The sequence below is a fragment of the Rhizobium sp. Leaf262 genome, assembly GCF_001422245.1.
Lineage (GTDB): Bacteria > Pseudomonadota > Alphaproteobacteria > Rhizobiales > Rhizobiaceae > Agrobacterium.
This window is the reverse complement of sequence record NZ_LMMM01000018.1, coordinates 56,463-112,213: the sequence shown is the minus strand read 5'-3', so window position 1 is coordinate 112,213 and position 55,751 is coordinate 56,463. Positions and strand designations below refer to the sequence as shown.

Here is a 55,751-nt window from a genome sequence, read left to right as displayed (position 1 = left end):
GCAGCCTCGATGAAGTCTTCGACGTTCTTTTTCGGATCGAGCCTGCCGACCCAGCCGACCAGCATGCTCTCTCCGGTAACGCCGAGGGACGCGCGTGTGGCATCGCGGGCACTGCCATCAAATTCGGCGATATCCACCATCGAGGGGATTTCGATGGCGTCGCTTTCCCGGCCCGGCATGACACTGGCTGCGGCGTCGCGGATGGAGCGGCAGACGCCCACATAACGGCTGGTGTGGTGCTTCGGCCCGGCCAGAGCTTCAGACACCAGTCCGCCATGTTCGATGAGCGGAGGACGCCAGTGCATACGCTCCAGTGCGGGATAGATATCCGCGACGTTCTGGCAGGAAACGACGACGTCGTAGGCCGCTATCGTGTTGGAGAGATAGGCGACCGTGTCTTCGAAAGACAGAGTGTAAGGGGTGGTGTCGACGTCCACGCCCAGGTCGCGCAACTGATCGTGGGTCTGGTGTGGCATGTTTTCCTTGTGGAAACAGACCACGACATCCAGACGGTACCGGCTGCGGTCGAGGTTGCGAGCCAAGTGCCGAACTTCCGTTTCCTCACCACCGACCACAAGCCAGGCAAAAACGAAGAGAATGCGGATGGGCGGTTGCTGCTCTATCATTCGTCGGCCTTGAAAACGATCTGAAGAAATTCCGGCCTGTTGGTCACCAGATCGGCAAGGAAGGCGGGACCATCACGAAGCGGAACGATGTGGGTGATCATCTCCTGGCGAATGATCTTGCCATGGCTTTCAAGCAGGCTGACGGTTTCCTGCGCGAGGCGACGTCTGTTCCATTGGTCCGACATGCCGCGAGGGACGCGGTTGATCTGGGCGCAGCGGATGTTGAGCCCGTTGTGGTGAAACTCTTCTCCGAGCCTCAAATGATCTGCGCCTCCCTGATAGAAAGCGAGGTCGATGACCGTTCCTTGAGGGCGCAAAGCTTTCAACGCCGTATGAAGGCTTTCGGCGTGGGCGCGGGTCTGGAAAACGATATCTGCGCCGCGGTCACTGCCGCCATTGTGCCAGCGCGCCTTGGCATGCTGCCATGCATCCGCTTCGGTCATGGCCGTAATACCCATCGCATGGGCCTTTTGCCGCCGAAACGCCGAGGGATCGGCAAGGACAACGTCCAATGCTCCAGCATTTTGCGCAAAAAGGGCTGTCATCAACCCCACGGTGCCGGAACCAATGACGATGACATTGCGACCCGCAATGCCTGCGCCGAACGAAGGTGCCTGTGCGCCGAGCGCGTCGGAATCCGCATGCAGAATGCCATTGGCGGCAATCGGTCCCATCTGGGCCACCAGCACACCCAACACCGGATCGATATCCTGCGGCAGCGGCAGCATCACGTCATGAAAGGGGTCCGCAGTGTGTCCGCTTTTGTGTCCGTAGGTCCCGGCGATGATGTCGCCCTGGGCAAAACCGGCGGCGCGCGATTCCGAAACGCGTGCCACTTCCATGTAGCCAAGAAAGGGAACGGGATAGTGAAGGTCCGGATCGTTTTCAATGAAAACACCGCGCCCGCCATCGAAGCGTGAATGGAAATAGGGGTTGGTGTTTTTCATGAAGGTCAATTCGGTACCGGCGGAAAAGCCGGTATAGAGCGTTTCCAGCCGAACCTGACCATCGCCGGGCGGGCCTTCTTCATAGTCGAACAAGTATGCTCGCCCCGGCGCTTCAATGCCGAGTGAATGGATGATGCGGTGGCCGGGGGAAAGACCTTGCGGTTCTTCCACGCGAGGCAAATGCCGCAAAGGTGCGGGAGAGTTGCGCCGCACGGCAGGCTCTTCCAGCCGCACCGGTTGACCTTCCCGGGCAGAGGTGGCGACCGCAAGCGCCACCCGGTGGGTTGCCAGCGCATCCTGATAGGTGCAGCGAATGTGGTTTTCGCCGCCGCTGACAGCGTCGATAAAATCGCGATCTTCCCGCCAGACGGGATCGCCTTCGGCATGGCGCACGGGCCGTCCCGCGCCGACATCGACCATGATGTCGTGATCGGTCAACTCAATGGCCAACCGATCCGCGAAAATGTTGAGCCCCACCCGGTGGCTCCAGCCCAGCAGGCAGGTGGAGGAAATAGTGGCGATGACGCCGGACTGGAAGGTCAGGCTGGCGGTGGTTACGGCGGGAACGTCGAGACCCGGAAATTCGGGTCGTTCGCGGAAGCCGACGCGGCCATAAACGTCTTTAATCTCGCCGACGAGGTATCGGGCCAGATCAATGATATGGGTAGCCTGCTCTACCATCTGTCCACCCGATCCGTCCGTCTTCCACCACCATTGCGGGGGAGGGGTCTGGTCCAGCCAGTAGCCGGACAGGAGCTGGGCGGGATTGTCGGCCAGACGAGTGCGGGCCTCATCCACCGTATCGAGATATCGCCAGTGATAGCCCACGCCGGTGATCAGCCCGGCGGTCTCGATGGCATTACTCAGCTCTTCTGCAAGGGCAAGATCCAGCGTGATGGGTTTTTCGACGAAAAAGGGGATGCCACGCCGGATCAAATCCCGCTCGGCATCTCCATGCGCGAAGGGTGGGATGCAGATATAGACGGCATCGAGAGCCTGCTGGTCCAGCATGGCGCGGTGATTGTCGAAGGCCTTTGCACCGAACCGAAAGGCGGCCTGTTCCGCACGAGCGAAATCAGGGTCTGCAAAGGCCACCAGCTCGACATCGTCGAAACCGGCCAGAATGTCGAGATGCCGATTGGCAATGCCGCCGACGCCAATAAAGCCGATACGTGCCTTGTTCATGGAAACATGTCCTTGTGTCATGGTAGCCTGGGTAGACGTAGACAGCACGCGGCCGTAGACGGCGGCAGTTTCGCTGGCCATGCGTTGCGCTGAAAACTCGGTCTCAAATCGTTTGCGTCCAATTTGTCCAACCGCCCTTGCTTTTGCCTCGTCATCAAGCGCGGCGATAACGGTGGCGGACAGGGATGCCGGGTCTGCGCATTTCGCGAGGTACGGGTGGTCAGCTCCCAACGCTTCGAGAGTGCCGCCAATCCGCGTCGCAACCACGGGCAAACCAATCGACATGGCCTCCAGCACGGCGATAGGCAGGCCCTCGAATTGCGAGGGCAGCACGAACGCATCGGCCTTTGCCATCAGATCGGCGATGTCGCTGCGCTGTCCGGCAAAAATAACGTGGTTCTGGAGAGACAAAGTTTCTACCAAAGCGCCGATCCTCCCTATTTCATCGCCCTTGCCGACGAGAAGCAGCAGGACGGAAGGATGAGCGGCAAGGATGGCCGGGAGCGCCTGGATCAGCGTGGTGTGATCTTTCTGACGGGAAAATCTGGCAACGGTGATCAATATTTTCCTGTCATCGAGACCGGTCAGGATGTCGGGATTGGCAGCGGGCGACGGCTGCAAGGCAATTATCCCGTTTCGAACAAGAGTAAGGTCTTCAGCGCTGACATCATTGGCTTCGAAACTTGCCCTGGAATCTGCGGAGACGACGATGCGATGGGCAAGTTTTGCGCATTCGCGGGCATAATGCCGCTTCTGATCTTCGTCCGTCAGAAGATAGGGGAGGTGTTCCGTGCGAATGACGGGGATGCCGCAGGCGATGCCGGCTTTTGCGACCTCATGACCTTCCCAGCCAATGCCAGCGTGAACGTGCAGCAGAGACACGCCCGACGTTTTCAGCCAGCCTGCAAAGGATGCCGTATCGTCATAGGTCTTTACTGAAAGGCCGAGGCTTGCGGCTCTGGTCATGAGGTCCGATGCGTTGCCGACGGGGCTTGCAATCGTGATGTCCCAATCGTTGCCCAGTGTAACGGCCAGGGTCAGCATGTGTTCACCCATGCCGGATGGATCGAGACTATCGGTCGCGAGAACGATGCGGTGTCGCTGGCTGATCATAGGCTGGTGACGGCTGCAGTGTCACCGCGGCTCAATGCAGCAGGCTGAATGGGCGGTTTTGCCAGAACCTTGGATATGGGAACTGTGGGATAGGTGTTGTCCAGAACCGCAGCATCCATCAACGCCTTCATCGCGGAAAACGTCTTGTCCCACGACGCTCCCTCCAGCATGGCGTCCACCGGCACAAGCCAGTCGGCATTCGTGTCGCGAAGGGCCATTGCCGCATCGCAGGCCTTTGCGAAGGCATCCGCATCTGCCGCAACGAAGACGCCGTCGACATCACCATAATGGCGAACGACATCGGCAATGGGTGTGCTGACTACCGGGCGTCCCGATGCGAGATATTCGGGTGTCTTTGTGGGGCTGATGAATTGTGTGGCGCTGTTGAGCGCAAAGGGCATGAGCGCCACGTCCCAGCCCGAGAGGTAGGCGGGCAAATCGCCATAATGCTTCTGGCCGAGATAATGGATATTATCCGCTTTCGGCAAATCTTCCGGTGCAATTTTGGCGACCGGTCCGATCATGACGAATGAAAATTGCGGTCTGGCCTTCGCAACCGTCTCCAGCAGGGCCAGATCGAGACGCTCGTCGATGACCCCGTAATAGCCGAGTTTAGGGCCTGCTATCGACAGTTGCTCAGCCGGTTCCTGCCGGTTTTTCCGGGTCGAGTGAAAATGGGCGACATCCACGCCCGAAGGGAAGGGATGGATATTGTCGTGCTGATGGCACTTTGCCTCATAGAGACTGTAGCCGCCGGTAAAGACGACGTCGGCCCGTGCCATCAGTGCCGCCTCCATCTCTCTCATATGCTGTGGCGCAAATTTGAAATTCGCCAGTTCGTCCATGCAGTCATAGACGACCGCCGAGGCATCGACATGGCCTGCAAAGCTGAACATGCTTGGCGTATAGAACCACAGGATGGGGCGGGCTGCGCCATACATGGCCAGAAGATCGTCCAGCAATCGGGCAAGCGCCCGCTCTCTTTCCGCTTCGCCCCACCAATGCGGCACGCGCGGGCGCACGGATTTGACGGTGGTGCCTTCAAACGGGTGGATTTCAAGATAGGCCAGATGATGATCTGTCGGGATATATTCCTCGAAAAAGAACACCGCACGTTCTCTTGCAAAACGCTCCATCAGATGCTGCGGGCGCTGCAGAACGAAATCCCATCGCAGATGTGAAAAACAGATGAGCGGCGTTTTGCGCTCTGCTGCGATATGTAAAGGCGAGGAAATCGAACTGGAGAGATTCATTGGCGGATCCGCGTTTGAGAGGGCGCTCCCAAACCGGATGAAAGTGGCTTTGTTCCTGATTATTAAAAAACTTTCGAATGTTATCAAGTTCGCATGAGCAAACGTAGTTTTTCGACCGTGTGTGGCCATGTCCAGTGATCCAGCACCACCTGTCTCGGAGCCAAGGTTGAGGCTCTGTCCAGCATGGCCAGAATACCGTCGTGGAACTGCGCTGCCGATGCCATCAGACCGGTTTGCGGCGTGATATATTGCAGGCCGCAGCTGAGTTCGCTGTTTGCGAGGACAGGTAGACCGGCCAGCATATATTCGGTCAAAATGGCTGGCGCGCCATCCTGTACACCGCAAACGACTCCGATTTTTGCGAGATTCATCAAACGGTTGACCTCAGCGAAGGGGACGCCGGGAGGGCCAACGAAATCGACGTCGATCCGGAGGTTTCGCGCTCGCGCCCGCAGTTCGTCGCTGAGTTCGCCATATCCGAATACGCAGAGCGTACGGATCGACCGAGGAAGTTTGGCCAGCGCGTCGAAAAGAATGTCGTGGCGTTTATAAGCCTGTGCCGCCGCGACATAGATGATGTCGTACGGCTTTTCGCTGTCGATCGGGTAGAAGGTGGTATCAGACGCGAATTCCGGGCCGATGGGCATGATCGCTGTCTTCATGTCGGGGTGTCGATCTCTCACCTCCCGTGACTGCCATTCCGCGCCGGTGATGATGAGGTCGAAGTGCCTGCTGGCGTCAGGTGGTATGCGAAGCGCCGGATGATCGATGGAATTATATATTTTATAGGATTTTTCGCAGGCGCTAAGGATGGCCTCGTCGACCCCGAGGCCCCACACGCACAGTATATCGGGCGCGCCGAAGGCGTTGATATGCCCCAGCATATCGTTGGAGCTGAACGGTGGCTGTGGCGCGTTCATCTGAAACGCCCGGCGGATCATGACAGGAGCTTGCCGTTCATCCGGCGGTGGGGGGCTTTCGTTGCGCCAGTGGGTCCAGACTTCTGCCGTATCGACAAGACCCGCCTTGATGCAGGCGAGGGGCAGCCTTTCTATGTAGCCACCTTCCACTTTAAAATCGTCGGTGTTCACTGTGTGCTGAAGCGGTTGGCCGCGTTCACCGCTTCGCCATTGTCGTTCGAATTCTTCGACGGGTGGGACATCAGGCGCAAAACCATCGCCATCCTGAAAATCGCTGATGACGACGATCCGTCTGGGCGTGGAAGGCTGCACCATGAAATGTCCCCATAACACCGGTCATGCGTGAAAAAGCGCGACACTACGTGCCGCGCTTCATTTCATTTACTTTACTTGCGTGGGGGAGACGCTTTGCCCAGTTTTACGGAGGGTTCGCGGCCCCAGACTCGCAGATCGCCCAACTTTACAACGAAGTCGGAAGGATCATCATCCTGAGGCAATGCGATGGTGCCTTCATCCAAAGCGTCGGCGATGCCGGCTTTTTGCAGCAATGGCATAGCCGACTCGGCGTAACCGATGAACTTGCAGTGCTGGAAGGCATCTGCAACGAAATCACGGGCTGCGGCTTCATCGACGATGTCCTCCACGCCCTGTTCGGACGTGAGCAGAGCCACCGCGTCGAACAGCACCGAAGGCCCGCCATCGATCATATGATGCGCTTCGATCCAGCTTCCGTCCGACGCTTTGACGCCGCCCACCTTTGGCGCGATGATTTCGACAACGGCTTTTGCGGCGGTTGCCGCATCGGTTAGCGTCTTCAACAGGCTGGCGTCGACGCCATCGGTGACGAGAATGCCGAGCTTGCGGCCTTCGAAACGCTTGGGTCCATTTTCAACGATGCTGAGGGCAGGGGAGGGATCGAGATCCTGCCGGGTCGGCATGGCTGCATCGGCAGGCTTGGGCATTTTCTGCATACCCAGCTTCTGCGCGACCGTGGTCGCCAGGGTCTCGTCGATGTTCAGCAGGTGAGAAACCATACGTTCGCGGATGGCAGGGATTTCCACCTTGCTGAGTTCGAACGTCAGGGCCGATGCGATGTGACGTTGCTCGGCGCCTGTCTGGCTGATGTAGAACTGGCGAGCCTGGCTATAGTGGTCGGCAAAGCTTTCTGGGCGAAGCCGTGCCTTCGTACCCTGCTCCTCGGCAGGATAGTGCCGGTAGCCTTTGGAGGGCGATTCGCGCGGTCCTTCTCCATGCGAGTTCGGCTGATAATTGACGCGACCGACCGGATTGCGCATGGCCATATGGCCGTCCTGCTGGAAATGCGCGAAAGGACACTTAGGCGCGTTGATCGGTAGATGGGTGAAGTTCGGGCCGCCGAGCCGCTTCAACTGCGTGTCGAGATAGGAGAAATTGCGGCCCTGTAGAAGCGGATCGTTGCTGAAATCGATGCCCGGCGGCACGTTCTGCGTCATGAAGGCAACCTGTTCGGTCTCGGCAAAGAAGTTGTCGGGCATCCGATCCAGCACCAGACGGCCGACAGCCTTCGGGGGGAGTATTTCTTCAGGTATGATCTTCGTCGGGTCGAGTACGTCGAAATCGAAGCTGTCGGCAAATTCCTGGTCGAACAGCTGGACCTGCAGTTCCCATTCGGGGAAGTCACCGGACTGAATGGAGTTCCAGAGGTCGCGGCGGTGGAAATCCGGGTCTGCGCCATTGATCTTGACAGCTTCGTTCCATGCGACGGACTGAAGACCCAGTTTCGGCTTCCAGTGAAACTTCACAAATGTGGATTCGTCCTGCGCGTTGACGAAACGGAATGTGTGGACGCCGAAGCCCTCCATGAAGCGCAGCGAGCGCGGGATGGTGCGGTCGGACATGATCCACATGACCATGTTCATGCTCTCCGGTGTCAGGCTGATGAAGTCCCAGAAATTGTCATGGGCCGTCTGTGCCTGCGGAAAAGCGCGGTCGGGCTCCTGCTTGGCAGCGTGTATCAGGTCCGGGAACTTGATCGCATCCTGAATAAAGAACACCGGGATGTTGTTACCGACCAGATCCCAGTTTCCCTCCTTGGTATAGAGCTTGACGGCGAAGCCGCGCACGTCGCGGGCCAGATCGGCAGAACCCTTGTTACCGGCGACGGTGGAAAAACGCACGAAAACCGGCGTTTTCTCGCCCTTGCGCTGAAAGATATCCGCCTTGGTATAGGCGGCGAGGGAATCGTATGGCTCAAAATATCCGTGTGCACCATAGCCACGCGCGTGAACGACGCGCTCGGGGATGCGTTCGTGGTCGAAGTGAAACATTTTTTCGCGGAAATGGAAGTCGTCCACGACCAGCGGTCCTCGTGGTCCGACGCGCAGGCTGTTCTGATCGTCGGCAACAGGGCCGCCTTGAGCCGTCGTCATCACGGGCGTGTGGCCCTCAGCAAACTGATGCAGTTCTCCGCCCGCACCACGCTGCATTTTCTGGTCGTGAATGGTGACGATTTCCGTGTCCTGCATCGATGGTGGTGTCGCCGTTTTCTTGGCCATGCCCGATCTCCCAGATCTATTCGATTTGAAACGAGCCTACACGGCCCGCAAAGAAAAAGGGCCGCCCGAAACAGGCGGCCTCAATCATGGTCACATCGCTTCGATGCTCGACTTGGACGGTCCGTCACACGTTACGCTCTGCCATGAGGACAAGGCGTTGCGTGCTCTGATGTCGCCAGTCGTTGCCATCGTCGCGTGCCGGTCACCGGATGTCAGAGCGCAGGGCGGTTGTAGCGTGTGCGCTCTTTTTCGATCTGGTCGGCATCATAAGGATCGAGCGTGTCATCGAAACGCTGCCAGCCCTGTTCATTATAGGCTGTACGGCGTTCCGTGGGATCGACCCAGTTGGACCGCTTGAGAATGGCTTCCGCTTCCGGTGCCATGCTGTCTTCCACCTTTGCAGTGACGATGGTGCCGCCACGGCGTACGCCTTCTGCATAGACATGCGCGTCTTCTTCAGAGACGCCGGAATCCGTCAGCGCGCCGACGATACCGCCTGCTGCGCCGCCAGCGACAGCGCCTGCTGCTGCTCCTGCCGCGGTTGCGGCAAGCCAGCCGGCTGCCACGACAGGGCCGACACCCGGGATAGCCATAAGGCCAAGCCCCGTCAGAAGACCGCCAGCACCGCCGACGACGGCACCGATGCCTGCGCCGGTTCCAGCGCCTTCGGCTGCTTTGGATTCATCTGCGCGGTCGCGGTGGTTTGCGTTGTTCGACACGATGCTGATGTCCTTGGACGGAACGCCTGCGGCTTCCAGTTCGGTCACAGCAGACCGGGCATCAGCATGGTCGTCGAAAAGTCCAGTAATGGTTTTCATATCGTTATCCTCAAAATTCGGTTGCGTCGCTTGGCAGTGGTCGCGTTACTTGGCGACGACATTGCCCTGGTAATCCAGAGCGATCATGGCAGGCTTGCCATCCTTCATGCCGGAGGCCATCCAGATACCCTTGTCATCCTTCTTGAGATCCTTGACCTCGGAATAACCGGCTTCTTCGATGCGGGTCTTGGCCTGCTCTTCGGTGAAGCTGTTTGCACCTTCGACCGGCGCCGTCGGGTTTTTCGTTTCCGGCGTTGCGACAGCGGGTGTGTTGCCATCTGTGCTGGTTGCAGGAGCAGATGTCTGGGCAGCAGCGGACAAGGCAGTGGCGCTCAGCAGCGCCGCCGCAAGAATGATCTTCTTCATGGTGATTTCCTCTTATGCGGGCCGCTTTTTTGACAGCTCCGTGCATCCCAAACTGTGCGAGGGAGCATTCGTTCCAAATTAGTGATATTTAAATTTCACCCTGCTTTTCTTCTAATGGAAGTGCGAGATGGTGTTTCTGGCTAGAAATCGAGTGTCGCGGTGACCTTCTTTGGGCTGCGATTTTTGTTGCGTTTTGTCATGGAACCAAATCAAGCCGACCTAGTTGAGATGCCAGGGCGTTGGACGTACGGGGACAGTTTTGAATTTTGTAGGCGGCGGTGAATGCGGAGATTTGTTCCGGGGTTTTGCCTGGGAAGAAAGCCCGTTAGGCTGTCCCGACGCGTGGCCCGTGGAACTCCAGACGCTTGTCAATGTGATGCTGGGTTCACTTCAGCCGATGCTGATCGTCTGGGGACCGCAACAGATTACGCTTTATAATGATGGTTATGCGCAGATGTGCGGCAACCGCCATCCTGCCGCCTTTGGACATCCGTTTCGTGATTTGTGGTTCGATATCTGGGATGCTGTCGATCCTATCATCTCTGCCGCCTACGCTGGTCAGGGTACGTCGATGGACGACATTCAGTTCATCATGCACCGCAAGGGATACCCCGAGGAAACGCACTTTTCGTTTTCCTACACTCCAGTCCGCGATCAGTCCGGCGTGGTCCTTGGAATGTTCTGCGCATGTACGGAAATTACCAGTGAAATCATCATGCGACGCGAACAGAAGAGCATGCAGGAGAAGCTGCTGCAGATTTTCGAGATGTCGCCAGCGGGTATTGCCACATTGAGCGGCCCCAATCACGTTTTCGAATTCGCCAACGAAGAATATTATTCGATGATCGGTGTTGGTCGCGACATCATTGGACGGTCGGTGGCCGAGGCGGTTTCCGAGGTCGTGGGGCAGGGCTTCATCGATCTTCTCGACGCCGTCTACAGAACCGGCGAGCCGTTTGCTGCGCGTGGCGTGCCTGTAGAGCTCAACCGCGGACCGGAAGGCGAAAAGCAGAAGCGCATGATCGATCTCGTCTATCAGGCCATGCGTGACCCATCCGGCGAAATCACCGGCATTCTGGTGCAGGCGCAGGATGTGACGGAACGTCTGGCGGAACAGAAGCACCGGGAGCTCATTTCCCACGAGCTCGGTCACCGGCTGAAGAACCAGCTCGCCATGGTGCAGGCAATCGCATCGCAGACGCTGCGCTCGGCGGATGATCTGGACACAGCGCGCAAGACCCTGTCGGCCCGCATCGGCGTGTTAAGCGCGGCGCATGACACGGTCATTCAGGGCGGGCTCGGCACCTCGCAGGTACATAAGCTCGTCAATCAGATGCTGGAAGTTCACGATGATCCGATGTCCTCGCGCTTTACCGTCGCGGGGCCTAATATGCGAGTTGGGTCGCGGCCCTCCCTGTCTTTGTCGCTGATCCTCCACGAGCTCGCAACGAATGCGGTGAAATATGGTGCCTTGTCGGTGCCTGACGGGCGCGTCGACATTCGTTGGCACGTCGTGGGTCAAGCCGCACACAGATTCGAACTCGTCTGGACCGAAACAGGAGGGCCGTCGGTTGCCATGCCGCAACGCGTCGGTTCCGGTTCTCGTCTTATCAAAGCCGGTCTTGCTGGCGCCGCCGACAGTCGTGTCGACATTTCCTACGATGCCGGTGGCTTGCGCTGCACGATCTCGGCAGACCTTTCCAGCTTTCAGCAGGAGCATTGACTGATGCAATCGCAACCACGCCTTCTTATCGTCGAAGATGACGGACTTATTCGTCTCGATCTCGTCGATATGGTGTCCGACCTCGGCTTTACCGTGCAGGAGGCTTCCACTGCCGATGAGGCGGTCGAAGTGCTGGAAACGGAAGAGCCTATTCAGGCTATCCTGACCGATATCGACATGCCGGGTTCCATCAACGGACTGGGCCTTGCCAATGTCGCGCATCGCCGGTGGCCGGATATCAGGGTGGTGGTGATTTCGGGTCGATACAATCCCGCTGAAGGTGTTTTGCCGCCGGGTGCGATTTTTCTGACAAAACCGGTTTCGCCCGACCTGATCGAAAAGGCGTTGGCGGATGTCGGCCTTCTGGTGGCTTGCTGATCGGACTTTCTGACGGACGCCCGAAAAAATGCCCGCATCTCGCGGGCATTTTCGTGAATTCTGCTTTGGTGACCCGTTACCAGGTCTGGCGATCATACCATGTGTCGACGTCTTTGCGGACATGGTCTTTTTCGACGCCGTAACGCTCCTGGATCTTGCCTTCGAGCTGCTCGCGCTTGCCAGCGATTTGATCAAGATCGTCATCTGTGAGTTTTCCCCACTGTTCCTTGATCTTGCCTTTGACCTGCTTCCAGTTGCCTTCTACGCGGTTCCAGTCCATGTCTATTCTCCTCGTTGTGACAAAGAAGTAACGGCTGGCCACTGCCTGCGGTTCCAAGAAAATAATCGTTGAAAATTCGTTAAAATCTGATTCGACATGTGATTCGATCAGGTGTAAAACAAACCCATTCACGGAATTGGGTACCGATAATTCGCATCTTTGGGAGGATGAGCCTTGTCGTACGTAGCGTTTCAACGGGTAGGCACACAGCTGTCGCCCCAGCAGGTTACCGATCTTCAAACGATATTCGATGGCGTATGTTTCGAGTGCCTCGAAGATCGAAGCAGCCATGTCGCCAATGAATGTGCAGCTGTTCTGATCAGAAGCGCCCAGCGCGGCATTCTTGATCATGAAATGCTGAGGGACATTGGCAAGGCGGTTTTGCGCCGCCACTGACGGATGATATTGACGTGAAAGCGCCCGGTTTTCGCCGGGCGCTTTTGTTTTGTGTCAGGCTTTTTCCTGGACATGTGCTTCCAGGAACCATAGCGATTTGTCGAGGTCGCGTGAGGCCGCAGTAAAGATGTCAGCCGTGTTGGCATCGCCGGCATCGTCTGCTTCATCGATGGATTTGCGAACCAGATTTGCCACATCGCCGTAGCGTTCGATCAACTCGTCGAGATGATCCTGAATCCTGTAGATGTCGGTGGGATAAGCTTTCAGCTTTGAGGTCGAGCCGACCGACTGGACGCTGCCCAGTGCAGTTCCGCCGAGTTGGACGGCGCGCTCTGCAATCGTGTCGCTATGCTTGTCGAGCTGTGCGCGGAAGGTATCCAGCAATTCGTGGACTGCGATGAATTGGGGGCCCTTGAGGTTCCAGTGCGCCTGCTTGGTGACGAGTGAAAGGTCGATGACGGAAGCGAGGGCTTCGTTCAACAGTCCGATGACTGTGGCTTTGGTGTTGGACGGCAAATCGTTTCTTGTCTTATGGGTTCTCATTTCATTTCTCCTGAAACATCGATCTAGGGTTTTCGAAACACGCGGGAAAACAACGAGTTGGCGCGACAGTCGTTCCATCATCCATCGCTGGCAAAGCGCGTAATGCCTTCTACCTATCCGATGGGAAATCGCTGACGATCCGGCGGTCGATGAGAGTGAGTGACCGGTCCGGCTCTATGCGATAGGTTTCCAGGGCAAGACGTCCATCGGACATGGTGAAATCGTGGCTGAATGTGCTTCCCACCGGTGATTTCGTGAGTTTCGTTCTCGGCTGGCCGCCATAGGTTATGCTGCCGGGTATGGGCTCCACACCTTGCGCGGTGGTGCATGACGCCAAGGCGACGGCGAATATCAAAGCAAGTTTACGCATCTCATTCCCCAATAACGCAATCCATGCAGCGGAAACGGCGATGTCCGCGTTCCGTTCCGGCATAAAAAAGCCCCGCATCCTTTCGGGTGCGGGGCAGGTTTCCTTGGGAGGAAGTCGTAAGAGCTTTTAGTCTTCGTTGGCCGCAAGCTGGGTCAGCACCTGTCCACGGCCACGGATTCGCATGATCAGTGGAATGAGGAATGCGGCAGCGGCAACGATGAACAGGCCGACGGCGATAGGCGACGTGAAGAGCACGGTTGGGTCGCCCTGTCCGATGGACAATGCACGGCGCAACTGTTGTTCCGCCAATGGCCCGAGGATGAGACCGACCACAGCAGGTGCAATCGGATAGCCAAAGATGCGCATGATATAGCCGAGAATACCGAAGGCCAGAAGCATGCCCAGTTCGAAAACGGATGGGTTGGCGCCGATGGTGCCGAGCGTTGCAAACAGCAAGATGCCCGCATAGAGCCATGGCTTGGGAATGGTCAGCAGCTTAACCCAAAGGCCGATCAGCGGCAGGTTGAGAACCAGCAGCATGACGTTGGCGATGAACAGGCTGGCAATCAGGCCCCAGACGAGCTGCGGGTTTGTCGCAAACAGAAGCGGGCCGGGCTGAAGGCCGAACTGCTGGAAACCGGCCAGCATGATGGCAGCGGTTGCTGTCGTCGGCAGGCCCAGCGTCAGCAGTGGTACCAGTGTACCGGCAGCAGATGCGTTGTTGGCCGCTTCCGGACCGGCAACGCCTTCGATGGCGCCGTGGCCGAATTCTTCCGGGTGCTTGGACAGCTTCTTTTCCGTCGCGTAGGACAGGAACGTGCCGATTTCAGCGCCGCCTGCCGGCATTGCGCCGATGGGGAAGCCGATGAGCGTGCCGCGCAGCCAGGCTTTCCACGAGCGTGCCCAGTCCTGAGCGGTCATCCAGACGGAGCCCTTGACGGCTTCCACCTTGTCAGGCCCGCTCTGGCCCTGAGCAACGATGAACAGTGTTTCACCGATGGCGAACATGGCAACGGCAAGCGTGGTCACTTCAACGCCGTCAAGCAGATCGGGAATGCCGAAGCTCATGCGTGTCTGGCCGGTCAGCTGGTCGATGCCGACAATGGCGAGAGCAAAGCCGATGAACAGGGATGTCAATCCGCGAAGAGCAGAATCGCCGAATGCCGACGACACCGTGACGAAGGCCAGCACCATCAGTGCGAAATATTCGCGTGGGCCGAAGACCAGCGCCAGCTTGACGATGTAGGGTGCGACGAAGGCGAGCGCGATCGTGGCAATCAGGCCTGCGACGAAGGAGCCGATGGCAGCCGTCGCCAGTGCGGGGCCGCCGCGTCCGGCACGGGCCATCTTGTTGCCCTCCAGCGCAGTGACGATAGACGCACTTTCGCCTGGCGTGTTCAGAAGGATCGATGTCGTCGAGCCGCCATACATGCCGCCGTAATAGATACCGGCGAACATGATGAGCGAACCGGCAGGGTCGAGCCTGTAGGTGACCGGCAGCAGCAGTGCCACCGTCAGCGCAGGGCCGATGCCGGGCAAAACGCCGACGGCGGTGCCGAGCGTGACGCCGATCAGCGCGTAAAGCAGGTTCATGGGTTGCGCTGCAACCTCAAGACCATGCAGAAGAAATTCAAATGTGCTCATGGACAGATTTTCCCCTGTCGGGTGAAGCCGTCGCTGCCATTTTGACGAAGGCGCGCGGCTTCATGTCTCGTTGGTTATTGAAAGGCCCGGCTGTCAGAAAAACAGCCGTTCCAGAGGTCCGGCAGGCAATGACAATTGCAGGAACTGCGCGAAGATGACCCAGATGACGAAGCTGAAAACAATGCCGATGGGGATCGAATACCACAACTCCCGTTTGCCGAAGGCACGGGCTGTAAAGGCAAAGAGCAATCCAGTCGCAATGGAGAAACCGGCAATCTTCAATAGCAGCATCTGCGCGGCAAGACCGGCGATGACCCAGACGACGGGGCCGGCTTCCTGCTTGTCGCGGACGGGAAATTCGTTGCGCCATGCCTCGAAAGCGGTCCAGATGGCCAGCCCGATAAGACAGAAGGCGATCGCGTAGGGAACGGTTGCCGGGCCGACCGGCGAGTAACCGGTGACGCTGGCAAGCCGTGCGGAGTCCCAGAAGATCACAGCTGCAATGGCAACCAAAGCAACCGCGATCAGCATCGCCGCCCAATCAGGGCGGCGCTTTTCAGTTGGGGAAGGGGATGAACCCTGGCTCATTTTACCAGTCCGATGTCTTTGAGGATGGTTTCAGTGGAGGCGGTGTCTTTTGCAAGCTGCTCCTTGAACGCATCGCCCGCGAGATAGGTATCCATCCAGCCCTTGGTCTTCAGCGTTTCCTGCCACTTGGCGGACTTTGCCAGCTTTTCGACATCGGCGTTGACGACCTTTTCCTGCTCAGGCGTCAGGCCTGGAGGGGCTGCAACCATGCGCCAGTTCTGAACGACGACATCGAGGCCGCTTTCTTTCAGGGTCGGGGCATCGATGCCTTCGATCTTCTGTTCGCTTGAAATGGCGAGAAGACGCAGTGTTCCGGCCTTAACCTGGCTTTCGAATTCGCCGTAGCTGGAAATGCCTGCCGTGACCTGCGCGCCGAGGATGGAAGCCAGAGCCTCACCGCCGCCGGAATAGGCGATGTAGTTGATCTTGGTTGGATCGACGCCCGCAGCCTTGGCAATCAGGCCTGCCGTGATGTGGTCGGTGCCGCCAGCCGAACCGCCGCCCCAGGACACGCTGCCCGGATCTTTCTTGAGCTGTTCGATCAGCTGCGAAATGTTCTGGATTTCGGAGGAAGCGGGAACGACGATGACTTCGTATTCGCCCGTCAGACGCGCAATCGGCGTGACTTCCTTAAGTGTGACCGGTGCCTTGTTTGTCAGGATCGCGCCGACCATGACGTAGCCGCCGACGATGAGTGCGTTCGGATTGCCCTTCTGCTGGCTGGCGAACTGCGCGAGGCCGATGGTGCCGCCAGCACCTGGAACGTTCTGAACCTGAACGCTCTTGGAAATGCCTTCTTCCTGAAGGACGGACTGGAGCGAACGTGCCGTCTGGTCCCAGCCGCCGCCTGGATTGGCCGGTGCGATGATGGTGTAATCAGCTGCTGCTGCCGGAAGTGCGATAGCGCCTGCGAGAAGCGAAGCGATGAAGAAATGCTTCAAGATAAACCCTCCTTGATATGCCGTTCCGGCATTGTTTTCATGGACGCGGAAGGGACGCGCACGTACGATTGCAGGGGCTGCATATGCTGCCCGAGAATGATCGTCCATTGAGACTGTCCTCCCGCTTCTTCAGTCCGCCTCCACGGATGAACGAAGAATTGCACAGCACCACAGAAAGCTGTCATTTAACTGACGCTTGGCAACTCCTCAGCGCATTTACTGTCTATTAATTTTTGAAATTCGTCTACTGGGCGCGCAAAGCTTCGTTCCACCGCTCGATGATGCGGGCACGCTTGACCTGATCGAGATAGACCATCAGCCCCGGACTGACCGGCACGGGCCGCAATTGCGCACCGTGGATGGCCTGCATCATGTTGGCGGTGTTCTCCCCCGCCACGTCTGGACTGACCGCCGGTATCTGCAACTGCCGCGCCATGATGGTCTGGCCTTCCTTGGACATGAAGAATTCCAGATAGCGACGGCCAAGCTCCGCATTGCGCGCCGCCTGCGGCACCAGCCCAATGCGCGACATGACGACGGTATAATCCTTCGGCAGCACGATGCCGACATCGGGATGGCGGGATGCCCAGTCCGCGGCATAGGAGCCGAGGATGTTATAGCCCAGCACGAAGCGGCCATCGGAGATGCGTTCCAGAATGGCGGAACTGGTGGAGTAAACCTTCACCCCCGCCGTGCCCATGCTCTTGATGACATTCCAGATATCGCCAAACTGTTCCTGATCTCGCGACATGAACAGGAAGCCGACACCGGAGCGTTCTATATCATAGGTCGCGATGCGCCCGTGGACCTCTTTGGCGTGCCGTTCCAGATAGTCCACGAATTCGGCGCGGCTGGCCGGTGGCTTTTCCGTCTGGAAACTCGGCTTGTGATAGACGAAGACGGCGGGTTCGAAGGTCAGCGCATAGGCCGTGTTGCGCCAGTTGGCCCAGGCGGGCCAGCGCGCACTCATGGGCAGATCGGAGCGCTGGGCATAACCGTCATTGCTGAGTTTGACCTGAAGGTCCATGGCAGACGAAAAGGCGAAGTCGGCGGTTTTCTGGCCAGCATCCGTTTCGCGCACGATGCGGTCGTATATCTCGCCGGTCAGCATGTCTTCGTAGGATACCGCCACATCAGGATTGGCCTTCTGGAAGCCTTCGATCATGGGCGTGGCCAGCGGCTCGTCGAGGGAAGAGTACACTACGAGCGTTTGCGCATCCGCCTTGCCGGAGAGGGCGGGGAACAGCATCTGCTGCGCCTGCACGGCGGTGGCGGCAGTCAGGAAAAGACAGAGAGACAGAAGAATACGCATGGAAAAGATCATGCCGCAGCCACTGCCCATTCACAAGACGGGAAGGCTTGGATAGTTTAGCCGAAATGGGAGGGGCGGCGTTGAGAATTCTGCTGGTGGAGGACAATCAGGTTCTGTCGGAGGGCTTGTCGGCGCTGTTGCGGGGAAGCGGCTATGCCGTGGATGTGGTGTCCGATGGTGCCTCGGCGTCTGCCGCCATCGCCGCAGAAAGTTTCGATCTCGTCATCCTCGATCTCAACCTGCCGGAAATGGATGGAATCGACGTGTTGCGTTCCATGCGCGCCCGACAGGACAGGGCGGCCGTGCTGATCCTCACCGCGCGCGGTTCACCGGAAGAGCGGGTGAAGGGTCTGGATCTCGGTGCCGACGACTATATGACCAAGCCCTTCGATATCACCGAATTCGAGGCGCGGGTGCGGGTGCTTTTGCGCCGCAACGCCGGGCTGCGCTCTTCGCTCGTCAGTTTCGGCAAAGTGTCTTTCGATCTGACGTCGCGCACTTTTTCGGCAGACGGCCATCCGCTCGATATTCCCGCGCGTGAGGTGGCGCTGCTGGAAGTGCTGTTCATGCGGGCGGGAAAGGTGGTGGCGAAAGAGGCCATCGTGCAATCGCTGACGGGCTTTGACGATGAACTTTCGGGTAATGCCATCGAGCAATATGTCAGCCGCCTGCGCAAGCGTCTCGCGCCGCATGGGCTGACGGTGAAGACGGCGCGGGGCATCGGTTATTATCTGGAAAAACTGCCGGAGATGGCGGAATGAAGCAGGCCGCCTATTCGCTGCGGCGGCGTCTGCTGGGCTGGCTCCTGATTTCCACGGCGATCATCGGCTGCATCGCGCTGGCCGATACCTATCGCGAAGCGATCAACACGGCCAATATCGTTTCGGATCGGGTACTTTCGGGTTCGGCTCTGGCCATTGCCGAGCGGGTCGTCGTGTCCGAAGACGGCTCGCTGGAGGTGGATATTCCCTATGTTGCGCTGGAAATGCTGACATCGGCGGCGCAGGACCGGGTGTTTTACAGGGTCGATGGCCCGAATGGGCAGTTTCTAACAGGCTACCAGAATCTGCCTTCAGTGGAGAAAGCGCGCAGTGACGCACCGATTTTCGTGGATGCGGAGTTCCGTGGCGAGCCGATCCGCGTCGCAGCCATCGAGCGGTTTGCCTCGACCGGCGTCAATTCCGTGCCATTTACTGTCACGGTGGCCGAGACCACGATTGCGCGCAGCCGCCTGGCGCAGGCGATCATCATTCGCTCGGCGTTGCGCCTGCTGTTCATGATCATCGGTGCCGCTATCATCGTGTGGATTGCGGTGACGATTTCGCTGCGGCCGCTTTACCGGCTGAGCGAAGCCATCGATGAACGAAGCCCCAATGACCTGCACCCCATTCGCCAGTCGGTTCCGGTGGAGGTCGAAAGTCTGGTGGAGACCGTCAATTCCTTTATGGTGCGGCTGCAATCGGCGCTGGATGCGCTTCGGCACTTTACCGGCAATGCCAGCCATCAGTTGCGCACGCCGCTTGCGATCATTCGCACCCAGCTTGCTTTGTCGGCGCGGGCGCAGACTTTGCAGGAGGCGCAGGCTGCTGCGCACAAGGGCGATGCTTCGGTTGCCCATGCCGAGCATATTCTGGCGCAGTTGCTGCGCATGGCCAATATCGATGCTGCTGGATCGGGAGAAAGGCAGAGCCGCATCGAGATCGATCTGGCTGCCCTCGCACAATCGGTTACAGCCGATTATGTCCCCATTGCTGGCGAGGCTGGCATCGATCTCGGTTTCGAACTGGTGGAACCTGCAAGCCTGCCGGGAGAGCCGTTGTTGCTGGGCGAATTGCTGGGCAACCTGATCAGCAATGCCATCGCCTATGCCGGGCGAGGGGCTGAGGTCACTGTCAGGGTTGGGCGAGTGGGTGAGGCCGTGTTTCTGGAGGTGGAGGATAATGGTCCCGGCATACCGATAGAGAACCGCGATATGGTCCGCCAACGTTTTGCGCGGGGTGACGGAACGGCAGCACCCGGTGCGGGTCTTGGGCTTGCCATTGTTGAGGAGATCGCTGCGCTTTTCGATGGCCGGCTGTTGCTTGCCGATGGCGCGGGCGGACGCGGGTTGAAAGCGACAGTCCTTTTTTCGTGAAGCGGCGCAAGCAGCGCCGCCTCCGGGTTTAGGCTGTGTTACTCGTTAATCTTGTCGATCAACTGCATCAATATGTCTGAGCAGGCCTTCATGGGTTCGTCATCGGCACATTTGATGTCGATCTTGGTTTCACCCTGTTCCAGGCGGAAATGCGCGCCCTTCGACGGTGGCGGCATCATCATGCGATCACGCGGGCCTGCCTCTCTCGGACCACCTGGTCCAGGCGGCGGTGGGGGTGGGGGAGGCGGTGCGTCGGCCCTTGGCCCGGCACCTGGCGGCGGCGGGGGTGGTGGCGGTGCATCCGCCTGCTGGCCGGCGTCAGGTCCGCCCGGAGGCGGTGGCGGAGGCTGCTGGGCAAACGTGGACCCTGCCGCGAGAAGAAACGCGGCACCTGCAATCATCAGCTTTTTCATGAGGGAGACCTCTGTGTTTGACAACGCAGAAGAAACGGCCTCGAAAGCCACTCGGTTGCCGGTCTGCGAAAATAAAGTCCAGGTTTGTGTGGACGAGTAATCCTACCCCATCCGCTCCGATGCATATGAGCCGGGGCTTGGCGGGAAGACGACGGTACGGTTGCCGTTGATGAAGGTGCGGCGGTGGATATGGGCGTGGATGGCGCGGGCCAGCACCTGACTTTCCACGTCACGGCCCAGCGATACGTAATCTTCCGAAGATTGCGCGTGGGTGACGCGCACCGTGTCCTGCTCGATGATCGGGCCTTCGTCGAGATCGGCGGTGACGTAATGCGCTGTCGCGCCGATCAGCTTTACGCCGCGCTCGTAGGCCTGCTTGTAAGGGTTGGCACCCTTGAAGCTGGGCAGGAACGAGTGGTGGATGTTGATGATGCGGCCGGACATCTTGCGGCACATTTCATCCGAGAGCACCTGCATGTAACGGGCGAGAACCACCAGCTCCGTGCCGCTGGTTTCGATCAGCTCCAGAAGCTGCGCTTCGGCTTTCGGCTTGTTGTCCTTCGTCACCTTGATGTGGTGGAAGGGAATGTCGTGATTGACGACGACCTTCTGGTAGTCGAAATGGTTGGAAACCACACCGACGATATCGATGGGCAGCGCGCCGATTTTCCAGCGATAGAGCAGGTCGTTCAGGCAATGGCCGAAGCGCGAGACCATCAAGAGCGTTTTCGTGCGCTCACCGTCGCTGTAAATGTTGGCTTCCATGCCGAACTCTGCGGCGACAGGCGCAAAGCCAGTGCGAAGCGCTTCCATGCTCTCGCCTTCCTCCGAGATGAAGGAGACACGCATGAAGAATTTGCCGGTTTCGAGGTCATCGAACTGGGAGCTGTCGACGATGTTGCAACCCTTGCCCGCCAGATAACCCGATATGGCGGCGACGATGCCACGCTTGGATGTGCAGGCTACGGTTAAAACATAGGTCGTCATAGGCTTCCCCTCATCATGTGTCGCAACGGCCTATAGCGCAGGTCGGGATCGACGCAAAGCGTCTTGCGTTTTCTTTGTGCGTTACCAAGACCTTGGAAAGGATAAGGCATCACGGGACGGGTGAGCCATGCCGGAAGCGACATTCGATGTTCAAAGGAAAGCCGCTACCGGAATTGCGATAGCGGCTTTGCCCGTTTGTCAGCTGCGAAGGCTGTCGCGCAACGTTTCGAACTTGGCCGTCTGGTCGGCCAGCAGCTCCTTCTTGTCATCCCGGCGCACGAAGAGCTTGAACATGGCGCTGCCGCCTGCATTCATGAACCAGACGGAAAGCGAGCGGCGTCCGTGAAAATTGCGATCAACGAAGGCGATGGATGCGCAATTGTCCTTCTTGATATGCCCGCCGATGGGGCTGTCGCCATGAATGTTGAACCAGCCATGGCCTTCCGTGCCTTCCGGCAGATGGCCGGGAACTTCAAAGACGATGTCGGGCGTCTGGACGATCATCAAAACTTCGCCCCATGAGCGCAGCTCGTTCCAGATGTCCAGAAACCGTTCGGCAGGCGACGAAACGGCGGCCCCATCAGGTAGGACGGCCAGTACGTCTGCCGGTGTGACGCCAGCGGTGGCCGCAATGGCTTCCACCACGCCGTCGGGCTTTTCGGCAAGGGCTGCGCGTGCGCGCTCAGCAACGGTCCCGTCACTCATGCCTGTGCCGCCACCGGCAGGTCTTCACCGTTCTGGCCTTCGTGGATGATCACATCGAAGCCTTCGAAGTGCGGGCCGGAGAGATACTCGACCTTACCGCGATTGTTGCCGGCATTGGCATGTGCGGCGCGAAACTGCTCGGACTTTGTCCATGCGGTAAAATCGTCCTTGGTCGCCCAGACGGTATGGGAGGCGTAGAGTGTGTGATCTTCCGCCTTGGCACCCTTGAGCATATGAAACTCCAGATAACCCGGCATCTCGCTCAGATGGCGCTTGCGCTCACGCCAGATGGTTTCAAAAGCATCTTCAAAGCCCGGCACGACGCGGAACCGGTTCATGGCAATAAACATCGATAGTCTCCCTTCACGTTGCGGCAACCCCGGCGCCAGTACGGGCACCGTTACCCCTGAATGAGGGAGATATTAAAGATAACAAAAATAGTCAACTTATCGGATTGTGTGGTGTTTAAAGATGTGTAATTAACTCAAGTTATATGGCGTGCAGGCTGTGGCACGCCGCATCGTTCAGGATCATGTCATGCCATTTTCATCACTCCGCTCCTTCGCTGTCGCTGCCGTTCTTCCCGTTGCAGTGACGCTTTCTCCTGCCATCTCTACAGCCTCGGAGGCGGGAAATCCGCAGGCGAAACGCATCGTGGCGGTTGGCGGTACGATTACCGAAATTCTCTACGCTCTTGGTGCAGGTGACCGCGTCGTGGCGCGGGATTCGACCAGCACTTTTCCGGAACAAGCGCTGACGAAGCCCGACATCGGTTACATGCGTGCGCTGTCTTCGGAAGGCATCCTGTCGCAGAAGCCAGACCTCATTTTGTCGGAAGAGGGTGCCGGGCCTGCCGATGTGATCGGCATTCTCAAAGCCAGCGAAGTCCCGATGGTGACGATCGACACGCCGCCCTTGCCGAATGCGATCGCCAAGAAAATCGAGGATGTGGGTTCGGCTGTGGGTCTTAGCGACAAGGCGAAAGCTATTGCCGCTGACGTGGATGCCGGTCTCGATGCTTTGGCGAGCGACGTTGCCGCGGTGGGCGAGAAGAAGAAACGCGTGCTGTTCGTTCTGTCGACGGCTGGCGGGCGCATCATGGCGGCGGGCAAGGATACGGAAGCCGCAGCCATCATCGAGATGGCGGGTGGCGTCAATGCTGCGCAGGAGATTACCGGCTACAAGCCGCTGACCGATGAAGCCGTGATTGCGGCGGCGCCCGATGTCGTGCTGACCATGCAGCGCGGCAACCATGGCGGCAGCCCGGATGAGGTCTTCGGTTTGCCCGCGTTTCAATCCACACCGGCAGCCGCCACCAAGGCGCTTATCAGCATGGACGGTCTCTACCTCATTGGTTTCGGCCCGCGTACACCCGCGGCAGGTCGTGAACTGGCGTCCAAGCTCTATCCGGAAATCGTCAAGCCATGAGCGTGCTGGCCGCAGCGCCGGTGGCAGAGAAGGTCGCAGGCGACCGTTCGCGAAGGGGCGTCGTTGCGCTGGCGGCGCTTTGCCTGTGTCTGGTCTTTGCCTGCTTCGTTTCTCTTGCCAGCGGGCCTACCGGCGTCGGTCTTCATGAATTATGGCTCTATTTCACTGGGCATGCTGACAGCATGGATGCCCGCGACCGGGTCATTCTCGAGGCGGTACGCCTGCCACGCACAGGGCTGGGCCTGATGATCGGTGGGGGGCTCGCCGTTTCCGGCGCCATGATGCAGGGCCTGTTTCGCAACCCCCTGGCTGATCCCGGTCTGATCGGCATCACCTCCGGTGCGGCTCTGTTTGCCGTGGCCGCTTTGGCGCTGGGCGGGAGTCTGCTTGCGCCACTGGCGCTTTTCTTCGGCGCTCACTTCCTGCCGCTGATGGCGTTTTTCGGCGGGCTGATCAACACGTTGCTGCTCTACATGATCGCCACCCGCAATGGCTCCACGTCGACCACCGTTCTCGTGCTGGCCGGAATTGCCATCGCCGCGCTGAGTGCGGCCCTGATGGGCCTGATGATGTTCGTTGCCGATGACAGGGCTCTGAGGGACATCACGTTCTGGAGCCTCGGTTCGCTGGGCGGTGCGACGACACTCAAGATATGGACGACATTGCCGTTCATCCTCGTCATCCTAGCCAGCATTCCCTTCGTATCCAAGGGGCTCGATGCCTTGATTCTGGGCGATGCCGTTGCGTTTCACATGGGCATTCCGGTTCAGCGGCTGAAGCGGGTCGTCATCGTCGTGGTTGCGGCGGCTTGTGGCGCAAGCGTTGCGGCGGCGGGCTCCATCGGCTTTGTCGGCATCGTCGTGCCGCATCTTCTGCGACTGGTCATCGGTTCGTCGCATCGGTTCCTGCTTCCGGCGTCTGCTCTTGGTGGCGCTGCTCTGCTGTTACTGGCGGATAGTTTTGCGCGCACCGTGGCCGCCCCTGCCGAGCTTCCCATCGGTGTGGTGACGGCGCTGATCGGCGCGCCGGTGTTTCTGTTTTTATTGTTGGGCCGAGGCAATGGTCTGGGTTTGAGGAACGTGTCATGATTTCCACCCGAGGTGTTACCGTCACCAGATCCGGACGCCGGTTGCTGGACGACGTCTCCGTCAACCTGACGCCCGGCACCTTCAGTGTCATCATTGGGCCCAATGGCGCTGGCAAATCCACCTTGATGAAAGTTCTGTCCGGCGAGATGCGGGCAGATGCCGGACATGTCGCCTATGGCAGCATCGACATGAACCTGTTCAAGCCAGCGCAACTGGCCCGTCTTCGCGCCGTGTTGCCGCAAAGCACGGTCCTGTCATTTCCCTTCACCGCACTGGAAATCGTGCGCATGGGTGCAGTGGCGCAGGGTTCCCTTCAACCGGAAGAGCAGGCGCGGGCAGCACTGGCAAAGGTCGGGCTGAGCGGGTTCGAAGGCCGCGCCTACAACATGTTGTCGGGCGGGGAGCAGCAGCGGGTCCAGTTCGCGCGTGCATTGGCACAGGTTCCGTCTGCCGTCGAAAACGGCGAGGCGAGGGCGCTTCTGCTGGATGAGCCCACATCGAGCCTCGATCTTGGCCACCAGATTTCCGTGCTGGAAACCGCGCGTGATTTTGCAATGGGGGGCGGCACGGCGCTTGCCGTACTGCACGATCTCAATCTGGCCGCCGAATTCGCAGATCAACTTATCGTCATGCATCGCGGCAAGATCACCGCCTGCGGTTCTGCCAGGGACACCATCAACGACGAAACGATCGCACGGGTTTACGGCATCGGCGGAACCGTCGGGCGCATTCCGGCGAGCCACATTCCCTATGTCCTGCCGCAGTCACGCCATCGCTGACTGCGCAAGGCTGCATCAAGGCTCCGGGCGGGTGGTGACGTAAAGTGCCGCACCCAGCATGACAACGGCAACAATGGTTGCTCTCAGCGCGCTCGGTTCGGTGCCGAACCAGAACAGCGCGTAACTCATTGTCATCAAAGACACAGCGGCGATCTTGGCCTTGCGCGGAATAGCCCCCTTTTCACGCCAGTTGCGAAGCGAGGGACCGAATCTGGGATGCGACAGAAGCCAGTTTTCAAGTCTTGGAGACGATTTGGAGAAGCACCAGAGCGCGATAAGCAGAAACGGCGTGGTCGGCAAGACGGGCAGAAACGCACCGACGATGCCGGTGGCGACCATGAGCCAGCCAAGACAGAGATAGAGGATGCGCATAGCTGCCGGTATCATGAGTTTGATCGTCATGATAGAGGAAAACATGCCCGGTTTCGGTGGCGTGACGACGTCGATCACGAAGGCCGGAACGGTGACAAGGGTTGAAAGTCTCCGCTTCAGCCGTTATCTGCCTGCCCGGACGCCCGCGGCATAAGCGGGCCACCACGATGCAGAAAGAAGGAAACACCATGGCCAAACTTATTCACTCTATGGTCCGGGTGCTGGACGAGAAGCGTTCGGTGGGTTTTTACAAGCAGGTTTTCGATCTTGACGTGGCAGAGCGTTTCGAGTTCGAAACCTTCACGCTGGTCTATCTCAAGAATGCCGATGGCGACTTCGAGCTGGAATTGACGATCAACAAAGGCCGCGAAGTGCCCTACGCGCTGGGCGATGGCTATGGCCACATCGCCGTCAGCGTCGAAGACGTAGATGCCGAACATGCCCGCCTGACGGAGCTTGGCCTTTCAGTCGGCAAGATCGTCAATGCGGAATACAAGGGCGCGCCATTCGCGAAATACTTCTTCATTTGCGACCCGGATGGGTACAAGATCGAAGTGCTCGAGCGCGGCAACCGTTTTAAGTAATACGAGGTTCTCCATGGCAGAGACAGGCGTCAAACTGGGAGAGAGCTGGAAACACGTTCTTTCCGCGGAATTCGCCAGCCCCTACATGGTCAAGCTCAAAGAGTTTCTGCTGGCTGAGAAAACGGCCGGCAAACGCATCTTTCCCAAGGGCAGCGAATATTTCCGCGCTCTGGATCTCACGCCGCTGGATGAGGTGAAGGTCGTGATTCTCGGCCAGGACCCCTATCACGGCGCGGGGCAGGCGCATGGCCTGTGCTTTTCCGTACAACCGGGTGTGCGTGTTCCGCCGTCGCTCGTCAACATCTACAAGGAATTGCAGAGCGATCTCGGCATTTCCCCGGTCAAGCACGGTTTTCTCGAAAGCTGGGCCAAACAGGGCGTGCTGCTGCTCAACAGCGTACTGACGGTAGAGGAAGCCCGTGCGGCGTCCCACCAGGGGCAGGGCTGGGAGAAATTCACCGATGCCATCATTCGCACCGTCAATGACGAATGCGACGGCGTTGTCTTTCTGCTGTGGGGCTCCTATGCGCAGAAGAAAGCGGCCTTTGTAGACCAGACGAAGCATCTGGTTCTCAAGTCGCCGCACCCGTCGCCGCTATCGGCCCATAACGGCTTTTTCGGGAACCACCATTTTTCCAAGGTCAACGCGTTTCTGGTCTCGAAAGGCCGGGAGCCCATCGACTGGCAGCTGCCAGCTGATGTCTGAGCCCCTCACGCCAACTGCAACCTATTTGACCACATTGATCTCGGACACATAGTCGCGAACGATACCGTCGTCGGATGATGCCCGGATAACGACCTTGTCTCGACCGATATATCCCTTTTGAGACGTGTAGTAGGCAACGGTTCCCATCACCTCTTTGCCTGTGCAAAGCCTGTAATCGCCGGAAAACTTGCCTTCGACTTTTTCGTGAACGATATCGACCCTGCCGTGTTGAGGAGGATCGATGACGCGCATTTCCGCAAGTGTGCGCATGTTGCAATCGCGCTTCACAATGGCAACTCGACTGATTTTGAGACGATCACCGCTGACAGCCGTCTTTTGAAACGAATATTGTTTCACGCCATCGGCGTTGGTGGTGACGCAACTCGATAGCGCCGCTGAAATTGTCAAAACCAAAGCTGCATTAACCGCAAATCTATTCACGATCCACTCCAGTAGCAAAGTTGTGATGTGAAACTAGATCCGAGCCAACGGCAGTCAAGTTAAATTAACGTAAGGAACGGGCTCGGTGCAGGGGGGCGGGAAAACTGTGCCCTCGGTGGCCAGGCGAAATCCGCGACCTTGCGCAAAAACAGCTTTGCACTTTTAAATTGACTGCTTTAAAGATAACCGGACTATAATCTGAAGGATTTAAGCCGGTGCTTCTGTCTGCGCAAACATCTGTCGCTCTTCCCGATCCATCCGCCATTGTCGATGCTTTTCACGAGCATTTTGCCGAGTATATGACGATGACCCGTGACGGCGCGGCGGTGCATTTCGAGGCGGATTATGGCAATGGCACGTTCGGTGCCGAAGACGGGCGCTTTGCGGCACGGATCAATTGCGTTTCGGAAAATGTGCTGCTGTCCGTCAAGGCCATGGTGGCCGAACATATCGTCGAGTTCACGGGCGATACGTCTCTGGATTTCCGCTGGGAAGGCCATGGCTCCGAGTTGCGGGAACTGCCCAACCTGTTCACCGGGCGGGTGGTGCGGGCTTACAATCTGACACCAAGGATGCGCCGAGTTGTCATCGCCATCGACAAAGGGATCGAGCGCTTGCTGAGCGGTGGTCTGCATATCCGCATTCTTATCCTGCCCGATCAGGCGCGTGCGCCCGTCTGGCCGCATCTTTCCAAGACCGGTGCCATCGTCTGGGCGCAGGGCGAGGACGAACAGGCACGCCGCGTCTATACGATCCGCTCCGGCGATATAGCCCGTGGCGAAATCGACCTCGATTTCGTTATGCATGAGGGTGATTCCATGCCCGGCGCGCATTTTGGTGCGACGGCTGGCGCAGGCGATATCGTCGGCATCGTTGGACCTGGAGGCGAGCTGCCCGATGCGGAAACCTACGTGTTTGCAGGTGATGAGACTGCCCTTCCAGCCATGTTGCGCATGGCGCAGGAACTGCCTGCGGGCAAGTCGCTGACCGTCTATGCCGAAATCGACGATGAAAAAGAGCGCCAGGTGTTCACCTCTAAAGCCGAGGTCGATTGGAACTGGCTATATCGCCATGGCAAGCCTGCCGGAACGTCCGGCCTTCTGGAGCAATCGCTTCGCCGACATGCCTGGAACGGTCACAAAGGGTTGCATGTCTTCGTGGGCTGCGAAAAGAACGAGGCTCGCGCCATCAAGAAGATGCTCGGCGATGATTCCGGGCTGCCGAAATCCGTTCTGCACAGCGCCGGTTATTGGGTAAAGGGTGCCAATGACGATCACTAGGAGTGGTCGCGTCATTTAATGAACGATCTCTCGCGTTCGTTTCCAATTTGAGAACAATCCGTTCTGAACGTTCGGTCTGTACGAACGCGGCGATCTGCACCATCTTGTGCCCATGAACGAAGGGCGACGCGTTTCCGCGAGCCCAGCAAGAGAGGGGTTTTGAGATGATCGACCAGATCAAGGGTTTGCACCACGTTACGTCCATGGCCGCGAGTGCAAGCGGCAACAATCATTTTTTCACAGACACGCTGGGTCTGCGGCGCGTCAAGAAGACCGTCAACTTCGACGCTCCGGATGTCTATCATCTCTACTACGGAGATGAAGTCGGTACTCCCGGCTCCGTCATGACCTACTTTCCGTTTCCCCACATTGCTCGTGGTCGTCAAGGCACGGGCGAGGTCGGCACCACCCTGTTTTCGGTTCCTGAGGGTTCGCTGGGTTACTGGCAGGACCGTCTGGCCAAGGCCAATGTCGACGGCCTGAAAGCGGATGAAGCCTTCGGGAACAAGCGCCTGCATTTTGCCGGGCCCGACGGCGATGGTTTTGCACTGGTGGAGATCAGGGATGATGAGCGGGCGCAGTGGACCGACAATGGGGTCGGGGCTGACCATGCCATCCGCGGCTTTCAGGGTGCGTCCCTGCGGCTTCAGGATGAAGGTGCAACCGCAGAACTAATGAAATTCATGGGCTATCAGGAAATCGACCGTCAGGACGGCGTTCTGCGGCTTGGCATTCCCGGCGGCAACGGTGCCGATGTGATCGATATCGAGACGATGCCCAATATTTCCGGCGCACGGCTTGGTGCGGGTTCGGTTCACCATATCGCCTTTGCGGTTGAGAATCGCGAAAAGCAGCTGGAAGTCCGCAAGGCGCTACTGGACACGGGCTATCAGGTAACGCCGGTCATCGATCGCGATTACTTCTGGGCGATCTATTTCCGCACTCCCGGTGGCGTCCTGTTCGAGGTTGCGACCAATGAGCCCGGCTTCGACCGCGACGAAGACACCGCGCATCTGGGCGAGGCATTGAAGCTGCCTTCGCAGCACGAGCATCTGCGTGCCACGCTGGAGCAGCATCTTGAGCCGTTGGCAGACGGCGCGAACTAAATCATTGGAGGCTTGCGGCGCAACCGCTGCAAGCCGTCCCAGGGAGACTTCCATGACCAAGGATAATTACCTTCACAAGGTTCGGGCCGGTGCGCCCGGACAACCGGCTTTTTTTGTCTTTCACGGCACGGGCGGTGACGAGAACCAGTTCTTCGATTTCGGCACACGATTGCTGCCGAACGCAACGGTTGTCTCTCCCCGCGGCGACGTGTCGGAGTTCGGCGCGGCCCGGTTTTTTCGCAGAACGGCAGAGGGTGTCTATGACATGGCCGATCTCGAGCGTGCCACGCAAAAGATGGCCGATTTCGTGACGGCCCACCGCAATGACCATGAATCAGGTCCCGTGCTGGGGCTCGGCTTCTCCAACGGTGCGAATATTCTGGCCAATGTTCTGATCGAATGTCCTGACCTGTTCGATGCCGCTGTGCTGATGCACCCGCTGATACCGTTCGAGCCAAAGCTCGCACCTGCACCGGCATCTCGTCGCGTATTGATCACTGCGGGCGAGAGCGACCCGATCTGCCCGGTGCCGTTGACCAATGCGCTGGCCAGTTACCTCAAGGCGCAGGGCGGTACGGTGGAGACGGAATGGCATGCTGGCGGGCATGAAATTCGTGGGAATGAAATCGAAGCAGCCAAGGCGTTTTTGACGCCTTATGTTTGACGGGTTCGAGAAAGCTTTGACCAAGCCCAAGGATGACGTTGGAGAGGTAGGTGACCTCCATCCAACGGCAGACCTTGCGTGAAGTCCCCTGGACTGATGCAAGCTAAGAAGCCCTTACCGGTACCCGCAATCCTGCAACTGCTTCTCATAGCGGATGGCCATGTTGGCAGAGCGGCGGGCCGCCTGCTGGATGGCCCGGTTGTTGCGCCAGACGCCGTTTGAATATCCCGCATGGCCGGAGTAGTAGGCGAGATAAAGATTATAGGGATCGTTCAGCGCAATGCCATTCTGGCGGTTGCTTTTGGCGTGATACCAGCCGACGAAATGGATGGCATCGGTGAAGTCGGTGCGGCTTGCATTCCAGCGACCGGTTTCACGCTGATAGACCTTCCAGGTGCCGTCCAGCGCCTGCGCATAGCCATAGGCGGTGGATTTGCGTCCCCACGGAATGAAACCAAAAAGCTTGTTGCGCGGCGGTCTGGCATAGGGCTGGAAACTGGATTCCGTATAGATCGTCGCCATCATGACGGGGACGGGTACACCGAACTCCCGTTGTGCGGCTTCTGCGTCTTTTTTCCAGTTGTTGAATATGCCGTTCCGCTGTTCGAATATTGCGCAGGCGTTGGTGATCTGCGACGGGGCCGTCGCGCAACCTGCCAGAACAGTCAAAAGAAGAACGACGACAAATACACCACGCATCGCGAAACCTCTCGTTCCGCGCATTACTAAATTGTAAATGTTAATGGTCGGTTTTGAGACAAGGTTAATTCAAATAGGATCTATTAACCTTTTATTAGGCCGCTCATTCCAGGGCGGTTAAAGCCGTTCCATACATGCCGCCATCTGATAGAGCGCAAGCCCTGCCGCTGTGGCTGCATTCAGGCTATCGAGCTGCTTGGACTGGGCGATATGGGCGGTGTGGAAGCGCGACAGCACCTGCTCAGGCAGGCCATCACCTTCTGTTCCGATGACGAGCGCCATACGCCGGGAAGCCGGGATATGACGGATTTCGGTATCGCCTGCGGGCGAGAGGCTCCAGATATCGAAGCCTTCCGTGGCCAATGTTTCCAGCATGCCCAGCGCATCGCCGCCGCGGTGGTAGGGCACTGAGAGGACCGACCCGACGGAAACCCGCAGCGATTTGCGGTAGAGTGGATCGCAGCAGGTGGAATCCAGAAACATGGCATCCGCATGAAAGGCGGCGGCGTTGCGAAACATGGCGCCAAGATTATCGTGGTTGGAAATACCGCAACCCGCCAGCACCAGCGAAGATGCGGGCAATTGCCGGATCGTGTCCGTCAGGGTCTTTTCACCGTTGCGTTTTCCAACTGCCAATATACCGCGATGCAGATGAAAGCCGACGATGGCGTCCAGCACACCGGCTTTGGCCACATAGATGGGAACATCGCTTGGAAAGGCACTCAGAATATTGGAAACGCCCGTAAGGCGGTTCTCGAGTATCAGAATGCTCTCCGCCGCAAATTCTCCGCCTGACGTATGAGCCGCTGCCAGCATGCGCAGCACGACGGTGCCTTCCACGATGAACCGACCCTGCCGGCCGGTCAGATCGCGCTCGCGAATGTCGCGAAAGGCAGCGATGCGCGGATCGTCTGCATCATCTATAACGGTGAGGGCCAATTCACCGGGCATCGACGGTGATGTCTGCCACAAAGCGGCCTGCCTGCACATTGAAGACAAGCGCCTTGCGCGTGCCGTTGGCGAGCCGCCCATAAAACAGCATGTCGCCATTGGCGAAGGACACGTTTTCGATGACGAACCCCTGCGGCAGGCTTGCTGTGGCGGAAACGGGCGCGTCGGCGGGAACGGTGGGGCCGTTGCCCGTGGTGGCGGTCGTTGCTGTTCTGGATGGTCCCATCGCCTTGTAGACAACGGCACCGAAGACAGCCATAAGGCTGATAAACATTACGGAGCCCGACACGATCTGCAAACGGATCATCTTGCGGCGAACTTTTTCCATGGCCGGGTCTAACGGCTTGTCGTCCTGTTCGTCTTGCTCGATCTGCGTCATCGGGATCCTTGGATATTGCTGATTGATCGGAAACATAAGAATGAACGACCCCTTTAAACAAGGCGGAGACGCAAGGAAAGTCCTGATTGCTGGCGACGACGCCGAAGGACGTCTGGACGCGTGGCTCGCTGCCGAAGTCGGGGGCGATCTTTCGCGCAGTCGCATCAAGGCGCTGATCGAACAGGGTGCCGTCTTTGTGAACGGTACGGCGATCACCGAGCCGAAGAAAAAGATACGCGTCGGCGACAGCGTCGAAATCACGATGCCCGAACCGGAAGACCCCGAACCCAAGGGTGAAGATATTCCGCTGCAGGTGGAATATGAGGATGACGACCTGATCGTCCTGATGAAGCCAGCCGGTCTCGTCGTGCATCCCGGTGCGGGTAACTGGACCGGGACGCTGGTGAATGCACTCATCCACCATTGCGGCGACAGTCTTTCCGGGATTGGCGGGGTGAAACGTCCTGGCATCGTTCATCGCCTGGACAAGGAAACCAGCGGCGTCATGGTGGTGGCGAAGAATGACGATGCCCACCGTCACCTTGCTGCACAATTTGCCGACCATGGCCGCACCGGCCCGCTCGAACGCGCCTATAAGGCGATCGTCTGGGGTCGTCCCAAAACCCTGCGCGGCACCATCGATGCAGCCTTGGGGCGCGGTGCGGACCGGACCAAGCGGGCCGTCAAACGCGAAGATACCGACGATGCGCGCGAAGCGATCACCCACTACGAAGTGATCGAACGTTATCACGAAAAGGCCGATGCCACGGCGCTTGCCTCGTTGGTGGAGTGCCGCCTCGAAACCGGGCGCACGCACCAGATTCGCGTGCACATGGCCCATATCGGCCATCCCCTGATCGGCGATCCTGAATATGGCGCTGCATTTCGCACCAAGGCCAATCTGCTGCCCGAAGAAACGAAGCTGGTTGTAAACCGGTTTTCACGACAGGCCCTGCATGCCTATCTCTTGGCTTTCGAACACCCCCGCACGGGCGAGGTGATGGAATTCGAAACCGACATGCCTGACGACATGGACGCGCTGGCGCAGGCCCTTCGAGGCTGATCAATGCCCAACATCCGACACAGTTGCTTTGGGAGGCGGCGCCTCCCGAAGGAGCGGATGTTTGCCCGATGGCTTATGTAAGCAACAGAAAATCATCATAAATTAGATTATAATAAGTTTCTGAAATTACTGAGGCCGTTACTGGTCTCATTTTCGCTCTATTGAGCCATAATTTTTGCGTTGCAATAAAGTTTCGGGTTTTGAGTCTTCAAGACTTCGAGCGTCCAGCTATCCTGAGTTGAAATATTTCATTTCTTCTCTGTCCTCAGCATGAAGAATTACGGGATGAAGCGCGATGAACGTGAACGACCGAAAATTTATCTTTCATGATCTCCAGAAAATAGAAGGTTATATTGATCCTCCCGATGCGTTGGTATTTACCGCATTGTTGCAGGCCCAGAACAGGAAGGCGCTGAAAGGCGGGGTTGCCGAGATCGGTATCTTCTATGGACGATCCTATTTCCTTCTGCGCAAAGTCATCGGCAATGATGGCGACGTGCTGGCTGTGGACCTGTTTGACATCGAAGACGCCGATGGCACCCGCCGGCAATATGAGCGGTTTCTGGACAATGGTCGGCGACTGGACCTCAAGGTCGATGAGGACCTGGTGATACGCGGCGACAGCACGCAGCTCGACCCCGACGTCGTGTTGGAAAAGGTCGGAAAGGTGCGGTTCTTCAGCATCGATGGCGGGCATATGCTGCACCATGTGCTGGCGGACAGCAACCTTGCCATGAATGTGCTGGCCGATCACGGCGTCATCGTCTTTGACGATACGTTCAATCCACAATGGCCGGAAGTGACAGTGGGCGTTGCGGACTTTCTACGAGCGCAGGGCGACAAATTCAGCGCTTTCTGCATGACAAAGTACAAGACCTATGTCTGTCGCCGCGAGTATCATGATTTTTACGAGGCGGCGATCGACAAGGCATCTGAACTGACGGCTTTCGACCATGTGGAAACCGAGTTTCTGGGCTCCAAGGTCACGCGGCTCCACAATCCCATGCGCCGCCGCATGATCTACGAATTGATGATACGCTCCGGCTTCACGAATTTTTCGGAACGAATTTATCGCTGACAGGTTTTCACGGTAACTGAGAGCGAGTTATTTTATAACGTGCGCATGCCTGCGTACGCTTGAATCAAGTGTGCGCAATACATATCTGGACATGTGGGTTCATGCGGGGTCGATATCCGACCCGCGACAGTGGCTTGCCCGAAAGGGGAGCCAGCCCAGAACAAAGATAAGGGGGTGCTTTATGGCCCGCAATAGTTTGCCTTCAATTACTGCCGGTGAAGCCGGTCTGAACCGTTACCTGGACGAAATTCGCAAGTTCCCGATGCTGGAGCCGCAAGAAGAATACATGCTCGGCAAGCGTTACGCCGAACATGGTGACCGCGACGCTGCCCACCGTCTGGTAACGAGCCATTTGCGACTCGTGGCAAAGATCGCCATGGGTTATCGTGGTTACGGCCTACCCATCGGCGAAGTCGTATCCGAGGGCAATGTGGGCCTGATGCAGGCGGTCAAAAAGTTCGACCCGGAACGAGGCTTCCGCCTGGCGACCTACGCCATGTGGTGGATCAAGGCATCCATTCAGGAATATATCCTGCGGTCATGGTCGCTGGTCAAAATGGGCACGACCGCCAACCAGAAGCGTCTGTTCTTCAATCTGCGCCGTCTGAAGGGGAAAATTCAGGCCATCGATGATGGTGATCTGAAGCCCGAACATGTGTCTGAGATTGCGACCAAACTTCAGGTGTCCGAAGAAGAGGTCATTTCCATGAACCGCCGCCTGCACGGCGATGCTTCGCTCAACGCGCCGATCAAGGCTGCGGAAGGCGAGGCGGGCCAGTGGCAGGATTGGTTGGTCGATGACCATGACAGCCAGGAAACCGTGCTAATCGAGCAGGACGAGTTGGAGACCCGCCGGCGCATGCTGGCGAAGGCGATGGGCGTGCTCAATGAGCGTGAGCGTCGTATCTTCGAAGCAAGACGTCTGTCGGAAGATCCGGTTACGCTCGAAGACCTGTCGACGGAATTCGATATCAGCCGTGAGCGCGTTCGTCAGATCGAGGTTCGCGCCTTTGAGAAGGTTCAGGAAGCTGTCCAGAAAGAAGCGCTAGAGGCTGCGAAGGCTTTGCGCGTAGTCGACGCCTGATCGTCTAAACAGTTCGCTTAAGCAAAAAGCCTCGGATGTTTCCATCCGAGGCTTTTTTGATTCAGGCGATCTGATTATTGACCCGTTGCCGGGACCGCTGCGCTCCACTCGCGCAGCGCGGTTTCGAACGCGGCCTTGCCGTCTGCACCCTTTTGCAGGGTCAGCAGGGCGCGGCGACCGTTACGATATGACACCGGAATATCAATCCAGTCGCGTGTCCGCATCAGCTCCAGATTGGTCTTCAACGCATCCGGAAAATCATTGAGCGCGATCATGTGAAAGTCATCGGTGATCTTGGCGGGGACCGCGATGAGTGCGTTACCACGATCCTGCTCAGTGCTTTTCATCGCAATGCGCTGAACGCTGTCGATCGCCCCGCCCTCGAAACCTGCGCCGACAGAGAAGACGATCTCGACAAGGTGGCTTGCAGGAAGCGACGGATCGGTGTTGCGCTTGAAGGTGATGAGCGCGCTGAGGCCCCGTCCGGGAATGGTGATCTGGCCCTGAACGGTTGCTGAAGGCTTTCCATTGGCGTCCTGCTCGTTCTGCAACGACCATGATACCGTGCCTTCGATGGCCGTCGGGACCGTCTGACCCAGCACTTCCTCGTAGAGGAACATGCGATGGCCGGACGCTGCCGCAGGCTGCTGCGCGGCGGGCACCTGTCCGGCAGGTGCAGTGGTGCCGGCTGGTGCAGTCTGCGCCGATGCAGGAGGAGCTTCCTCGTTCTGCACGTAGACTGACTGTCCCTCTGCCGTCACCGGCTGGCCGTTGACGCCGGGGCCTGCGCCTTCGTCCTTTTCCGTTCCGTCGGCAAGAAGTCGCTGGGTAAACTTGGTGCCGCTGACAGAGCCATCATCGACCGCTGCCGTTTGCGTCGGCGTTGCTGGCTGCTGACCATTGGCATTCGGCTGCGCAGGCGTGGTGGTCGCTGGTGGGGTTGCCGTGTTGGACGCGGTGTTGGTCGGGGTGGATGGCGTCGTCGTCCCCGTCTGTGCAGACTGGACAAGACCGCCGACCATGTCGTTCAAGGCATCTCTGTTGACCCAGAGTGCATAGGCGCCACCAGCCAGCAGGACGACACCGCACAGAGAAAGAACCAGCCCGGCATAATTACGGCGCGGTTTCTTCTTGGTTCTGTAAGCTGCTGCCGGAATACCATCCGAGGAAATTCCGGAGTCGAATTCGTTCTTGTTGCCGTTGGCAGAGGTGTTGCCGGAGGCGCCGTCGTAACCGATCAGCTCTTCCAGATCATCCCAGGGGGTGCGTTCCTTGTCGTCCTTTTGTCCGGCCTGTGGCGCGAAAGGATCGTCATCGGCACGCGGCAGGCCGGGGGTGGTCTTTGCAGGCAGATCGAGCGACGTGTCCTGGAAATAGGTCGAGTAGTCCTCGACAATGGCGCGGGACTGCTGCTTTGCCTCAGACTTGGGCTCGTCTTCCACGCGATGGTCGACATTGTCGCCGAATTGCGGCGCATCGCCGAAGTGGACATCGTCGTGGCGCGGTTCGTCGTGAACGGTCTCGGAGCTGCTGTCCTGATAATAGGGTGAGGGTGCTGCGTAGCTTGCTGCATAGGGAAGCGGCGTGTTTTCGTGGAACACGTCGCCGTCGGCATGAGGAGCCGGCTCTTCATGCGTTACCTCGGCAGGATAGTGCACGGGCTCTTCGGCCTGATGAGCCCAGGCCTGTTCGGCAGGCGTGTCCTGACCGACCCAGTTTTCGTGGGCATGCTCTTCCGGTTCAGCCTGTTGCGGCTCAGCTTCAGGCTCGGCGTGCTCTACCGTCTCGTAAGGTTCCGGCACATGGCGGGGCTCTTCCGTGGCCGTCGTGAAATAGGTGGGTGCTTCTTCAACAGGCGCTGCGTCGACAGGCTCCGGCTCGACGTAGCGTTCATGTGCAACCGTTTCCTGGTCTTCGTCCTGCGCAGCGTATTGCGGCTCATGATCGTATTCGACCGGCGCTACGGGAGCAGGTTCTGCGGCGACGTCGTCGTTTTCCTCGTCCTGACGCTGGTCCCTGGCAACCTCTTCCTCGTAATAGGGGGAGGAAACATCCGGTGCGGCGGGTGCAGCAACCGGCGCATCATAGGACTGGTCTTCTTCCGCAGCCGGAAGGGCTTCGGAATATTCACCCTCGACTTCGGCAATTGCCGTGTCCAGTTTGAGAATCTGCCGCTTCAACAATTCTTCGGGCGGGCGCGGCTTCATGTTTTCGAGCTGGCGCACGACTGCGCTACGCGCCTTGTCGTACACCTTCGCCCGGTTTTCGGGAGTATTGTTCGCCAAGCCATCCACGGCCTTGCGAATGACTGCTACAAAATCCGCCATAAGCACTTTCTCGTCGAGGCCAACGACGTACTGGCCCGATATGGTTTATGAATTTCGATCGTCGAGGACTTTAGTCCTCAAACGGATCAGTCACAAGTATTGTGTCGTCACGCTCGGGGCTGGTTGACAGCAGCGCGACAGGCGCACCGATCAATTCTTCGACCTGACGCACGTATTTAATAGCTTGTGCAGGCAAATCCGCCCATTTGCGGGCGCCGACCGTGGACTCTTTCCAGCCTTCGAGCGTGATGTAGATTGGCTCGACGCGGGCTTGCGCGCCCTGGCTTGCGGGAAGATGATCGATTTCCTGCCCGTCGAGCTTATAGCCTACGCAGATCTTCAGCTCTTCGAGGCCATCGAGAACATCAAGCTTTGTCAGGGCAATTCCGGTGATGCCGTTGGTCGCGACCGACTGGCGGACCAGAGCAGCGTCGAACCAGCCGCACCGGCGCTTGCGGCCCGTGACGGTGCCAAACTCATGGCCCTTTTCACCCAGGAACTGGCCGACTTCGTCGTTGAGTTCCGTCGGGAAGGGACCCTCACCAACGCGCGTCGTGTAAGCCTTGGTAATGCCGAGGATATAGCCGAGCGAGCCCGGACCCATGCCGGAGCCGGCAGCGGCCTGTCCGGCAACGGTGTTGGACGACGTCACATAGGGATAGGTGCCGTGGTCGATGTCGAGCAGAGAACCCTGCGCGCCTTCGAACAGGATGCGCTCACCGGCGCGACGCTTCTTGTCCAGCAGCAACCAAACGGTTTCGCTGAAAGGCAGGATGCGATCGGCAACCGATGTCAGTTCTTCCATGATTGTTTCATGGCTGACTTCGGCAGCGCCAAAGCCGCGACGCAGCGCATTGTGGTGCGTCAGAATGCGGTCGACCTTGGCGGAAAGCGCTTCCTTGTCTTCCAGATCCATGACGCGGATGGCGCGACGGCCAACCTTGTCTTCATAGGCAGGGCCGATCCCACGGCGGGTAGTGCCGATCTTGGTGCCGCTGTTGGAGGCCGCGTCTTCACGCATACCGTCCAGTTCGCGGTGCAGGGAAAGAATGAGGGTCGCATTGTCGGCGATGCGGAGATTGTCAGGCGATACTTTGACGCCCTGTGCTTCCAAACGGCCGATTTCGGCGATCAGCGCATGTGGGTCGACCACGACGCCATTGCCGATGACGCCGAGTTTGCCCGGACGCACGACGCCAGAAGGCAGAAGCGACAGCTTGTAGCTGACGCCATCGATAACAAGCGTATGACCTGCATTATGACCGCCCTGATAGCGCACGACGACGTCGGCGCGCTCCGAAAGCCAGTCAACAATCTTACCCTTGCCTTCATCGCCCCACTGCGAGCCGACCACCACGACATTCGTCATTTCTTGCTTTCCTGCTCATGGCGTCAAAAAAACGCCCCTAACTCAAACCCGCGAATGTATACTGCGTTGTTTTGCGGAAAGCGACCCTGTTTATGCGGCGAAACCTTGCTTTTTCCGCGGCATTTCAATGCCATTGCCATTTCCGGGGTACTATCGGCGCTTGCAGAAGACGAATCGGCGGTGCAGAACTGCGTGGCGTCTACAGTCGAAAGTCGAAATTTCGTGTCATCCAGAGCATATCTTGTTTTGATCATCGCAACCCTGTGCTGGGGCGGCAATGCCGTGGCAGGGAAGATGGCCGTGGGCCATGTGAGCCCCATGGTGTTGACTTTTCTACGCTGGACGCTGGCGGTGGCGATCATCGCTGCCATTTCCCTGCCGTATCTCGTGCGCGACTGGCCGATCGTGAAAAAGCGTCTGCCCTATTTTTTCGTTCTTGGCGCTGTGGGCTATACCTGCTTCAACGCGACGCTCTACACCGCGCTTCGGTATACGTCCGCCATCAATGTCGCCGTTATCCAGGCGGGCATTCCCATGGTGATCTTCGCGATGAATTTCGCCCTCTTTCGCACACAGGTGCTGATTGGCCAGATCGTCGGTTTCTTTTTGACGATCGCTGGCATTGCGCTGCTTGCCTCCCACGGCGACCTGCTGTCGCTGATCAATCTGGAAATGAATATCGGCGACGCGATCATGCTGCTCGCGGTTCTGTCCTACGCGGTCTACACGGTGATTCTGCGTTGGAAACCGGCTGTCGACTGGCGCACCCTCATGGCCGTTCCGGCCGCTGCGGCGATGATCACCTCGGTCCCGCTTATGGTGTGGGAAATGCATGAAAATACAGCGGTCTGGCCGGATGCGAAGGGTTGGGTCATCACCGTTTACACTGCCGTGTTTCCTTCGCTCGTCGCACAGATATTCTTCATTCTCGGCGTCGAGCGTATCGGTCCCAACCGGGCCGGTCTCTTCATCAACCTCATTCCGGTTTTCGGCACGTTGTTGTCGGTTCTGGTCATAGGCGAGGTCCTGCATCCCTATCAGGTCATCGCCCTGTTGCTGGCGCTGAGTGGCATTGCGGTTGCCGAAAGAAAAAAACCGCCGGTTCCCTGAGGAAACGGCGGCAAGTTGGTCATGATCTGGAAGACAGTTATCAGTCTGCGGGCTGCGACTGGTCGAAGCCGCTGAAATATTGATCCATGGCCGAGAGGGCCTTGTGGCGGGATATGTCGATTTTGTCAGCGTTCGTCATGGGTGCCAGCGTCGAAACGGCATCGCGTTCGAGTACAGCAAAGCCGCGTGCAAATCCGCCCGGACCCGCTGCGTCGGCATGGCTGGCGATGGAGGCAATGACTGCACCGCAGATGGCAGCGGCAAAAAGCTTCTTGAACATATCGATACCCCGTTTTTTTGCGATGGCCGGCTTGCCGCCGGTCTTTCCGCTCGTTGTCGTTTGCGGTGCCATTTCTGTTCGGCGCCATTGACGATCACATTACGGGGCAGTCTTTTCGGGCTCTTTAAACCGATAGCTACAATTTTATCGGTCTTTATTTTTAATGCGATCTATCGATTTTTTTGAAGAGCGCGAGCAGGGGAGGTTAGTTTCTCGCCTGCGAGATGGCGTCGCTGGCGCGGTTAGCCAGATTTTTTCGCCCCGTCACGTCTGTCGCTTTTGCGATCATCGCAGGAATGGGTGACGCGCTGCCCTCCTGAGCCGCCGTCAAGGCGATCATCCGCGCGGCGATCTGCGCGATCTCGCGGCGAATCGCCTCGTCGTTTCCGTTGCCCTTGCCGTTGAGCAGCCGCTCCGTCAGCGCCGTGCCCTGATTGCGGATATCTTCGATCTCGCGAGCAAGCACGTCCGGCGTGACCGTGACCGTGGTCGCCGGTTCCGGAGGAGGAGCGACCAGCGTGCTTTGCACCGGCGCAGCGACTTCGCTGGCGGACATGCGTTCCTTGAGCCGTGCAACATCCTGGGCGCGGCGCTCCAGCAGCGTCTCATTATCGGCGTTGCGTGCGGCTTCGGTGGCAAGCTGTTCTTCAAGCCGCGCGATCTTGCGGCTGTCGCGGGTTATCTGTTGCGCGGCTTCACGGTTTTTGGCCGTCACGTCTTCCAGCTCTTTGGTCAGCGTTTCACGCTCCTTGCGCCATGAAGCGGTTTTGTGCTTGGCCTGTTCCACCTCGATATCGCGAGCCGACAAGGTAATCTTGAGGTCGTCCAGTTCACGCGAGATGGCGCTGACGCGCTTGGTCAGGCCAGAAATTTCCTGCGTACGGGACAAAGCGGTTTCTTCCGCGTCATTCAGGGCGGCTTTCAAACGCGCTGCGGCATCTTCGTGGCGACGGGCCTTGGCGCGGAGGTCGCTCGTCTCCAGCATCAATTGTTCGAGCTGTGATTTCAGTTCGCGTGTCTCGCCCAAAAGCTTGCTGGCATCGCTGACGGCGTTGTCGTTTCTGAACTTTAAAGAGAGAGCTTTTTCGCGCTCGGAATCCAGTTCCTGTCGGGTGCGTGCGTTTTCAGCAGCATAGAGTGCGCGTGCCATGTCTTTCTGAGCGCGCACTTCCTGTGGGCTGATAGGCATCGTCGCCCGCAGCCGTTTTTCCGTATAGACGACGATGCGGCGATGAATGGCCGGCGCCATCAGCGAAACCAGCAAAATCGCAGAGAGAAAACCCAGGCCGAAAAGAAGAGCGTACTCGATCACGCAGGTTGTCTCCACTCGAAATGCGATGAAGTGACCGCATCGAGGTCGCTGGTATCGCGGATTATTCCACAGGCGCGATGTGTGTCACGCCAATCTTGTGCCAGGCCTTAGTCCGTCAAGGCATGAGTTTACGCCGATTTTTCCGAATTGCGAATCAGAAGGGGTTCCAGGTTGGCTGTGGCGTCAGCTTCAGATAGCCGACATTGATGCCAAGGCGTGCGCCGATACCGGTTCTGATCGGAGCAATCGTGACGTCGCTGTTTTTCAAAACGGTCATGCCGACGCCTGCGACAATGAAGGCCGAACCACTGACGCCGCCATAACGACGATAGAGCGAATTTACCGCAGGCAGATTATAGACCAGCATCATGGCGCGTGTGCCCTGACCACCATAATCGAGACCGAGAGACGGCCCCTGCCAGAAAACCGGATGCTGCCCGGCGTTCTTGGTGTAGAGTTGGCCTTCGCCATAGGTCAGGCCAGCAACGAAAGCGCCCGAACCTTCCTGTCCGAGAATATAGCCGTTTGGCAGGCCATATTGCTGAAAGGCTCGTTCCACTACCTTCGCAAGTCCTCCGGTGGTTTCGCCGAAGAAGCCGTGTCCAGCGTCGACAATTTCCTGAAGGGAATATTGGTCGCTGCTTTGGGCCGAGGCATGCGCAGCAGACACGCAAAGGCTCGCGAGTACCACGAAAATCTTTACCAGTCCGAGGCGTGCGATGGTGCGGAGTTCGGTAAGTCGCATCTTCAATTCCGTCCGTCTGTTTCGTTCGTTTTGCCCTGTTAAGACATTTGGCATTTTGAAACCATGATATTAACAATCGGTTTACCAAATATGGTGTCATTATGGCTTAATAACTTCCACACGGTCCGCGCAGCCTTGCGCAGGAGAGAATTTTATGACGAGCAAACCTAACCTGACGCTATCAGGCCCCGATCTGGCGGCGCTTCTGTGCAGTCGCGTGTGCCATGATGTCATTTCGCCGGTGGGTGCCATCAACAACGGGCTGGAGCTTCTCGACGAAGGTGGTTCGGATGAAGACGCGCTGGACCTGATCCGCACCTCCGCGCTCAACGCTTCCGTCCGTCTCAAATTCGCCCGCCTGGCCTTCGGTGCATCGGGTTCTGCCGGTGCCTCCATCGACACGGGTGAGGCTGAAAAGGCTGCGAAGGATTTTGCGGCGGCCGAGAAGAAGGCGGAGGTCAGCTGGAACGGACCGCGCGCCATCATTCCGAAAAACCGGGTCAAGCTGCTGCTCAACCTGTTCCTCGTTGCCTACAGCGCCATTCCGCGCGGCGGAAATGTCGATATCGTCCTCGAAAATCCGGAAACGGACGCGCGCTTTGAAATCACCGTCAAAGGCCGCATGATGCGCCTCCCGGCCAAGTTCGCAGCACTTCTGGAAGGCACGGAAGAAGAGGCGATCGACGCCCATTCCGTCCAGCCATACTACACGCTGCTAATGGCCGAAGAGGCCGGCATGAAGATCGCGCACGAAGTGCACGAAGATCGCATCGTGTTCACCGCGACGATGGCCGAAGCGGCCTGATTCGAAAATCGGAACGCATGAAAACGGGCTTCCCCTGTGGCGGCCCGTTTCCGCATGGCCTCAGGCGATCTGAAGCCGTAGCACTTCGTTGAGATAGGTCTGGTCTCCAATGCGAAAATGCGTCTGGCCGATCGTCTCGAAATCGACCGCCGAATAAAATGCAAGCGCTGACGTGTTTTGCGAATTTACCGTGAGCCAGACCGAGTTGATGCCCATTTCTGCGCATTGGCCAAGCCCCTCATCCAGAAGACCTTTTCCGAGTCCCTTGCCGTGATGTCGTGGCTGGATATAAAGCGTTTTGATTTCCGTAGTTGAGCAGCACTCAACCGGTGCCGCACTGTTAACGGACAGTCGGATAAAGCCATCAATACCGTCTTCGTTTTCCGAAACGATGATGTGCTCGTCATCATTTGCGATGATCGCCCCGAACGTAGCGGCGGTGAATTCGGAAAGCGCGTAATCGGCAAAAAACGCGTTCACGCCTTCGCGCAGGTAGGTGCCGACCCAGACCTCCATGGATAGGACCGCGAGGCTGGAGGCATCGGTGGGCGCGGCATTTCTGAACAACATTCTGGCAACCCTGAAGCATGATAGATCGAGCAATTGCTCGCTGAATAGGATTTTCGTCTTCAATTTGCAATTATTGCATGTATTTTATCAATCAGATTGCAGGTAGGATATTTCAATGCAGGACGAGATTTTCAGGTCACAGCTTTTGCCGCAGGAGCGAATCATGTGGTCAGGCCGACCGGGACAGGGCGTGATCTTTCAGCCGCTCGATGGTTTGCTCATTCCGTTCACTCTTTTGTGGTGCGGCTTTGCCATTTACTGGACGGTTTCCGCTCTCAACACGAATGCGCCGCCCTTTTTCATTTTATTCGGCTCAATTTTCGTTTGCGTCGGCCTGTTCATGGTTGTCGGGCGGTTTTGGTTCGATGCGTGGGTGCGAAAGGCCACGATCTATGCGTTGACCGACAGACGTGTCCTTGTGTCCCAATCGCGACCATTCAGAAAATTCACGGCGGTCGGTCTGGCTCAATTGCCGGACATACACCTGACAGAGCGCAGAGACGGGCGTGGCACGATCCGGTTTGGAGCGGCGCGTTCGTTCACTGGAAATTCTGGACTGTCGATCTGGGTGCCGTCACTCGATCCTGTTCCGCAGTTCATTGCCATCGTTGATGCACCTCGCGTGTTCCAAATGGTTCAGAACACGGCAGAGCACCATCGCACTCATTGATGAGTGTGCGCTGTACACGGAGGGATCGCCAAATCCTGCAGGCGAACACAAAAAAACCGCCGGAGGAGGGCGGTTTTTTCGTTAGCGGGTATGCTTGGGAGGATATCAGGCGGTTTCGAGGAATTCCGTCGCGCCATCCGGCTCGCGAAGAACGTAGCCACGGCCCCAGACGGTTTCGATGTAGTTCGCGCCGCCTGCAGCATTTGCGAGCTTCTTGCGCAGCTTGCAGATGAAAACGTCGATGATCTTCAGTTCAGGCTCGTCCATGCCGCCGTAGAGGTGGTTGAGGAACATTTCCTTGGTGAGCGTGGTGCCCTTGCGCAGCGAAAGCAGCTCGAGCATCTGGTATTCCTTGCCCGTCAGGTGAACGCGCTGACCGCCGACTTCGACCGTCTTTGCATCCAGATTGACGATCAGTTCGCCCGTCGAGATGACCGACTGGGCATGGCCCTTGGAGCGACGCACGATGGCGTGAATGCGAGCGACGAGTTCATCCTTGTGGAAAGGCTTCGTCATGTAGTCGTCTGCGCCGAAACCGAGGCCGCGAACCTTGTCTTCGATACCCGCCATGCCTGAAAGAATCAGGATCGGCGTCTTTACCTTGGACAGGCGAAGCGTTCTCAGAACCTCGTAACCCGACATGTCGGGGAGGTTAAGGTCGAGCAGAATGATGTCGTAATCGTAGAGCTTTCCAAGGTCTACGCCTTCCTCTCCGAGGTCGGTCGTATAGACATTGAAACTTTCCGACTTCAGCATCAACTCAATGCTCTGAGCTGTCGCGCTGTCGTCTTCGATTAGTAGAACCCGCATAATTATCCCCTTTGCCGCCGCGGAAGGTAAATGATTGCCCTTTGCGCGATACGGATCCAGTCGTTGCCTGATTTGCAGGCTGCCACCAAATGGTTAACAAATTCTAATTACCTTTGGCAAGGTGCGGAGAATTTATTAAATAATGGTTCCAGCTTGCTGTTATCAAACATGAATCCGCATCACCAAACTTGAATCATAACGTGAACAAATCCCGCTAAGTGACTCAATCGACTCCTACATCGTCGTATCCGTGTTTTTCGGACTTGGCGTTTACCGACCTTTAAATGATCTGCCTTATCATTAACGATGCCCGTAAACGAAAGGTTAACGACGCCAATTTTTTATTAACGTCGGGTAACTTTTCAGAATCATTCCGGCACATGCCGGGGTGAAGGGTCGGTTCCAGTTATGACCGGGGTCTCGCTATCCACGGAGTATTGCGTATGAAGTCGCGTGACAGCCTAGTTCGCCTGAAGGAATTTCAGGTCAACGAAAAACGTCGTCAGTTGCAGCAATTGCAGATGATGATGTCCGAATTCGAACGAATGGCCAAGGAGTTGGTCCATCAGATTTCTCTGGAGGAGAGCAAATCGGGAATCACCGATCCGACGCATTTCGCCTATCCGACTTTTGCGAAAGCGGCACGTCAGCGTGCGGATAATCTTCAGGTCTCCATCAGGGAATTGAAGATGCAGGAAGAAGCGGCAGAAGCGGTTCTGGAAGAAGTTCAGGCCGAGTATGAAAGAGCCGCCGCTCTTGAAAATCGTGATGTTGCGGTACGGGCCCGCGCCTGACGTTTAAAAGGCAGGAAAGACACGTCCTCATTGACGGTGGCCAGTGGATCAGGAGGCTGCTTTCAATGACGTGACGTCATGGCCTGTCGGTCGCCACCGGTGGGTAAGGCCTCACCGACACCATAGGTTCACAGCGAAATTTGAAAACCGTCCGATTTTTCGGGCGGTTTTTTGACTTATGGATTGGAAGGATTGTCAGTTGGAAATGACGTCGGACCACTCGGGGTGTTTCAGCGACTGAGCCTTGAAGAACGGGCAAAGCGGCATGATTTTCCAGCCTCCCTCACGCGCTGCCTCAACGGCAAAAGCGGCGAGCGCCTGACCCACGCCCTTGCCCCGCAACGCATCCGGCACGCCGGTATGATCGATGATGATGAGTTTCGGCGATGTGCGGGAATAGGTCATTTCGCCGACGTGACCGTCGAGCGTTGCGGCATATCGGCCCTTGGAGCCGGTCTCTGAAGCGGAAATCTGCATGTGTCTCAACCCCGTTGCGTTTAGCATCACTCTAGAATGTCGCGGGGAAAAGGAAATGGCCTGACGTGTGAACGCGGCGTCACTGGACGCTAGCGCGAATTCGGCGCATAAAACGAATCAGCGCCACTCATCCCGAAAACGGGGGATGGTGACGCTTCATCCATTCGTGCAATTCCCGAAGGGGGAAAGCTCAAACTAGTGGCGGTATTGCTGGATACGCGTGGTGCGCAGACCTGCAAGGCCGTGGTCGCTGATGGAAGACTGCCAGGAGAGGAATTCCTCGACTGTCAGCGTGTATCGTTCGCAGGCTTCCTCGAGGCTCAATAGTCCTCCTCGTACCGCGGCGACAACCTCTGCCTTTCGACGAATGACCCAGCGGCGCGTGTCCGCAGGAGGCAGGTCGGCAATCGTCAGAGGGCTGCCATCGGGGCCGATGACATATTTAACTCGTGGGCGTATCATTTCGGTCATTGGACACTCTACACAAACTCAAGACCATATGCAGACGCACTTTAGGACCGTACCTTTAAAAATTACCTAAGCAGTCAGAGACAATTTATTAAGAATTTGAATGGTTTCGCCCGATTTGTTCGAGCTTTGCTGGATTCTTGTGCCGAAAAGAAAAATTCGATTTGTCGTTTTTTATGCCATTTTCTGTGAAATATATTCATATCGGAATTTCATAATATTCGCGTCCGGCTGGCATTTAGCCTTTTTCGTCGTTTTATTTCGTATCGATTACCCATCCTTGGTGGCGTTTGCCCGCCACCGACCTATAGCCGGTGACGGGCAAGGTCGCGAACCGTTCAGAGCATCGTCAGAGACAGTTCCGTCTTGCCGTCACCATAGGAGAGCTGGCATGTGCCGGTATGGGCAAGGGATATGCGGTCGTTGGCGTTGAGTGCCATAATGAAGTTTGCCGACTGGAAATTCCCTGCCGATGCTGATGTACCGGTCAGCGCAAAGGAACTCGTGGTGCCATTCAGCCTGATCGCAACCGCGTGGCCCGAAGAGGATACAACGGCAAGGGACATGGCTACCGAGTAAAGGCCGGTCGCGGGAATGACCAGTTCTTTCAATGTGTCGCTGACGACGTTGCCCAAGGCAAATCCACCCTGTTTGACAGCAAGGTTCGTGAAGCCCGAGACCGATCCGGCAACGTGCGAAACATTGCCTGCCGCTCTCCCGGCGCGTACAACCGGTTTTGAGGGCGTCGAAACCTGTCCGGCCTCCGAAATCGACAGCGCCGTCGTCCATGTCGCGCCATCGGCACTGGTCTTGATCGAGAAACTGTCGTTTCCGGCCAGCCCCATCTCCGCGCGTCCGCCCCAGCCGGACTGGAAGAGCAGGGTGGCCGTATCAGCAGCTGCAGCCTTGTTGACCTTGATCTGATGACCGCCACCGGCGGGCGCATGGGTAAACAGGCTGGCTGTGGAGGAGACGACGAGCCGATTGGATGCGTCTGCCGTGGCATTCACGCCCATCTGCCCGAAACTTGCGTTTTCGGGAAGCGGAACGGCTTTCCATGTGCCGTTCTGCAAAAGTTTGAGATTCGAGGCTTCCGCAAACCATGCAAGCCACCCTTCTCTGGGAGATATGTAGGTCCACCCGTCATCCTGTCGGAAGGCCAGCCTGCCGCTTTTCCCGGCCCAGTCTCCGGTTGCTGCCTGCGCGATGAGGAAGCAATCTCCCTCATCGGATGTCTGTGGTGCCGTTGCGCGCTCACTGAGGATGACCATCTGGGTGATGGCATCCAGTCTTTGCAGTGCTTGATTGTGAGTGACGTGTTTCTGCGCCTGAGAGGGCAGAATATAGGGCAGTTCCAGTCTCGTTGTCTGTTCCGTCATGTCTCGGTCTCCGTTGCGTCGGAGATTGTGCGGCCATGCGGAGGACCATTGAGAAAAAAATGAAAATAATTTCTGTCGGTGTGGATCTGTCCGATCAACCTTAGGGAGCGGCGCCCCAGGCGATGAAATCAGGATTTGCCAGCGGGTCCTCGTCGCCGTCAAGCACTTCATAGCGAAGAGGCAGGCCCGCCATATCCAGTGTCATGCCGCCGGCTGCCCGAAGCACGGCATCGCCCGCTGCAGTATCCCACATCATGGTGCGGCTGAAGCGGGGGTAAACATCGGCAGCACCTTCGGCCAGCATGCAGAATTTGAGCGAGGAGCCGATGGAAATGCTGTCGATCAAACCGTTTTCGGCCACGAAGGCTTCCGTCTTTGGCGTGCAGTGCGAGCGACTGATAACCGCAATCGGAATGGTCGGCTTGGCCCGGCAACGCACATTGCGGCTGGTGGACGGTTCGAAATCGTCGGAAATCTGCACCTTGGACGCGACCTTGCCATCGCCGGTCCACAAAACCTTCAGGGCAGGGGCGTAGACGACGCCAAGAACGGGCGAACCGTTCCGCACCAAAGCGATATTGACCGTAAAATCCTGCTTGCCGGAAATGAACTCCTTGGTGCCATCGAGTGGGTCAACCAGAAAGAATTCGTTGCCCGTTTCCGGTACGATGCCGTTAGCGGCAGCCTCTTCGGCAATGACGGGTATGTCCGGAAAATGCTTTGCCAAAGACCGCAATATCGCGTCTTCGGCCCGCTGATCGGCCTCAGTTACGGGGGAGCAGTCGTTCTTATAGGTGACGTGGGGACCTGCGGCATGGACCGACATGATCTCTCTGCCGGCCTTCAACGTGGCCGCTGTCAATATATCGAGCATAGAAGTCCCTTTGGCGTCACCGGGTGTGATGTCCGGCAGACAGGAGATAAGCTTTTGCGTCCGATTTTACAACGCGTCTGTGCTGTCGCTCCGGATGTGGAAAACCGCCCTTCAAAAGCTGTATTTCATCATCAAGGGCCGCTTTTTGCAGCAACCTGTGCTGAAATTCTGACCGTTGTGAGCCTCTGGGCGGCATTCACTGGGGAAATTCCAAATAAAAAGCTGTTTTACAGATTTTTGACTTCACATTTCCTCCGAACGCGATATGGGTTTTTACCAAGGGGGACAAAAAATGCAGCCCCCGGAATCAACATAAACGAGACCTGTTCCGTTGAGAGCGGGTCCGGGGGAAAGATATGGAGTATTTTATCCAGCAGCTCATAAACGGGCTGACTCTTGGATCGATCTATGGCCTTATCGCAATTGGCTATACGATGGTTTACGGCATCATCGGCATGATCAACTTCGCCCATGGCGATATTTTCATGCTCGGCGGCTTTGCTGCCCTGATCGTTTTTCTCATTCTCACCACTTTCTTCGCCGGTATCCCGGTCGCCATCCTGCTTCTGGTCATGATGATCGTCGCCATGTTGATGACGGGTCTGTGGAACTGGGCGATCGAGCGTGTGGCCTATCGCCCGTTGCGCGGTTCCTTCCGTCTCGCGCCGCTGATCACTGCCATCGGCATGTCGATCGCCTTGTCCAACTTCATTCAGGTCACTCAAGGTCCGCGTAACAAGCCGATCCCGACACTCGTTACCGATACCTATCATTTCGGTGCCATTACCATCTCGCTGAAGCAGCTCATCATCGTCGCGATCACGTCGACCCTGCTGTTCGCTTTCTGGTATATCGTCAACAAGACCCCGCTTGGTCGCGCGCAGCGTGCAACCGAGCAGGACCGCAAGATGGCGGCACTTCTGGGCGTCGACGTCGACCGCACGATCTCCATTACCTTCGTCATGGGTGCAGCGCTGGCCGCCGTGGCAGGTACGATGTATCTGATGTATTACGGCGTCGCTTCGTTCAATGACGGCTTCATTCCGGGCGTCAAGGCGTTTACCGCAGCCGTTCTCGGCGGTATCGGCTCGCTTCCGGGCGCCGTTCTCGGCGGTCTGCTGATCGGCCTCATCGAAAGCCTTTGGTCTGCCTATTTCTCCATTGCCTACAAGGATGTGGCGGCCTTCGGGATTCTCGCTTTCGTTCTGATTTTCAAGCCGACCGGTATTCTGGGCCGTCCGGAAGTCGAGAAGGTTTAAGATCATGGCAAACATTGCTTCCGAATCCGAAAGCCGCAATCCGAGCCTTATGGCGCAGGCGGTCAAGGAGGGCATTTTTGCGGGTCTGGTCTCGCTGGGAATGTTCATTCTTTACGTCGGTGTCGTGACCTATCAGGACATCAACAACCAGTTGATCTGGGGCATGCGCTGGGGTCTTCTGGCGATCTTCGTCGCCATCGCCGCCGTCGGTCGCTTTCTCGTCGTCGGCTTCATCAAGCCGCATCTCGATAGCCGTAAACTTGCCAAAGCCAAGAGCGGTGTTCTGGAGATTTCCGAAAACAAGGGCTTCTTTCACAAGCACTTTCTGAAGATCGCCTTGATCCTGCTGCTGATCTATCCGGCGATTGCCGTGGGTGTCTTCGGTGTTCAGGGCTCCTTGAAGCTCGTCGACAATTTCGGCATTCAGATTCTGATCTATGTGATGCTGGCCTGGGGTCTCAACATCGTTGTCGGTCTGGCTGGTCTGCTCGATCTCGGCTACGTCGCTTTCTATGCCGTGGGTGCCTATTCCTACGCTTTGCTGTCGAGCCATTTCGGCCTTTCCTTCTGGGTTCTTCTGCCCATGGCCGGTATTCTCGCTGCGTTCTGGGGCATCATTCTCGGTTTTCCGGTTCTGCGTCTGCGTGGCGACTATCTCGCCATCGTGACGCTAGCCTTCGGTGAGATCATCCGACTGGTTCTGCTGAACTGGACAGAGGTTACCAAGGGTACCTTCGGGATTTCTGGCATCGCCAAGGCATCCGTCTTCGGCATCTGGTCTTTTGATGTCGGTGCGCCGAACAACTTTGCCAAAGCCTTCGGCCTGTCGATGTCTTCGGCCTATTACAAGATCTTCCTCTTCTACGTCATTCTCCTGCTGTGCATGCTGACGGCCTATGTGACGATCAAGCTGCGCCGCATGCCCATCGGCCGTGCATGGGAAGCCTTGCGTGAAGACGAAATCGCCTGCCGTTCGCTTGGTATCGACACGGTCAAGACCAAGCTCACCGCCTTTGCAACGGGCGCGATGTTCGGTGGTTTTGCTGGCTCTTTCTTCGCCGCTCGCCAAGGGTTTGTTTCGCCTGAAAGCTTCGTGTTCCTCGAATCGGCTGTCATTCTCGCCATCGTGGTTCTGGGCGGCATGGGGTCGTTGACAGGTATCGCGATTGCAGCGGTCGTCATGGTCGGCGGCACCGAACTGCTGCGCGAAATGGAATTCCTCAAACACATCTTCGGTCCTGATTTCACGCCGGAACTTTACCGCATGTTGCTGTTCGGCCTGGCCATGGTCATCGTGATGCTGTTCAAACCCCGCGGTTTCGTCGGCTCTCGCGAACCCACGGCCTTCCTGAAGGAACGCAAGTCCGTTTCCGGTAGCTTCACCAAGGAAGGTCACGGCTGATGGTTTCCGGTAATAGTGCAATGACAACAGACACCATTCTCAAGGTTGAACACCTGTCCATGAAGTTCGGCGGTCTCATGGCCATCAACGACTTCTCCTTTGAGGCACGGCGCGGCGAGATTACCGCGCTGATCGGCCCCAACGGTGCGGGCAAGACGACCGTGTTCAACTGCATCACCGGCTTCTACAAGCCGACGATGGGGATGATCACCATGCGCCGCAAGACGGGTGAAGAACACCTGCTCGAGCGTTTGCCCGATTTCGAGATCACCAAGAAGGCCAAGGTTGCACGTACCTTCCAGAACATTAGGCTTTTTTCCGGTCTGACCGTTTTGGAAAACCTGCTGGTGGCTCAGCACAACGCGCTGATGAAGGCGTCCGGCTACACATTCCTCGGATTGCTCGGCATGCCGGTCTACAAGAAGGCGGCTGCCGGTGCGATAGAGAAAGCCAAATATTGGCTGGACAAGGCTGATCTGACAGAGCGTGCCGACGATCCGGCTGGCGATCTTCCCTATGGTGCGCAGCGGCGCCTGGAAATCGCCCGTGCCATGTGCACCGAGCCCGAGCTTTTATGCCTCGATGAGCCTGCAGCGGGTCTCAACCCGAAGGAATCTCTGGCGCTCAACAATCTCTTGCGTGGGATCAGGGCTGAAGGCACGTCTCTGCTCCTGATCGAGCACGACATGTCCGTTGTCATGGAGATTTCCGACCACGTCGTGGTTCTCGAATATGGTCAGAAGATTTCCGATGGTACGCCTGACCATGTAAAGAACGACCCGAAGGTCATCGCCGCCTATCTGGGTGTCGAGGATGATGAAGTGGAAGAAGTGATTGCAGAAGAACTTGGGGGGACAATCTGATGTCCGGTGAACCCCTTCTCAAAGTCCAGAGCGTAGAAACCTATTACGGCAATATCCGCGCCTTGGCTGGCGTCGATGTCGAAGTCAACAAGGGCGAGATCGTCAGCCTGATCGGCGCCAACGGTGCCGGCAAGTCGACGCTGATGATGACGATCTGCGGCAGCCCGCAGGCCCGTACCGGCTCTGTGATTTTCGATGGCGAAGACATCACGAAGGTGCCGACGCATCTGATCGCCCGTCGCCGCATCGCGCAGTCACCCGAAGGACGTCGCATTTTTCCGCGGATGACCGTTCTGGAAAATCTCCAGATGGGCGCCAATCTCGATAATTTGAAATACTTCAAGGAAGACGTCGAGAAAATCTTCACGATGTTCCCGCGCCTGAAGGAACGTCAGAGCCAGCGTGGCGGCACACTGTCTGGCGGTGAGCAGCAGATGTTGTCCATCGGCCGCGCGCTGATGTCGCGTCCCAAGCTGCTCCTCCTGGATGAGCCTTCGCTCGGTCTTGCACCGTTGATCGTCAAGGGTATTTTCGAGGCGATCAAGACGCTGAACAAGGAGGAGGGGCTCACCGTCTTCCTCGTGGAGCAGAACGCATTCGCAGCCCTGAAACTTTCCGACCGCGCCTATGTCATGGTCAACGGTAAGGTAACGATGAGCGGTTCCGGCAAGGAATTGCTGGCCAACCCTGAAGTGCGCGCTGCCTATCTCGAAGGCGGTCGCCACTAGAAACATCCGTGCCTGCCTTTGGTGGGCGCGGACCAATGTCAGGCAGTCGTTCAGAGCGGCGTGCCTGTGGAGCCATATAACAATAAAGCCTGCCGGCAAACGGCGGGCGGGAAAATCAAAGGCAGATCCGGCGGCAAAGAAGCCAAAGGCGCTGATGGGGAAAAAGATGCAGGGACTTTTTTTCGAAAGTGACAGCGGCGTACGCTATGTCTTGCGCGCTCTCGTTGTTCTTCTCGGGTTCTGGACTGCCTGGCGCACGGGCAAGTCCGTTGCTGACGGTTGGGAAGACTATCCGCGGGTGGTCGTCTATACGCTGCTGCTGGGTGTGGTGATGCGCTTTTTGCACTATGCGCTGTTTGCGGGACCCATGCTGGACGGTTTTTACTACCTGATCGATGTCGTCGTTCTGCTGGTCTTTGCGACGGTTGGCTTCCGGGTGCGTCGCACCAGCCAGATGGTCGATAAGTACTACTGGCTGTATGACCGAACTTCGGTATTTTCTTATAAGAAGAAAGATTGACAGCGGCATTTTTCTGAATTCAGAATGCGCGCATGAGTGGAACAGCCTGAGCAGTTAAGGTGGGTGCTGAGCAGGCAGAGATAATCAACCCAACCATGGAACTGGGAGTAATATAATGAAGAAGTCTCTTCTTTCCGCAGTTGCGCTGACCGCAATGGTCGCCTTCAGTGGTTCCGCCTGGGCTGACATTCTCATCGCCGTCGGCGGCCCGCTGACCGGCCCGAATGCGGCTTTCGGCGCGCAGCTTCAGAAGGGTGCTGAGCAGGCTGCGGCAGACATCAATGCTGCAGGCGGCATCAATGGCGAGCAGATCAAGATCGTTCTCGGCGATGACGTGTCCGACCCCAAGCAGGGCATTTCGGTAGCCAACAAGTTTGTTGCTGACGGCGTCAAGTTCGTTGTCGGTCACTTCAACTCTGGCGTATCCATTCCGGCGTCGGAAGTTTATGCAGAAAACGGCATTCTCGAAATCACACCTGCCGCCACGAACCCTGTGTTCACCGAGCGCGGTCTGTGGAACACGTTCCGCACCTGCGGACGTGACGACCAGCAGGGCGGTATTGCCGGCAAGTATCTGGCCGACCACTTCAAGGACGCCAAGATTGCCATCATTCACGACAAGACACCTTACGGTCAGGGTCTTGCCGATGAAACCAAGAAGGCTGCAAACGCTGCTGGCGTGAAGGAAGCCATCTATGAAGGCGTCAACGTCGGCGACAAGGATTTCTCCGCGCTGATCGCGAAGATGAAGGAAGCTGGCGTCTCCGTTATTTACTGGGGCGGTCTCCATACCGAAGCTGGTCTGATCATTCGCCAGGCGAAGGATCAGGGTCTTCAGGCCAAGCTCGTTTCGGGTGACGGCATCGTCTCCAACGAACTCGCTTCCATCGCAGGCGACGCTGTCGAAGGCACGCTGAACACCTTCGGTCCTGACCCGACCCTGCGTCCTGAAAACAAGGAACTGGTCGAGAAGTTCAAGAAGGCCGGCTTCAACCCGGAAGCTTACACGCTTTACTCCTACGCAGCCGTTCAGACGATTGCAGAGGGCGCGAAGGCCGCTGGCTCCACGGATGCCGAAGCCGTTGCCGCAGCGTTGAAGAAGGGCTCCTAC

The 55,751-nt window shown here is 57.6% G+C and carries 58 protein-coding genes and 1 pseudogene (2 of these 59 cut by a window edge); 25 read left to right on the top strand and 34 right to left on the bottom strand.

The window, feature by feature from the left end:
- The 7 genes and pseudogenes from ASF29_RS18035 to ASF29_RS18005 form a co-directional block, all read right to left on the bottom strand.
- Positions 1-626, bottom strand: partial view of a glycosyltransferase family 4 protein gene (locus tag ASF29_RS18035; protein ID WP_062452041.1) — the start only. Its footprint begins 1,618 nt before the window's first position; only the first 626 of its 2,244 coding nucleotides appear in the window; its start codon is at positions 624-626; its stop codon lies off the left edge, out of view.
- Positions 623-3,868 (bottom strand): glycosyltransferase, encoded by a 3,246-nt coding sequence (locus ASF29_RS18030; RefSeq protein ID WP_062452393.1) that lies wholly within the window; start codon positions 3,866-3,868, stop codon positions 623-625. Before ASF29_RS18030 ends, ASF29_RS18035 begins: the two co-directional genes overlap by 4 nt.
- A 107-nt stretch (positions 3,869-3,975) precedes the next feature.
- Positions 3,976-5,007, bottom strand: a pseudogene (locus ASF29_RS18025) (glycosyltransferase); the annotation flags it as partial.
- Positions 5,008-5,207: 200 nt separating this feature from the next.
- Positions 5,208-6,359 carry a glycosyltransferase family 4 protein gene (locus ASF29_RS18020; protein ID WP_062452040.1) on the bottom strand — a complete coding sequence of 384 codons (1,152 nt, stop codon included), beginning with the start codon at positions 6,357-6,359 and terminating at the stop codon, positions 5,208-5,210.
- 71 nt (positions 6,360-6,430) lie between these two features.
- Positions 6,431-8,578, bottom strand: coding sequence for a catalase C (catE, locus tag ASF29_RS18015; RefSeq protein ID WP_062452039.1), 2,148 nt, complete (start codon positions 8,576-8,578; stop codon positions 6,431-6,433).
- A 212-nt stretch (positions 8,579-8,790) separates the two neighbouring features.
- On the bottom strand, positions 8,791-9,396 hold the full coding sequence (locus tag ASF29_RS18010; RefSeq protein ID WP_062452038.1) for a general stress protein: 606 nt from the start codon (positions 9,394-9,396) through the stop codon (positions 8,791-8,793).
- A gap of 45 nt (positions 9,397-9,441) precedes the next feature.
- Complete coding sequence (locus ASF29_RS18005) at positions 9,442-9,762, bottom strand: PepSY domain-containing protein (protein WP_062452037.1); 321 nt, start codon at positions 9,760-9,762, stop codon at positions 9,442-9,444.
- Between the two features lie 349 nt (positions 9,763-10,111).
- On the opposite strand from ASF29_RS18005, the gene ASF29_RS18000 reads away from it, so the two are divergent.
- Both ASF29_RS18000 and ASF29_RS17995 read left to right on the top strand, forming a co-directional pair.
- Positions 10,112-11,485, top strand: a complete 1,374-nt coding sequence (locus tag ASF29_RS18000) for an HWE histidine kinase domain-containing protein (protein ID WP_062452036.1) — start codon at positions 10,112-10,114, stop codon at positions 11,483-11,485.
- 3 nt (positions 11,486-11,488) lie between these two features.
- Positions 11,489-11,863: a response regulator gene (locus ASF29_RS17995; protein WP_062452035.1), complete on the top strand. Its 375-nt coding sequence runs from the start codon at positions 11,489-11,491 to the stop codon at positions 11,861-11,863.
- 76 nt (positions 11,864-11,939) lie between these two features.
- On the opposite strand, the gene ASF29_RS17990 is transcribed toward ASF29_RS17995, so the two are convergent.
- The 7 genes from ASF29_RS17990 to ASF29_RS17960 form a co-directional block, all read right to left on the bottom strand.
- Positions 11,940-12,143, bottom strand: coding sequence for a CsbD family protein (locus ASF29_RS17990; RefSeq protein WP_062452392.1), 204 nt, complete (start codon positions 12,141-12,143; stop codon positions 11,940-11,942).
- Positions 12,144-12,593: 450 nt separating this feature from the next.
- The gene (gene dps / locus ASF29_RS17985) at positions 12,594-13,082 is read right to left on the bottom strand and encodes a DNA starvation/stationary phase protection protein Dps (protein WP_062452034.1); all 489 of its coding nucleotides are present in this window, start codon (positions 13,080-13,082) and stop codon (positions 12,594-12,596) included.
- Between the two features lie 109 nt (positions 13,083-13,191).
- Positions 13,192-13,452 (bottom strand): hypothetical protein, encoded by a 261-nt coding sequence (locus tag ASF29_RS17980; protein ID WP_062452391.1) that lies wholly within the window; start codon positions 13,450-13,452, stop codon positions 13,192-13,194.
- A 126-nt stretch (positions 13,453-13,578) separates the two neighbouring features.
- Positions 13,579-15,096, bottom strand: a complete 1,518-nt coding sequence (locus ASF29_RS17975; RefSeq protein WP_062452033.1) for a tripartite tricarboxylate transporter permease — start codon at positions 15,094-15,096, stop codon at positions 13,579-13,581.
- Positions 15,097-15,189: 93 nt separating this feature from the next.
- Positions 15,190-15,684, bottom strand: a complete 495-nt coding sequence (locus ASF29_RS17970) for a tripartite tricarboxylate transporter TctB family protein (protein WP_062452032.1) — start codon at positions 15,682-15,684, stop codon at positions 15,190-15,192.
- Positions 15,681-16,625 carry a tripartite tricarboxylate transporter substrate binding protein gene (locus tag ASF29_RS17965; RefSeq protein ID WP_062452390.1) on the bottom strand — a complete coding sequence of 315 codons (945 nt, stop codon included), beginning with the start codon at positions 16,623-16,625 and terminating at the stop codon, positions 15,681-15,683. Before ASF29_RS17965 ends, ASF29_RS17970 begins: the two co-directional genes overlap by 4 nt.
- 244 nt (positions 16,626-16,869) lie before the next feature.
- Positions 16,870-17,937: an ABC transporter substrate-binding protein gene (locus ASF29_RS17960; RefSeq protein ID WP_062452389.1), complete on the bottom strand. Its 1,068-nt coding sequence runs from the start codon at positions 17,935-17,937 to the stop codon at positions 16,870-16,872.
- A gap of 80 nt (positions 17,938-18,017) precedes the next feature.
- On the opposite strand from ASF29_RS17960, the gene ASF29_RS17955 reads away from it, so the two are divergent.
- Positions 18,018-18,698, top strand: a complete 681-nt coding sequence (locus ASF29_RS17955; protein WP_062452031.1) for a response regulator transcription factor — start codon at positions 18,018-18,020, stop codon at positions 18,696-18,698.
- A complete protein-coding gene (locus ASF29_RS17950) occupies positions 18,695-20,071 on the top strand; it encodes a sensor histidine kinase (protein ID WP_062452030.1) in 1,377 nt (458 codons plus the stop codon). The genes ASF29_RS17955 and ASF29_RS17950 overlap by 4 nt, the downstream gene beginning before the upstream one ends.
- A gap of 38 nt (positions 20,072-20,109) precedes the next feature.
- On the opposite strand, the gene ASF29_RS17945 is transcribed toward ASF29_RS17950, so the two are convergent.
- The 4 genes from ASF29_RS17945 to ASF29_RS17930 form a co-directional block, all read right to left on the bottom strand.
- Complete coding sequence (locus tag ASF29_RS17945) at positions 20,110-20,484, bottom strand: hypothetical protein (RefSeq protein ID WP_062452029.1); 375 nt, start codon at positions 20,482-20,484, stop codon at positions 20,110-20,112.
- 102 nt (positions 20,485-20,586) lie between these two features.
- The gene (gene purU, locus ASF29_RS17940; RefSeq protein ID WP_062452028.1) at positions 20,587-21,471 is read right to left on the bottom strand and encodes a formyltetrahydrofolate deformylase; all 885 of its coding nucleotides are present in this window, start codon (positions 21,469-21,471) and stop codon (positions 20,587-20,589) included.
- A 198-nt stretch (positions 21,472-21,669) separates the two neighbouring features.
- Positions 21,670-22,176, bottom strand: a complete 507-nt coding sequence (hutX, locus tag ASF29_RS17935; RefSeq protein ID WP_062452027.1) for a heme utilization cystosolic carrier protein HutX — start codon at positions 22,174-22,176, stop codon at positions 21,670-21,672.
- On the bottom strand, positions 22,173-22,526 hold the full coding sequence (locus ASF29_RS17930; RefSeq protein WP_062452026.1) for an antibiotic biosynthesis monooxygenase: 354 nt from the start codon (positions 22,524-22,526) through the stop codon (positions 22,173-22,175). The genes hutX and ASF29_RS17930 overlap by 4 nt, the downstream gene beginning before the upstream one ends.
- 187 nt (positions 22,527-22,713) lie before the next feature.
- Here ASF29_RS17930 and ASF29_RS17925 point away from each other — a divergent pair, with 187 nt between their 5' ends.
- Genes ASF29_RS17925 through ASF29_RS17915 form a run of 3 tightly spaced genes read left to right on the top strand, consistent with a single transcriptional unit; the run spans position 22,714 to position 25,471 of the window.
- The gene (locus ASF29_RS17925) at positions 22,714-23,604 is read left to right on the top strand and encodes a hemin ABC transporter substrate-binding protein (protein WP_062452388.1); all 891 of its coding nucleotides are present in this window, start codon (positions 22,714-22,716) and stop codon (positions 23,602-23,604) included.
- The gene (locus ASF29_RS17920) at positions 23,601-24,692 is read left to right on the top strand and encodes an iron ABC transporter permease (RefSeq protein ID WP_062452025.1); all 1,092 of its coding nucleotides are present in this window, start codon (positions 23,601-23,603) and stop codon (positions 24,690-24,692) included. Before ASF29_RS17925 ends, ASF29_RS17920 begins: the two co-directional genes overlap by 4 nt.
- The gene (locus ASF29_RS17915; RefSeq protein ID WP_062452024.1) at positions 24,689-25,471 is read left to right on the top strand and encodes a heme ABC transporter ATP-binding protein; all 783 of its coding nucleotides are present in this window, start codon (positions 24,689-24,691) and stop codon (positions 25,469-25,471) included. Before ASF29_RS17920 ends, ASF29_RS17915 begins: the two co-directional genes overlap by 4 nt.
- A gap of 15 nt (positions 25,472-25,486) precedes the next feature.
- On the opposite strand, the gene ASF29_RS17910 is transcribed toward ASF29_RS17915, so the two are convergent.
- On the bottom strand, positions 25,487-25,843 hold the full coding sequence (locus ASF29_RS17910; protein ID WP_062452387.1) for a YbaN family protein: 357 nt from the start codon (positions 25,841-25,843) through the stop codon (positions 25,487-25,489).
- A gap of 188 nt (positions 25,844-26,031) precedes the next feature.
- On the opposite strand from ASF29_RS17910, the gene ASF29_RS17905 reads away from it, so the two are divergent.
- Together ASF29_RS17905 and ung are read left to right on the top strand one after the other, a co-directional pair.
- Entirely contained in the window at positions 26,032-26,427 is a 396-nt protein-coding gene (locus ASF29_RS17905) for a VOC family protein (RefSeq protein ID WP_062452386.1), read from the top strand.
- A 13-nt stretch (positions 26,428-26,440) separates the two neighbouring features.
- Positions 26,441-27,133: a uracil-DNA glycosylase gene (ung, locus tag ASF29_RS17900; RefSeq protein WP_062452023.1), complete on the top strand. Its 693-nt coding sequence runs from the start codon at positions 26,441-26,443 to the stop codon at positions 27,131-27,133.
- A gap of 21 nt (positions 27,134-27,154) precedes the next feature.
- Here the strand turns inward: ung and ASF29_RS17895 are convergent, their stop codons facing one another.
- The gene (locus ASF29_RS17895) at positions 27,155-27,574 is read right to left on the bottom strand and encodes a hypothetical protein (RefSeq protein WP_156462724.1); all 420 of its coding nucleotides are present in this window, start codon (positions 27,572-27,574) and stop codon (positions 27,155-27,157) included.
- Positions 27,575-27,789: 215 nt separating this feature from the next.
- On the opposite strand from ASF29_RS17895, the gene ASF29_RS17890 reads away from it, so the two are divergent.
- The 3 genes from ASF29_RS17890 (at position 27,790) to ASF29_RS17880 (ending at position 30,624) form a co-directional block, all read left to right on the top strand.
- Positions 27,790-28,854: a DUF2218 domain-containing protein gene (locus ASF29_RS17890; RefSeq protein ID WP_062452021.1), complete on the top strand. Its 1,065-nt coding sequence runs from the start codon at positions 27,790-27,792 to the stop codon at positions 28,852-28,854.
- 164 nt (positions 28,855-29,018) lie between these two features.
- Complete coding sequence (locus tag ASF29_RS17885) at positions 29,019-29,960, top strand: VOC family protein (RefSeq protein WP_062452020.1); 942 nt, start codon at positions 29,019-29,021, stop codon at positions 29,958-29,960.
- 52 nt (positions 29,961-30,012) lie between these two features.
- Positions 30,013-30,624: an alpha/beta hydrolase gene (locus ASF29_RS17880; protein WP_062452019.1), complete on the top strand. Its 612-nt coding sequence runs from the start codon at positions 30,013-30,015 to the stop codon at positions 30,622-30,624.
- Positions 30,625-30,738: 114 nt separating this feature from the next.
- Here ASF29_RS17880 and ASF29_RS17875 read toward each other — a convergent pair whose 3' ends face one another.
- The 3 genes from ASF29_RS17875 to ASF29_RS17865 all read right to left on the bottom strand — a co-directional run bounded on the left by ASF29_RS17875 (position 30,739) and on the right by ASF29_RS17865 (position 32,653).
- On the bottom strand, positions 30,739-31,323 hold the full coding sequence (locus tag ASF29_RS17875) for a transglycosylase SLT domain-containing protein (RefSeq protein ID WP_062452018.1): 585 nt from the start codon (positions 31,321-31,323) through the stop codon (positions 30,739-30,741).
- Positions 31,324-31,440: 117 nt separating this feature from the next.
- Entirely contained in the window at positions 31,441-32,274 is an 834-nt protein-coding gene (locus ASF29_RS17870) for an RNA methyltransferase (RefSeq protein ID WP_082453555.1), read from the bottom strand.
- The gene (locus tag ASF29_RS17865) at positions 32,264-32,653 is read right to left on the bottom strand and encodes a hypothetical protein (RefSeq protein WP_062452016.1); all 390 of its coding nucleotides are present in this window, start codon (positions 32,651-32,653) and stop codon (positions 32,264-32,266) included. Before ASF29_RS17865 ends, ASF29_RS17870 begins: the two co-directional genes overlap by 11 nt.
- Positions 32,654-32,693: 40 nt before the next feature.
- On the opposite strand from ASF29_RS17865, the gene ASF29_RS17860 reads away from it, so the two are divergent.
- The 3 genes from ASF29_RS17860 (at position 32,694) to rpoH (ending at position 35,878) form a co-directional block, all read left to right on the top strand.
- The gene (locus tag ASF29_RS17860; RefSeq protein ID WP_062452015.1) at positions 32,694-33,716 is read left to right on the top strand and encodes an RluA family pseudouridine synthase; all 1,023 of its coding nucleotides are present in this window, start codon (positions 32,694-32,696) and stop codon (positions 33,714-33,716) included.
- Between the two features lie 295 nt (positions 33,717-34,011).
- Positions 34,012-34,794: a class I SAM-dependent methyltransferase gene (locus ASF29_RS17855; RefSeq protein ID WP_062452014.1), complete on the top strand. Its 783-nt coding sequence runs from the start codon at positions 34,012-34,014 to the stop codon at positions 34,792-34,794.
- Positions 34,795-34,975: 181 nt separating this feature from the next.
- Positions 34,976-35,878 (top strand): RNA polymerase sigma factor RpoH, encoded by a 903-nt coding sequence (rpoH, locus tag ASF29_RS17850; protein ID WP_062452013.1) that lies wholly within the window; start codon positions 34,976-34,978, stop codon positions 35,876-35,878.
- A gap of 74 nt (positions 35,879-35,952) precedes the next feature.
- Here rpoH and ASF29_RS17845 read toward each other — a convergent pair whose 3' ends face one another.
- Together ASF29_RS17845 and ASF29_RS17840 are read right to left on the bottom strand one after the other, a co-directional pair.
- Positions 35,953-38,205: a hypothetical protein gene (locus ASF29_RS17845; protein WP_062452012.1), complete on the bottom strand. Its 2,253-nt coding sequence runs from the start codon at positions 38,203-38,205 to the stop codon at positions 35,953-35,955.
- A gap of 70 nt (positions 38,206-38,275) precedes the next feature.
- On the bottom strand, positions 38,276-39,574 hold the full coding sequence (locus tag ASF29_RS17840) for an adenylosuccinate synthase (protein ID WP_062452011.1): 1,299 nt from the start codon (positions 39,572-39,574) through the stop codon (positions 38,276-38,278).
- A gap of 222 nt (positions 39,575-39,796) precedes the next feature.
- On the opposite strand from ASF29_RS17840, the gene ASF29_RS17835 reads away from it, so the two are divergent.
- On the top strand, positions 39,797-40,684 hold the full coding sequence (locus tag ASF29_RS17835) for a DMT family transporter (protein ID WP_062452385.1): 888 nt from the start codon (positions 39,797-39,799) through the stop codon (positions 40,682-40,684).
- Positions 40,685-40,724: 40 nt separating this feature from the next.
- Here the strand turns inward: ASF29_RS17835 and ASF29_RS17830 are convergent, their stop codons facing one another.
- From ASF29_RS17830 to ASF29_RS17820, 3 genes are all read right to left on the bottom strand, one after another.
- A complete protein-coding gene (locus ASF29_RS17830) occupies positions 40,725-41,036 on the bottom strand; it encodes a hypothetical protein (protein ID WP_062452010.1) in 312 nt (103 codons plus the stop codon).
- A gap of 133 nt (positions 41,037-41,169) precedes the next feature.
- On the bottom strand, positions 41,170-42,276 hold the full coding sequence (locus tag ASF29_RS17825; RefSeq protein WP_062452009.1) for a hypothetical protein: 1,107 nt from the start codon (positions 42,274-42,276) through the stop codon (positions 41,170-41,172).
- A 154-nt stretch (positions 42,277-42,430) separates the two neighbouring features.
- Entirely contained in the window at positions 42,431-43,027 is a 597-nt protein-coding gene (locus ASF29_RS17820) for an EipA family protein (RefSeq protein WP_062452008.1), read from the bottom strand.
- 148 nt (positions 43,028-43,175) lie between these two features.
- Here ASF29_RS17820 and ASF29_RS17815 point away from each other — a divergent pair, with 148 nt between their 5' ends.
- Positions 43,176-43,826, top strand: a complete 651-nt coding sequence (locus ASF29_RS17815; RefSeq protein ID WP_062452007.1) for a histidine phosphotransferase family protein — start codon at positions 43,176-43,178, stop codon at positions 43,824-43,826.
- A gap of 60 nt (positions 43,827-43,886) precedes the next feature.
- Here the strand turns inward: ASF29_RS17815 and ASF29_RS17810 are convergent, their stop codons facing one another.
- Complete coding sequence (locus ASF29_RS17810; protein ID WP_062452006.1) at positions 43,887-44,396, bottom strand: GNAT family N-acetyltransferase; 510 nt, start codon at positions 44,394-44,396, stop codon at positions 43,887-43,889.
- Between the two features lie 115 nt (positions 44,397-44,511).
- Between ASF29_RS17810 and ASF29_RS17805 the strand changes: the two genes are divergently transcribed.
- Complete coding sequence (locus tag ASF29_RS17805) at positions 44,512-45,066, top strand: hypothetical protein (protein ID WP_062452005.1); 555 nt, start codon at positions 44,512-44,514, stop codon at positions 45,064-45,066.
- A 105-nt stretch (positions 45,067-45,171) separates the two neighbouring features.
- On the opposite strand, the gene ctrA is transcribed toward ASF29_RS17805, so the two are convergent.
- The gene (gene ctrA, locus ASF29_RS17800) at positions 45,172-45,876 is read right to left on the bottom strand and encodes a cell cycle two-component system response regulator CtrA (RefSeq protein WP_003491823.1); all 705 of its coding nucleotides are present in this window, start codon (positions 45,874-45,876) and stop codon (positions 45,172-45,174) included.
- Positions 45,877-46,319: 443 nt separating this feature from the next.
- Here ctrA and ASF29_RS17795 point away from each other — a divergent pair, with 443 nt between their 5' ends.
- Positions 46,320-46,670 (top strand): hypothetical protein, encoded by a 351-nt coding sequence (locus ASF29_RS17795; protein ID WP_062452004.1) that lies wholly within the window; start codon positions 46,320-46,322, stop codon positions 46,668-46,670.
- 195 nt (positions 46,671-46,865) lie between these two features.
- On the opposite strand, the gene ASF29_RS17790 is transcribed toward ASF29_RS17795, so the two are convergent.
- The 4 genes from ASF29_RS17790 to cysQ form a co-directional block, all read right to left on the bottom strand.
- Complete coding sequence (locus ASF29_RS17790; protein WP_062452003.1) at positions 46,866-47,147, bottom strand: GNAT family N-acetyltransferase; 282 nt, start codon at positions 47,145-47,147, stop codon at positions 46,866-46,868.
- A gap of 195 nt (positions 47,148-47,342) precedes the next feature.
- Complete coding sequence (locus tag ASF29_RS17785) at positions 47,343-47,618, bottom strand: DUF1153 domain-containing protein (protein ID WP_027675777.1); 276 nt, start codon at positions 47,616-47,618, stop codon at positions 47,343-47,345.
- A gap of 335 nt (positions 47,619-47,953) precedes the next feature.
- Positions 47,954-48,994, bottom strand: a complete 1,041-nt coding sequence (locus tag ASF29_RS17780) for a DUF2793 domain-containing protein (RefSeq protein WP_062452002.1) — start codon at positions 48,992-48,994, stop codon at positions 47,954-47,956.
- A 100-nt stretch (positions 48,995-49,094) separates the two neighbouring features.
- Positions 49,095-49,868: a 3'(2'),5'-bisphosphate nucleotidase CysQ gene (cysQ, locus tag ASF29_RS17775; protein ID WP_062452001.1), complete on the bottom strand. Its 774-nt coding sequence runs from the start codon at positions 49,866-49,868 to the stop codon at positions 49,095-49,097.
- Between the two features lie 356 nt (positions 49,869-50,224).
- Between cysQ and ASF29_RS17770 the strand changes: the two genes are divergently transcribed.
- The 6 genes from ASF29_RS17770 to ASF29_RS17745 form a co-directional block, all read left to right on the top strand.
- On the top strand, positions 50,225-51,127 hold the full coding sequence (locus ASF29_RS17770) for a branched-chain amino acid ABC transporter permease (RefSeq protein ID WP_062452000.1): 903 nt from the start codon (positions 50,225-50,227) through the stop codon (positions 51,125-51,127).
- Positions 51,128-51,131: 4 nt separating this feature from the next.
- Positions 51,132-52,529 carry a high-affinity branched-chain amino acid ABC transporter permease LivM gene (gene livM, locus ASF29_RS17765; RefSeq protein ID WP_062451999.1) on the top strand — a complete coding sequence of 466 codons (1,398 nt, stop codon included), beginning with the start codon at positions 51,132-51,134 and terminating at the stop codon, positions 52,527-52,529.
- A 20-nt stretch (positions 52,530-52,549) separates the two neighbouring features.
- Entirely contained in the window at positions 52,550-53,392 is an 843-nt protein-coding gene (locus ASF29_RS17760; protein ID WP_244473590.1) for an ABC transporter ATP-binding protein, read from the top strand.
- Complete coding sequence (locus tag ASF29_RS17755) at positions 53,392-54,120, top strand: ABC transporter ATP-binding protein (protein WP_062451997.1); 729 nt, start codon at positions 53,392-53,394, stop codon at positions 54,118-54,120. The genes ASF29_RS17760 and ASF29_RS17755 overlap by 1 nt, the downstream gene beginning before the upstream one ends.
- Positions 54,121-54,286: 166 nt before the next feature.
- Positions 54,287-54,640: a DUF6867 family protein gene (locus ASF29_RS17750; protein ID WP_062451996.1), complete on the top strand. Its 354-nt coding sequence runs from the start codon at positions 54,287-54,289 to the stop codon at positions 54,638-54,640.
- Between the two features lie 115 nt (positions 54,641-54,755).
- On the top strand, positions 54,756-55,751 hold the 5' portion of the coding sequence (locus ASF29_RS17745; protein WP_062451995.1) for a branched-chain amino acid ABC transporter substrate-binding protein. The gene runs 123 nt beyond the window's last position; the window shows 996 of its 1,119 coding nt (coding positions 1-996); its start codon is at positions 54,756-54,758; its stop codon lies beyond the right edge, outside the window.

Coding starts and splice junctions, on each gene's coding strand:
- ASF29_RS18020 (WP_062452040.1), bottom strand. CDS start 6,359: ATGGTGCAGCCTTCCACGCCCAGACGGATCGTCGTCATCAGCGATTTT.
- catE (WP_062452039.1), bottom strand. CDS start 8,578: ATGGCCAAGAAAACGGCGACACCACCATCGATGCAGGACACGGAAATC.
- ASF29_RS18010 (WP_062452038.1), bottom strand. CDS start 9,396: ATGAAAACCATTACTGGACTTTTCGACGACCATGCTGATGCCCGGTCT.
- ASF29_RS18005 (WP_062452037.1), bottom strand. CDS start 9,762: ATGAAGAAGATCATTCTTGCGGCGGCGCTGCTGAGCGCCACTGCCTTG.
- ASF29_RS17995 (WP_062452035.1), top strand. CDS start 11,489: ATGCAATCGCAACCACGCCTTCTTATCGTCGAAGATGACGGACTTATT.
- ASF29_RS17990 (WP_062452392.1), bottom strand. CDS start 12,143: ATGGACTGGAACCGCGTAGAAGGCAACTGGAAGCAGGTCAAAGGCAAG.
- dps (WP_062452034.1), bottom strand. CDS start 13,082: ATGAGAACCCATAAGACAAGAAACGATTTGCCGTCCAACACCAAAGCC.
- ASF29_RS17980 (WP_062452391.1), bottom strand. CDS start 13,452: ATGCGTAAACTTGCTTTGATATTCGCCGTCGCCTTGGCGTCATGCACC.
- ASF29_RS17975 (WP_062452033.1), bottom strand. CDS start 15,096: ATGAGCACATTTGAATTTCTTCTGCATGGTCTTGAGGTTGCAGCGCAA.
- ASF29_RS17970 (WP_062452032.1), bottom strand. CDS start 15,684: ATGAGCCAGGGTTCATCCCCTTCCCCAACTGAAAAGCGCCGCCCTGAT.
- ASF29_RS17960 (WP_062452389.1), bottom strand. CDS start 17,937: ATGCGTATTCTTCTGTCTCTCTGTCTTTTCCTGACTGCCGCCACCGCC.
- ASF29_RS17950 (WP_062452030.1), top strand. CDS start 18,695: ATGAAGCAGGCCGCCTATTCGCTGCGGCGGCGTCTGCTGGGCTGGCTC.
- ASF29_RS17945 (WP_062452029.1), bottom strand. CDS start 20,484: ATGAAAAAGCTGATGATTGCAGGTGCCGCGTTTCTTCTCGCGGCAGGG.
- purU (WP_062452028.1), bottom strand. CDS start 21,471: ATGACGACCTATGTTTTAACCGTAGCCTGCACATCCAAGCGTGGCATC.
- hutX (WP_062452027.1), bottom strand. CDS start 22,176: ATGAGTGACGGGACCGTTGCTGAGCGCGCACGCGCAGCCCTTGCCGAA.
- ASF29_RS17930 (WP_062452026.1), bottom strand. CDS start 22,526: ATGTTTATTGCCATGAACCGGTTCCGCGTCGTGCCGGGCTTTGAAGAT.
- ASF29_RS17925 (WP_062452388.1), top strand. CDS start 22,714: ATGCCATTTTCATCACTCCGCTCCTTCGCTGTCGCTGCCGTTCTTCCC.
- ASF29_RS17920 (WP_062452025.1), top strand. CDS start 23,601: ATGAGCGTGCTGGCCGCAGCGCCGGTGGCAGAGAAGGTCGCAGGCGAC.
- ASF29_RS17915 (WP_062452024.1), top strand. CDS start 24,689: ATGATTTCCACCCGAGGTGTTACCGTCACCAGATCCGGACGCCGGTTG.
- ASF29_RS17910 (WP_062452387.1), bottom strand. CDS start 25,843: ATGCGCATCCTCTATCTCTGTCTTGGCTGGCTCATGGTCGCCACCGGC.
- ASF29_RS17905 (WP_062452386.1), top strand. CDS start 26,032: ATGGCCAAACTTATTCACTCTATGGTCCGGGTGCTGGACGAGAAGCGT.
- ung (WP_062452023.1), top strand. CDS start 26,441: ATGGCAGAGACAGGCGTCAAACTGGGAGAGAGCTGGAAACACGTTCTT.
- ASF29_RS17885 (WP_062452020.1), top strand. CDS start 29,019: ATGATCGACCAGATCAAGGGTTTGCACCACGTTACGTCCATGGCCGCG.
- ASF29_RS17880 (WP_062452019.1), top strand. CDS start 30,013: ATGACCAAGGATAATTACCTTCACAAGGTTCGGGCCGGTGCGCCCGGA.
- ASF29_RS17875 (WP_062452018.1), bottom strand. CDS start 31,323: ATGCGTGGTGTATTTGTCGTCGTTCTTCTTTTGACTGTTCTGGCAGGT.
- ASF29_RS17870 (WP_082453555.1), bottom strand. CDS start 32,274: ATGCCCGGTGAATTGGCCCTCACCGTTATAGATGATGCAGACGATCCG.
- ASF29_RS17865 (WP_062452016.1), bottom strand. CDS start 32,653: ATGACGCAGATCGAGCAAGACGAACAGGACGACAAGCCGTTAGACCCG.
- ASF29_RS17860 (WP_062452015.1), top strand. CDS start 32,694: ATGAACGACCCCTTTAAACAAGGCGGAGACGCAAGGAAAGTCCTGATT.
- ASF29_RS17855 (WP_062452014.1), top strand. CDS start 34,012: ATGAACGTGAACGACCGAAAATTTATCTTTCATGATCTCCAGAAAATA.
- rpoH (WP_062452013.1), top strand. CDS start 34,976: ATGGCCCGCAATAGTTTGCCTTCAATTACTGCCGGTGAAGCCGGTCTG.
- ASF29_RS17845 (WP_062452012.1), bottom strand. CDS start 38,205: ATGGCGGATTTTGTAGCAGTCATTCGCAAGGCCGTGGATGGCTTGGCG.
- ASF29_RS17840 (WP_062452011.1), bottom strand. CDS start 39,574: ATGACGAATGTCGTGGTGGTCGGCTCGCAGTGGGGCGATGAAGGCAAG.
- ASF29_RS17830 (WP_062452010.1), bottom strand. CDS start 41,036: ATGGCACCGCAAACGACAACGAGCGGAAAGACCGGCGGCAAGCCGGCC.
- ASF29_RS17815 (WP_062452007.1), top strand. CDS start 43,176: ATGACGAGCAAACCTAACCTGACGCTATCAGGCCCCGATCTGGCGGCG.
- ASF29_RS17810 (WP_062452006.1), bottom strand. CDS start 44,396: ATGTTGTTCAGAAATGCCGCGCCCACCGATGCCTCCAGCCTCGCGGTC.
- ASF29_RS17805 (WP_062452005.1), top strand. CDS start 44,512: ATGCAGGACGAGATTTTCAGGTCACAGCTTTTGCCGCAGGAGCGAATC.
- ctrA (WP_003491823.1), bottom strand. CDS start 45,876: ATGCGGGTTCTACTAATCGAAGACGACAGCGCGACAGCTCAGAGCATT.
- ASF29_RS17795 (WP_062452004.1), top strand. CDS start 46,320: ATGAAGTCGCGTGACAGCCTAGTTCGCCTGAAGGAATTTCAGGTCAAC.
- ASF29_RS17790 (WP_062452003.1), bottom strand. CDS start 47,147: ATGCAGATTTCCGCTTCAGAGACCGGCTCCAAGGGCCGATATGCCGCA.
- ASF29_RS17785 (WP_027675777.1), bottom strand. CDS start 47,618: ATGACCGAAATGATACGCCCACGAGTTAAATATGTCATCGGCCCCGAT.
- ASF29_RS17780 (WP_062452002.1), bottom strand. CDS start 48,994: ATGACGGAACAGACAACGAGACTGGAACTGCCCTATATTCTGCCCTCT.
- cysQ (WP_062452001.1), bottom strand. CDS start 49,868: ATGCTCGATATATTGACAGCGGCCACGTTGAAGGCCGGCAGAGAGATC.
- ASF29_RS17770 (WP_062452000.1), top strand. CDS start 50,225: ATGGAGTATTTTATCCAGCAGCTCATAAACGGGCTGACTCTTGGATCG.
- livM (WP_062451999.1), top strand. CDS start 51,132: ATGGCAAACATTGCTTCCGAATCCGAAAGCCGCAATCCGAGCCTTATG.
- ASF29_RS17760 (WP_244473590.1), top strand. CDS start 52,550: ATGACAACAGACACCATTCTCAAGGTTGAACACCTGTCCATGAAGTTC.
- ASF29_RS17755 (WP_062451997.1), top strand. CDS start 53,392: ATGTCCGGTGAACCCCTTCTCAAAGTCCAGAGCGTAGAAACCTATTAC.
- ASF29_RS17750 (WP_062451996.1), top strand. CDS start 54,287: ATGCAGGGACTTTTTTTCGAAAGTGACAGCGGCGTACGCTATGTCTTG.